This window comes from Malikia granosa, from assembly GCF_002980595.1.
In the GTDB taxonomy this organism is placed as follows: Bacteria; Pseudomonadota; Gammaproteobacteria; order Burkholderiales; family Burkholderiaceae_C; genus Malikia; species Malikia granosa.
Map to the genome: position 1 here is coordinate 222,595 of NZ_PVLQ01000008.1, position 45,762 is coordinate 268,356.

Genomic DNA, 45,762 nt, shown 5'->3' on the forward strand with positions numbered 1-45,762 from the left:
GCCGGTATCGAGGCCGGGCAGCGGGCGAGCGCCACCGTGCCGGCGCAGTCCATGCTGATCGTGGCCCAGGCCATCGCGGCGAAGGCCATGCAGCAGGCACCCAACCACCGCGCCGGGTTCCAGCAGGCCAAGACTGCCTTGGTCGAGCTGTCGCGCGTGGCGCTGCTAGAGAGGGGGGCCGCCTGATGCCCGGCCAGACCACCACCTGCGCGGGCAACAAGCCCCCGCGCCGCAACGAGCGCCGCAAGGCCCGAGAGCGCAAGCGAGAGCCGGCCAAGCCGTGCTATATTCGCGTCAAGCCGAAAGGCCCGGTGCGTAAGAACACCTTGTACCAAGTGGTTGCAGCCCCCACCGTAAAGCGGGGTTTTGTCATGTCCGAATTGATCCGGCTCGCGCTTGCGCGTGCTGGCCTGGTTAGGGGCAGATGGGCTTGTCCGCGAGGCTGGCCGCACGGCTTGGTACGTGTTCTTAACATCTGCCCACCCGCTGCGCTTAAGAACGCAGCGAGTGGTTCCGAGTCTCACCAAGGAGCCGAAACCCATGGCCAAAACCCTGACCCTGGCGCGCAAGCCCGCGCCCACATCGTCCCCAGCGGACACCACGCCCCCCAACGCTCAAGAGCACGTCCAGGCCGCCCGGCAGTCGCTGGAAAAGGCACTGCAAGCCCTGAGCGGCGACGCCTGCACGGCAGCGGACATTCAGACAGCCACGGGCCGAGCGATCCGCGCGGCAACCCTGCTCAAGCGCGCCTGCAAAGCGCTCGACGCCGACACCACCAGCAAGGGGGCCTAACCATGATCCCCACCCTGAACACAGCCGGTACGGCACCGGCTGGAGCCGCTGCATGGCCCAACGTCATCACCCTGGCCAGCCGCCGCGCTGCGCCCATCCAGTCCCAAGCGGACATCACCGACCCCCATGTGATCGCGCTGCACGCTGCGGCCGAAAACGCCCTGGCCAGCGCCTTGCACCTGCTGCGCTCCATCGACTGCGACCCAGCCAAGCTGCAAGCCGCCACGGGCCGCGCGATCCGCGCCGCCACCCTGCTCAAGCGTGCCAGTGCCGCCCAGGCCGAAGGGGGTGCAGCATGAGCGCCGACAACATGATCCCGAAGCGCCGCGCCGCTGACTGGAAGAATCCATCCGTACCGGCCATGACCGTCGAGCAATTAGGCGTCGCGCTCAACGACATAGCCGTGATGGCAAAGCACATCGAACGCTTCACCTCGCTGCTGATGGCCAACCTGGTGCATGGACAGGACGACGAAGAAACCTACCTGGTTGCCATTGAGGCGATGGCGCAGCGCATAGGCTGGGCGTCTGACATGGCTTGTGACCGCATCGACGGGACTGGCGGCGCAGTGCGTGGCGACGCTGAAAGATGGATGATGCCGCCGTCTTTCCACCGCTACCAGGCTGCTGCCGAGGGAGTGGCAGCATGAGCAAGACCACCCACACCCCCGGCCCCTGGTACTGCACGAGCGAAAAAGACAGCGTTACCGGGGAAGTTTCGACCAAGCCCATTGGGTATGGATCGTATGGTGACGTTGCGCTGACCTTCGGCGATGGCGCCAAGGGCAACGCCCGACTGATAGCCCAGGCACCTGAGCTGCTGGCAGAGCTGCGCGCCGCCGGCCAGATCATCAAGAACGCCCTGGCAGTGATGCCGCCCGAGCTACTGGACAAGTGGCACCAACTCAACCGCGACACCGGCGCCTGCACTGAAGACCCGACGCGAGCCACTGAGCGCGCTACCTTGATTGCCAAGGCTGAGGGTGGAGCATGAGCGACAACACCCTGACCGAGCACGCCGACAACAGCGTGACCCTGACCGCCGCCCGGCAGGTTGCGTGCCTTGAAGCGAGCTGGGAGATTGAGCAACTGGCCGCGCATCTGGCCTGCAACGTGATACCGGATCACGACCCGCTGCACCTGGTAGTGCGAGGCATCGCCGGGCGCATTCGTAGCCTGTCGCGGGTTCTCGTGTCCGGCTTGGATGACGAGCTTGAGCCAGTGGCGCACCTGGAACGCGAGGTGTTCGGCACCGCGCAAAGGGAGGCCGAATGACCTCCCCCACGATTCAAGACGCCATGGCAGCGGCTGGGCTGCGCCCGGCCAAGGATCTGCACATCCCCGGCACGGGCAAGCTGATCCGCTACCGGGTCGAGGGCGACAAGGCCGGCAGCGTCAACGGCTGGGCCGTGCTGCATGAGATGGGCACCGCGTCCTTCGGTTCCTTCGGCAGTTGGAAGACTGGCGCGACTCATGCCTGGCGGAGCGGCTTCGACCGCACCCGAGCGCCCACGGCGCAAGAGCGGGAGGAGATCAAGATCCGCATGGAGCTGCTGGAAAAGGCCCGGCGCGAGGAGCTGGCCAAGGTCCGCGCCCAGGCCCGCGACAAGGCGGCAACGCTGTGGAGGCGGGCCAAGCCGGCCACCAACGCCCACCCCTACCTGGTGCGCAAGCAGGTCAACGCCTACGGCCTGCGGGCGCTGGGCAACGCCTTGCTGATCCCGCTGCGCGACACATCGGGCACGCTGCACAGCCTGCAGTTCATCTACCCGGACGGCGGCAAGAAGTTCCTGACGGGCGGCATGACCCAGGGCTGTTATGTGGCCATCGGCAGGCCGCGCGAGGCGCTGCTGATCGCCGAGGGCTACGCGACCGCGGCAACGCTGCATCAAGCCTCTGGTCTGCCCGTGGCGGCCTGCTTCAGTGCGAACAACATGGAGCCAGTGGCCCGCGCGCTGCGCGCCAAGTTCCCCGAGCTGCGGCTGGTGCTGTGTGCCGACGATGACCGCCAGACCCAGGGTAACCCCGGCCTGACGGCGGCGCGCGCTGCGGCGCGGGCTGTGCGTGGCGTGGTCGCGGTCCCTGTGTTCGAGGAGGCGGCCCCATGTCAGAGCTGACCGACTTCAACGACATGGCCATCGAGCGCGGCCTCGATGCCGTGGCCGAGGCCATCAAGACCGCAGCGCAAGCGGACCCCCGACCACCCGAGCCGGTATTCCCGGATCTGCCCGAGCTGCCCGACGACCAGGACGACGCGGCAGGCCGCGCTGAAACCCCCTTCGAGTGGCCCGAGCCGATCCTGCCTGGCACCGCCAAGACGCCCGACATCCCGGTCCATGAGGTGCTGACCGGCTGGCTGGGCGACTATGCCCACCATGTCGCCAAGTCCACCCAGACGCCTGGGGCCATGTCGGTGCTGTGCGCGCTTGGGGTGCTGGCGACCGTGCTGCAAAGGCGCTTCGAGGTCGCGCCCAAGGGCGGCAAGAGCTTTCGGGAAACCCTGTCCTTGTGGTGCGTGAGCGTGAGCCCACCCGGCACGCGCAAGACGGCGGTGCTCGGGGCCTTCCTGGGGCCGCTGGTGCGCTGGGAAAAGCTGCTGGCCGACAGGATGCGGCGCGACATTGCCAAGAACCTGACGCTGCGCAACACGATCCAGAAGCGGATCGAGGCGCTGACGCTGCGCTGTGGCAAGGCAGACCCGGCCGAGCTGGAAGAACTGCGGCGCGAGATCGAGCAGCTACAGGACGAGCTGCCCGACGAGCTGCGCGCGCCCAGGCTGTTCACCGCCGACGTGACACCCGAGCGGCTGCAAGTCATGCTGATGGAGCACGGCGAGAGCATGGCGGTTCACAGCGACGAGCCCGGCATCTTCGGCATCATGGGCGGGCGCTACTCGGGCGGATCGGCAAACCTCGACGTGTTCCTGCAAGGCCATGCCGGTAGTCCCATGCGCGTGGACCGGGCGGGCCGCAAAGCCTATGCCGACAGGCCGGCGCTGTCCTTCAACCTGATGATTCAGCCAGCCATCATGGCCGACGTGGCCAAGGGCAACGGCTTCAGGGGGTCCGGCCTGTTGGCCCGCTTCCTCTACGCCATGCCAGAAAGCAACGTCGGGCGGCGCAACGTGCGCGAGATGCACGACATCCCCGACGAAGTGCGCGAGGACTACGAAGCCGGTATCGAGGGCCTGCTGCACGGACTGCCGGGCGAGCCCGGCGCACCCGGCCCGGCGACTGTCCTGGAACTGACCGACACGGCGCGCGAGCTGTGGTTTGACTTTGCCCAAGAGGTCGAGCATCTACAAGGCGCGGGCGGCGACCTGGAGGGAATCAGCGACTGGACCAGCAAGCTGCCCGGCACCGTGGCCCGCATCGCGGCGCTGCTGGAGCTGGCCGAGTGGGGGCTGACGGCCGAGTGGGTCAGCGAGTCAGCTATGGCTCGGGCAATCCATCTGGCGCGGCTGCTGATCCCGCACGCCCAGGCGGCCTTCGGGCTGCTGGGGGCCGACCCGGTGGACGACGACGCGGCGCTGGTGCTGCGCTGGTTGACCGGAAACGGACGGGCAGAAGCCAGCCAGCGGGACATTCAGGCTGCGCTGCGGTGGCGATTCAAGAGCGTGAACAAGCTGCGCGACGCCATACACAAACTGAAGCAGACCGGGTGCGTCATGACCTACCAGAGGCGCAACAAGGGGGCCAAGCCGACCGAAATGGTCCGGGTGAACCCCTGTCTGTGTAGTTAGTGCTGTTCTCCCTTAAAGATGATTTTTAAGTAATTTTCTCTTTACTTATCAATATCTTGAGGAATACAGGCCTTTACCCTGTCAACGCATACACAAAGTACACAAACCCGAATCATCGGACGTGACCAGCGACACCCAGCAAGCCAAGGGGCCAGCCGATCAAAAGCAGTCTGTGTAGTTTGTGTATGTGTGTATGGGGGTAGTGGCCTTGCCTGATCCACGACCGCAACCTGATGAACGCCATGCAGCCGGCACCACCCACCCCCGGCTTCGGGTCCTCCCTGGCTTCCCCCAGCGCGGGTAATTCGAGCCGCGATGTCCAACTGTTCAGCGAGCCTCCTAAGGGGGTCATAACATGAACCACGACCAAGACACACAAGACCTTCTGACGCTCTACCCGGCACTTGGCCAGCCCTGCACCCAGCAAGAGCTGGCCGACCTGGTAGGGGTCACACAATCCGCCATCAGCCGTCACATCACGGCCGGCCACATCCCCCGCACCGGCACCGCCCTGGAGCAACTGCGGGCCTACCTGGCACACCTGACCGCCGAGGCTACCCGCCAGACAGGCGACGGCCTCCTGAGCCTGCCGGCAGAGCGTGCCGCCCTGGCGCGCGCCCAGCGCGAGGCGGTCGAGATGAAGAACGAGGCCATGCGCGGCAAGTACGCCCCGGCCGTGTTGCTGCGCGAGGTCCTGGCTATGGTCAGCGCCCCGATGGCTGCCCATATCGACCAGTTGGCCGGCCAGATAGACCAGGCCGCGCCGGATCTGCCCGAGTCCGCCCGCGCTGTGGTGCTGGCCGTCATCGCCAGCGCCCGCGCAGAATGGATTAGAGCCACGTCAGAGCTGGTCGACCACAGCCTGTCCGAGCACCAGGACGACCAAGACGACCAGGACGACGGCCTGCTTGATGGTGGCAACCAGAAGGATGAGCAATGAAATCCGACCACGAGAAATTCATCTCGCCCTACAAGCCGATCGAGGCTCGCTCAGCGCTTGAGGCTGCTTGCGATCTGCTGGCCCGTGGCGAGCCCTTGCCGCCGAGCCTGCGCGCCTGGATGCTGGGAGCGCTGCGCGAGCGGCTGTCAGATCAGCGCGCCGACCTGGATCGCCTGCTGGGGCTTCGCAGCCGTCGAGGTGGCCGGCTCCACGCCTTTGCCGGCCAGCCTGGCCGTGATTCCGACCTGCGCGAGCTGGCACGCGGCCGGGGGTTCAAGTACGCCCGCGAGCTGCACGCCCTGATCGTGTCGCATCGAAGCGATCCCGATCCTGATCTGACCCAGATTGAACAGCGGCACCGCTGCCCGCTTCCCCGCAGTCTGTCCCAGGTATCGCGCATCGTCAGCACAAAGGCCGGAAAAGACCGCCGCACCACCCCGGATTGCAACCAGTCTCCCGCCGCGCTCGATACGTCATCACTTGGATGGCTTTTCAAAGGGGCGGATTCAAATCTGAAGTGCAACACCCGGGTTTTCAGTGAATGAGGGTGGAGCGTTGCGGGCTGTTCAGGAGCAACTCCCGGTAAACCGCGAGCGGTGATCGTACCCCGAGTCCCTTGCGCGGTCGGCCATTGATCTGGTCGGCAATCTCATCGAGTTGTTCTTGGCTGTAGACCGACAGGTCCGTGCCCTTGGGCAGGTACTGGCGCACCAGTCCATTGGTGTTCTCGTTGGAGCCGCGCTGCCAGGGGCTGTGCGGGTCGCAGAAGTAGACGGCCACGCCGGTTTGCTCGGTCAGCTTCTTGTGCATGGCCATTTCCCGGCCCTGGTCGTAGGTCAGACTCTGGCGCATCGGCTGAGCAATGCCGTTGAGCTTGTCCGAGAAGGCCTGCAGCACGTTGGCGGCGCTGGCGGGCTTGGGGTGCGGCAGCTTGACCAGGATCAGCAGCCGGCTGGTGCGCTCGACCAAGGTACCTACTGCGCTGGCATTGCCTTCGCCCTTGATGAGGTCACCTTCCCAGTGACCTGGAAACTGGCGGTCCTCTACCTCGGGCGGACGCAGGTGGATGCTCAGCATGTCGGGGATCTGGCCGCGCCGGTCCTGGCCCTTGCTGCGTGGCACGCGCTTGTTGTGGGCGTGGCGCAGGCAGGCGATCAAGTCCTTGCGAAGCTCACCCACGGGTTGGGCATAGATGCAGTTGTAGATGGTTTCGTGCGACACGCGAAGCTCATGGCCCTTGGGGTAGATGCGCGCCAGTGTCAGGGCAATCTGTTCAGGCGACCAGCGCTGTCGCAGCAGATGCTGCACGACGTCAAACAAGATGGCGTCGGGATGCAGTTTACGCATCGGGCGGCCCTGTCTGTGGCGGTGCTGGCAGCTTTGCTGTGCCGCGGTGCTGCTGTACTGGCCGGCTGAGGCGTTGCGGCGCAGTTCACGGCTGATGGTGCTGGCCGAGCGACCGAGCAAGCTGGCGATCTCACGCACGCTGTAGTTCTGCTGCTTGAGGCTGGCAAGGGTCACACGGTCTTCGGGTTGTAGCTGGCGGTAGGTTCTGGGCTGCGGCGACATTGGCTTACCTTACGGCAGGTCAGGTGTTGCACTTCAGATTTGAATCCGCCAGGCCATTAGTGCAACCTGCCTGAAGATAGCGAACATGAATCATCGTGTTCCATCTTCGACCAAGGTCGAAATATCCCAGGATAGCAATTTCATAGCCGCTGGCGTGATTGTCAAATCGGTAGGGTCAAGCAAGACCCTATCGTTTTGGGCTGGTGATTATGAATTCTTCATCGAACTTAGCGAATCGCAATCTGCCAACATGGCGCGCGCACTGACTGAACGCTGCGCTGTGTATCAAGTGTCCGGGAGGTCGCAGCGATTCACCATCAACCCCAATGCCTTGTAATCCATACCCATGAGAAAATCACCAAGCACCAGCACGCTTTCCGGCAAGGTTGCCGATCTGTTCGGCCTGCAAAAGGCTGTCTCTGATCAGATCGGCCAGGCCAAGACCGCCGCACAGGAAGCCGTCGATCAACTCGACGCCGTGATCCGTGAAAAGACGGAGGAAGCCCACGAACTGACCCGCCGTGTATCGGTTGCTGATGCTGCCGCCCACATTGCAGAAAACATCCGTAATGCCCTTCGAAAGTCTAGCGAGGATCTGCAACGCCGGGCAGATGCGGCTATCCACCTGGGCACGCATCGTCCCATTCGTGAAATCGGTAGCGTCTTCGACGGCAATGGAGATACCCCGTTGCGCGAGCTGGAATCACGCCCTGTTCAGATCCTGTCCTGGCCGATCGAATCCACCGAGATCCTGGCGCTGACCATGACCGATGAGCAGATCCAAGCATGGGCGCTGCAAGCTGCGCGCAATGCTGGCGCACAGGATGGCGGCCCAGGACTGGATCAGCTCAAAGCGGATCACGAGCGATTGATTGACGAACTGGTTGAATTGCACGAGCAGCGCCGACAGGCCAAGGAGCATCTCTCCGGCCTGGTCAATATGGCGCTGTCTCCCCTGGTGCCCGACTCCTTCTTCCAGCCCAAAGCCAGTAGCGAGGCTGGCGCGACGAGCCAAAACCCGACCGTCACCCAACTGGACGAGAACGACCAGGTTGTTCAGACCGTGTTCGGTCACTCGACGCAAGAACTGATCGGAGCCATGACCAAATGAGTGCTATCCCCATGACGACCGCCGAAGCTGCTCAAGCTGACCGCCTGGCCAGCGAGATCCTGGCGCTTGTTGGCGTACAGATGTCAGCGCCACCGCGCGAACCCAAGACCGAGCAAGAGCTTGCCGACCAGATACTCGCACTCGCCGGCTTCAAAACCCCCATCAAGTAAACCGCATGAACGTCTTCAACACTGCCGTATTGGCACAAATCGTTCCGCAACTTCCGAACCCGGAACCCTTCATCCTCAACAGCTTCTTCCGCGCGATCCAGACCGAGACCAGCGAGGAGATCCACTTCGACATCGACAGTGGCAGCCGTCGCCTAGCGCCCTTCGTCGCGCCCATCGTGGCAGGGCAAGTCGTTCAATCGCGTGGCTACCAGACCAAGACCTTCAAGCCGGCCTACGTCAAAGACAAGCGTGTCTTCGATCCGGACCGCCCATTCAAGCGGCAGTTAGGCGAGGTCATCGGAGGCAATATTGCCCCAGCGCAACGCATGCAATTGGCCCTTGCCAAGGAACTGGAGGATCAGATTGCCATGCTGGCCCGTCGCCAGGAGGTCATGGCGGTTGAGGTGCTGCGCACCGGCAAGGTGACGGTCAGCGGCGATCTGTACCCGACCACTGAAGTGAACTTCGGCAGGGACCCGAGCCTGACTCAGTTTCTCGCCAACACGGCGCGATGGGGCGAAACAGGCGTCGAGCCGCTTGACGATGTTCAGGCCTGGTCGCTGCTGGTCGCTGAAAAGTCCGGCACCGTCGCCAATACCATCATCATGGATGTCGAGGCTTGGAGGCTGTTCAGCATGTCGAACAAGGTGCAAAAGCTGCTCGACCGATTCCGAGGCGCCGATCGGCTCAACCCCACCGTCACGGGCGAAGGCGGCCGCCACATGGGCAATATCGGCGATCTTGACATCTGGGTCTATACCGGATGGTATGAAGACCCTGACAGCGGCCAACTGGTGCCCTATCTGCCGTCTAACACCGTGATCGTCACCAGTCCCGACCTGATGGGCACCCGAGCCTATGGCGCGATCAAGGACGAAGCCGCTGGCCTGCTGGCAATGCCCTACTTCGCCAAGTCGTGGACCGAGGAAGACCCGGCGCTGCGCTACCTGCTGATGCAGAGCGCGCCGCTGACGGTGCCCTACCGCGTCAACGCCAGCTTCTGCGCGACGGTGCGCTGACGATCGATCGAAGGCGGTGCGTTCGCGTCATCCCAGGCGAACGCACCCAGGCCGGAAGCCCCAAGGTATCTCCTCCACGTTGGCCCTTGGTAAGACTGGCGACTGCTGCAGTGCGCAGCAGAGGTAAGCAAGGCGGATCAGTCGGTCAGTGCCGCCAGATGACGAATAACCCCGACAGCCGGCGGCGCTACGGTCTGCGCGTGGCTGGCAACCCCGACCCGGCCTCGCGCCGGGTTTTCTGTTTCTGTCTGTTAAGCCCGTTCGAGAAGCGCCTGCGCTTCCGCATCCGGCAGGAAGCTGGAACGTGACAGGCCCCCACCGATCAAGCACAGGGAGTGGGGCGCCAAGATATATCTGCTTGCTCCCTGGTACGGCCCGCCCAAGTCGGCCGGCAGTGCCGTAAAAATGGGGGTACCGAGGCCTTCACGGGGGTACAACAGGCGGTACAAAGTCCGATTTTCAGGCAATTCTCATAGGAGAGTTCGAATCCGACAGGCGCCACTCCATAAGAAAAGCCCTCCAGGTTGCTACGCCTGGAGGGCTTTTTCACGGACAAGCCTTGAACGGCCTGGGCCGTGAAACGCACCAGCAGCAAGGCAATTGCAACTGGACGATGGCAGGCGGCAGCGCTCAGGCGGCCACCCGGCAACAGGTCGGCCTCAGCAGCGTTGCATGATGCCGAGGCATTGGAAGAAGCGAGCCTCGCAGGCCGGGCAGCGGTAATGCTTGGAGGCCGGGATCAGCTTCATGACCGGGCTGCGCTGGACACGCTCAAGCGGCGAGCTGCATATTTTGCATTTCGGTATCTTTGGTGGGGTCTTTTGGTGCATTTTTACACTCCTTGAGACAGGACTTTAGTGACCCGGGCCCGATCGAGTTTTGCTTGAGCCCGCCACAATTTTGAATCTATGAACAAAATTCAGCTAGGCTTCAGCTTGCTGTGCTGGCTTGTTCTATGCTCGGGCCATGGCCCAGCATCGAGTCCATCCTGCCTTGCGTCCGGCCTTGATCGAGGTGCATGTGGAGCAGATCGAGCAGCTGTTCTATTCGATCGATCCCTCGCCCTTCCATGCCCGCGACCTCGACCCGCAGGCCGATGACTACATCGTGGCCTGCGCCCGCGAGTTGCCGCGCGAGCTGTCGCTGGCGCTGGTGATCCATCTCGACCGGCCGCTGGCGCCGGGCCAGGAGCTCGCGCAGCTCGAGGCCGCGATCCGCAGCCATTTCGCGGCCAGCGCCGGCGCGACCCGGGCCAGGCTGCGCGAGCTGTTCCGGCGCGGGCGCATCAGCCTGCTGATCGGGCTGGCCTTCCTGTCGTTGTCGATCGCGCTGGGCGAGTTCAGCCGCGACTGGCTGCCCCTGGGCAGCCCGGCACAGATCCTGCGCGAGAGCCTGCTGATAGGCGGTTGGGTGGCGATGTGGCGGCCGATGGAGATCTTCCTCTACGACTGGTGGCCGATCTGGGCCCGGATTCGCCTGCTGGACCGGCTGGCGCGGATGCCGACCCGGATCGTGCAGCGCCGCCACCGGCCGGCGCCGGCCGAAGCGGCACCGGCCGACTGAGGTGGGGCGGGCGGTCAGCGCACCCGGACCTTGAAGCGCAGCCGCTGCACGTTGAAGCCGCCGCTGCGCAGCGCGGCCAGCAGCGCCGGCGCCAGCTGCCGCAGCTTGCTGCCGACGGCCGGGTTGCCGACCAGCAGGCACCAGGATTCCTCGTCAACCGGGCCGGCCTGGACCTGGGCGCGCAGGCCCGGCTGCATCAGCGGCCGGATCAGGGCCAGCATCTGCTGCGACTGGCGGATGCGCGCGGCTACCTTGGCCAGTTCCGGGTTGGCCTGGAAGGCCTGCTGCAGGCTGAATTGACGCGATGGAGTGGCCATGGGGCGGCATTATCCGGCAGCAGCCCGCCGCCTGGGGCAGGCGCCATATTGCCCCGCTAAAATGCAAGCACACGGTGACCATCCGACCGCAGCCTGGTGCGTTTCCAGGCGGACCCGATTCCCAACCAGCCCTCGCCAGGACTTCTGTCTGCCGCGAGGAGCGATGCTTGTATGCCCATCCAGTTCCTGACCAAAATCTTCGGCAGCCGCAATGACCGCCTGCTCAAAACCTACCGCAAGACGGTGGCGCGCATCAACGGCCTGGAGTCGCAGTTCGAGCAATTGAGCGATGCCGAGCTGCAGGGCAAGACGGCCGAGTTCCGCCAGCGCCTGGCGCAGGGCGAGGCGCTCGACGCGCTGCTGCCCGAGGCCTTCGCGACCGTGCGCGAGGCCAGCAAGCGCGTCATGAAGATGCGCCATTTCGATGTCCAGCTAATCGGCGGCCTGGCGCTGCACTACGGCAAGATCGCCGAGATGCGCACCGGCGAGGGCAAGACCTTGACCGCGACGCTGGCGGTCTACCTGAATGCGCTGACCGGACAGGGCGTGCATGTGGTCACGGTCAACGACTACCTGGCCGGGCGCGATGCCCAGACCATGGGCAAGCTCTACCACTGGCTCGGCCTGAGCGTCGGGGTCAACCTGCCGCAGATGTCGCGCGAGGACAAGCAGGCCGCCTACCGCGCCGACATCACCTACGGCACCAACAACGAGTACGGCTTCGACTACCTGCGCGACAACATGGTCTACGAGGCGGCCGACCGGGTCCAGCGCAAGCTGAGCTACGCCATCGTCGACGAGGTCGATTCGATCCTGATCGACGAGGCGCGCACGCCGCTGATCATCAGCGGCCAGGCCGAGGACCAGACCGCGACCTATCTCGCGATCAACCAGCTGGTGCCGCAGCTGGTGCGCCAGGAGGGCGAGGAAGATCCGCGCACCGGCGAGGGCGTGATCAAGCCGGGCGACTTCACGGTCGACGAGAAGTCGCACCAGATCCACCTGACCGAGCAGGGCCACGAGAACGCCGAGCGCATCCTGGCCCAGGCCGGCCTGCTGCCCGAGGGCGCCTCGCTGTACGACCCGTCGAACATCGTGCTGATGCACAACCTGGTGACCGCGCTCAAGGCCCAGCACCTGTATCACCGCGACCAGCATTACGTGGTGCAGAACGGCGAGATCGTGATCGTCGACGAGTTCACCGGCCGCCTGATGTCGGGCCGGCGCTGGAGCGACGGCCTGCACCAGGCGGTCGAGGCCAAGGAGCGGGTGCGCATCCAGCCCGAGAACCAGACCCTGGCCTCGATCACCTTCCAGAACTATTTCCGCCTCTACGGCAAGCTGTCGGGCATGACCGGCACCGCCGACACCGAGGCCTACGAGTTCAACGAGATCTACGGCCTCGAGACGGTGGTGATTCCGCCGAACCGCCCGAGCCAGCGCAAGGACGAGCTCGACCGCGTCTACAAGACGACGCAGGAGAAATATGTCGCCGCGATCGCCGACATCCGTGAATGCCACGGCCGCGGCCAGCCGGTGCTGGTCGGCACCTCGTCGATCGAGAACTCCGAGATCATCTCGGCCCTGCTGCAACAGGAAGGCCTGCCGCACGAGGTGCTCAACGCCAAGCAGCATGCCCGCGAGGCCGACATCATCCTGCAGGCCGGCCGTCCCGGCGCGATCACGATCGCGACCAATATGGCGGGCCGCGGCACCGACATCGTGCTCGGCGGCAACCTCGAGAAGATCCTGGCCGCGATCGAGGCCGATGCCAGCCTGGACGAGGCCGCCCGCGCCCGCGCGATCGAGTCCGCGCGCGCGCAGTGGAAGGCCGACCACGAGCAGGTCAAGCAGCTCGGCGGCCTGCGCATCATCGCGACCGAACGCCACGAGAGCCGCCGCATCGACAACCAGCTGCGCGGCCGTGCCGGTCGCCAGGGCGATCCGGGTTCGAGCCGCTTCTACCTGAGTCTGGACGACTCGCTGATGCGCATCTTCGCCGGCGACCGGGTGCGCGCGATCATGGACAAGCTCAAGATGCCCGAAGGCGAGGCGATCGAGGCCGGCATCGTGACGCGCAGCATCGAGAGCGCGCAGCGCAAGGTCGAGGGCCGCAACTTCGACGTGCGCAAGCAGCTGCTCGAGTACGACGACGTGTCGAACGACCAGCGCAAGGTGATCTACCAGCAGCGCAACGACATCATCGATGCGCAGGACCTGAGCGCGCAGATCGCCTCGCTGCGCGAGGGCTGCATGACCGAGGTGGTGCGCGCCTTCGTGCCGGCCGACAGCGTCGAGGAGCAATGGGACCTGGCCGGCCTGCAGCAGCAGCTTGCCAGCGACTGGGGCCTGTCGCTCGACCTCGCGGGCCTGGTGTCGGCGGCCAGCGAGATCAGCGATGCCGAGATCCTGGCCCATGTGCTGCAGGCGGCGACCCAGGCCTACGAGGCCAAGGTGGCGCTGGTCGGACGCGAGCAGATGAGCGGCTTCGAGCGCGTGGTGCTGCTGCAGCATATCGACTCGAACTGGCGCGACCACCTGAGCGCGCTCGACTACCTGCGCCAGGGCATCCACCTGCGCGGCTATGCGCAGAAGCAGCCCAAGCAGGAATACAAGCGCGAGGCCTTCCAGCTGTTCGGCATGCTGCTCGACACCGTGCGCAACGAGGTCACGCGCCTGCTGATGAATGTCAAGATCCAGTCGCCCGAGCAGGTCGGCCAGGCCGCCGAGCAGCTCGAGAGTCAGGCCGAGCAGCTCAGCCATGTGACCTACACCGCGCCGACCGAGAGCGGCGAGCCCGAGACCCTGGCCGACTCCGGCCTGCTGAGCCGGCCGGAACAGGAAGTGCCGCGCGTCGGCCGCAACGATACCTGCCCCTGTGGCAGCGGCCTCAAGTACAAGGCCTGCCACGGCAAGCTGAGCTGAGCGCCGCCAGCACGGCGGCCCGCTTCAGGCTGGCAGGGCGGCTTCCGGCGCCAGCACCGGGCCGGCTGCGGCGCCGGTCGGGGCAGGGGGCCTCATCGGGCCCGCAGCTCCTGCGAGCTTGAATGCGCTGACGGCATCCAGCAGGTCCCCGGCCTGGGACTCCAGGCTGGTGGTGGCCGCCGTCATCTCCTCGACCAGCGCGGCATTCTGCTGCGTGGCCTGGTCCATCTGCGTGATCGCGCTGTTGACCTGATCGACACCCTGGCTCTGCTGCTGGCTGGCCGCGCTGATCTCGCGCATCAGGTCGCTGACGCGCTGGATCGCGCCGACCAGTTCCGTCATGGTCGTGCCGGCGTGGTTCACCAGGGCGCTGCCGGCCTCGACGCGCGCCACGCTGGCGCCGATCAGCTGCCTGATTTCGCGCGCGGCCTCGGCGCAGCGGCCCGCCAGGCTGCGCACCTCCGCCGCCACGACGGCAAAGCCACGCCCCAGCTCGCCGGCCCGGGCCGCTTCCACCGAGGCATTGAGCGCCAGGATATTGGTCTGGAAGGCAATCCCGTCGATGACGCCAATGATGTCGGCGATCTGGCGCGAGCTCTCGTTGATCTCGCTCATGGTGCGGACCACATCGCCCACCACCTTGCCGCCATGCTGGGCCACCCCGGATGCCTCGTTCGCCAGCTGGCTGGCCGCGCTCGCGTGGGCCGCGTTGTGCCGCACGGCGGCGGTGAGCTGCTCCATCGAGGCAGCGGTCTGTTGTATCGCGCTGGCCTGCTGTTCGGTCCGGGCCGACAGGTCGTGGTTGCCCTGCGCAATCTGCGCGCTGGCCGTGGCCACGCTTTCCGAGCCCTGGCGCATGATCGACACCAGCCTGGCCAGGCTCTGCTGCATTTGCTGCAGCTGGGCCATCAGGCTGTCCGGGTCGGCCGCCTGCAGGTCGATGCTGATGCTGAGATCGCCCCGGGCCACGTTCTGGGCCAGATCGACGGCATGGTGGGGCTCGGCGCCGAGTTGGTGCGTGATGCTGCGCGTCACCAGCGTGCCCAGTCCGAGCGAGAGCAGCACGCAGCTGCCGATGGCGAAGCCGATCCACAGGCGGGTATCGGCATGGACGGCTTCCGCCTGCTCGTACACCGCCCTGGCCGTGTCGAGCTGCAGCTGCACCAGCGCGCCGAGCACGCCTTGCAGGGGGTCCAGCGCCGGGTACATCTCGCGCGCCGCGAACTGCCTGATCGCCTCCAGGTCGCCGGCTCGAAGCAGGGCTTCGAGTGCGGCGACAGCCGCATCGGCGACGCTCCGGCGCTGCTCGAACTGCTGCACCAGCCGGTGTTCCTCCGGGATCATGTCGCTGCGCAGGTAGCCGGCCCAGTGCTGCCGGATCTGCTCGCGCGCCTGCTGGATGATGCGCGCGCCTTCGGCCGCAGTGAGGGCTCCGTCGCGCACCTTGTGGGCGGTATCGACCACATCGACCGCATACAGGTCGGCGACCTGCTTGAGCCGCTGCAAGGGCACTACCCGCTCCTGGTAGACCGAAGTCAGCCCCTGCTTGGTCCGTCCCATGCCTGACAGGCCCAGCATGCCGACGGCCGCCATCAGCAGGGACAGCAAGGCCAGCAGCAGGGCGAGCCGTAGCGATATTTTCAGATTGCTGAGACTCATGGAATTTTCTGGCAGTAAAAGATAACGAATCTGATTAATGCAAGAATCATTCCATGAATTGGAAGTGAAGCTGAGCAGGGACTGCCGGCCCGGCAGCCCCTGGCAAGGAAAAAGGCCGGCAGCCCCTGTTGGGAGGCTTCCGGCCTTTCTTGTCCGTTGCGGCGCTTGGCCGCAGCGGAGCGGTGATTACAGCAGGCTCTTGAGCAGCTTGCCGAGTTCCGACGGGTTGCGCGTGACGGTGAAGCCGCATTCTTCCATGATGGCGAGCTTGGCGTCAGCGGTGTCGGCACCGCCCGAGATCAGCGCGCCGGCGTGGCCCATGCGCTTGCCGGGAGGCGCGGTCACGCCAGCGATGAAGCCGACGATCGGCTTCTTCATGTTGGCCTTGCACCACTGGGCGGCTTCGGCTTCGTCCGGGCCACCGATTTCGCCGATCATGATCACCGCGTCGGTGTCCGGATCGTCGTTGAAGGCCTTCATCACGTCGATGTGCTTGAGACCGTTGATCGGGTCGCCACCGATGCCGACGGCCGAGGACTGGCCCAGGCCGACTTCGGTCAGCATGGCGACGGCTTCATAGGTCAGGGTGCCGGAGCGCGAGACGACGCCGATGCGGCCCTTGCGGTGGATGTGACCGGGCATGATGCCGATCTTGATCTCGTCCGGGGTGATCAGGCCGGGGCAGTTGGGGCCCAGCAGCAGGGTGCGCTTGCCACCGGCGGCTTCCTTGGCCTTCATGCGGTTGCGCACTTCGAGCATGTCCTTGACCGGGATGCCTTCGGTGATGCAGATCGCCAGGTCCAGGTCGGCTTCGACGGCTTCCCAGATCGCGGCGGCAGCGCCTGCCGGCGGCACGTAGATCACGGACACGGTCGCGCCGGTCTCGGCGGCGGCTTCCTTGACGGTGCCGTAGATCGGCACGTCGAGGATCTTCTCGCCGGCCTTCTTCGGGTTCACGCCGGCGACGAAGCAGTTCTTGCCGTTCGCGTACTCGATGCACTTCTCGGTGTGGAACTGACCGGTCTTGCCAGTGATGCCCTGGGTGATGACCCGGGTGTCTTTATTGATATAGATAGACATGGTGCTTGTCCTGATCTGTTGGGGACAGAGCTGAAGATCTGTCCCCAAGGTCATTCGGAAGGGACAGAGCTTGCCCGCTTTGCGGGCTGCGGTCTGTCCCGCAAAATTACTTGGATACGGCTGCGACGATCTTGGTCGCGGCTTCGGCCATGGTGTCGGCAGCGATGATCGGCAGACCGGACTCGGCCAGCATCTTCTTGCCCAGCTCTTCGTTGGTGCCCTTCATGCGCACGACCAGCGGCACGTTCAGGTTCACGGCCTTGCAGGCGGTGATGACGCCGGTGGCGATGGTGTCGCACTTCATGATGCCGCCGAAGATGTTGACCAGGATGCCCTCGACCTTGGGGTTCTTGAGCATGATCTTGAAGGCTTCGGTGACCTTCTCGGGGGTCGCGCCGCCGCCGACGTCGAGGAAGTTGGCCGGCTCGCCGCCGAACAGCTTGATGGTGTCCATGGTGGCCATGGCCAGGCCGGCGCCGTTGACCAGGCAGCCGATGTTGCCGTCCAGGCTGATGTAGGCCAGGTCGAACTTGGAAGCCTCGACTTCAGCCGGATCTTCCTCGTCGAGGTCGCGGAAGGCGACGATCTCGGGGTGGCGGAACAGGGCGTTGGCATCGAAGTTGAACTTGGCGTCCAGTGCGATCAGGTTGCCCTTGGAGTCGCAGTTCAGCGGGTTGATCTCAACCAGCGACGCATCGGTGTCCATGTAGCACTTGTACAGCTTGGCGAACAGGTCGACCGCCTGGTCCACCGAGCCGCCGGTCAGGCCGATGGCGGCAGCGATCTTCTTCGACTGCTCGGCGGTGATGCCGGTCAGCGGATCGATGTACTCGGTGATGATCTTCTCGGGGGAGGAGTGAGCCACTTCCTCGATGTCCATGCCGCCTTCGCTCGACGCGATGAAAGCCACCTTCTGCGTGGCGCGGTCGGTCACCAGGGAGACGTACAGTTCGTTCTTGATGTCGGCGCCGTCTTCGATGTAGAGGCGACGCACCTTCTGGCCTTCCGGACCGGTCTGGTGGGTCTTGAGCTGCATGCCCAGGATCTCGCCAGCCAGACGCTGGACGTCCTCGATCGACTTGGCGACCTTGACGCCGCCGCCCTTGCCACGGCCACCGGCGTGGATCTGTGCCTTGACGACCCAGACCGGGCCGCCCAGCTTCTGTGCCGCTTCAACAGCTTCCTGCACGGTGAATGCCGGGATGCCGCGCGGGACCGGCACGCCGAACTGGCGCAGGATTTCCTTGCCTTGGTACTCGTGAATTTTCATAAGTTGCTCTCAATGGAGTCGGTCTGTTAACACGTCCAGAGTGTCGGCATCTTGCCTTACGCCAGTCCAACACCGGCGGCTAAATACCTGCGATCGAGACGCAAGAAACCACGAATGTATCATGATGTAATCATAGAAAGCCGGTACAGCGCTCATGGCCGATCAGTCGCTCGGCCGGTACCAGCCCTTGACATGTTCATACGGAGAATACAGATGCACCAGGTTTTCATCGACGGCGAGGCCGGCACCACGGGCTTGCAGATCCGCGAGCGGCTGGCCCAGATGCCGCAGGTCGGCTTGCTCAGCATCGCACCCGAGCGGCGCAAGGACCCGGCCGCCAAGCGCGAGTTGATGGCGCAGGCCGACCTGGTGATCCTGTGCCTGCACGACGACGCCGCGCGCGAGTCGGTCGCGATGATCGACGCGATCAAGGCCGAGGGCGCCAAGGCGCCGCGCATCATCGATGCCTCGACCGCGCACCGCGTCGCACCCGGCTGGGTCTACGGCTTTCCCGAGCTCTGCGCCGGCCAGGCCGAGGCCGTGCGCAGTGCCGACCGCGTCGCCAACCCGGGTTGCTACGCGACCGGCGCGATCGCGCTGCTGCGTCCGCTGATCGATGCCGGCCTGCTGTCGCCCGAGCACCCGGTCTGTCTGCCGAGCGTGAGCGGCTACACCGGCGGCGGCCGCCCGATGATCGAGGCCTACGAGGCCGGCACGGCGGCACCGTTCGAGCTCTATGCGCTCGGCCTGGGCCACAAGCATATCCCCGAGATCATGGCCTGCACCGGCCTGACCCGGCGCCCGATCTTCGTGCCGGCGGTGGCCAACTTCGCCCAGGGCATGCTGGTCCAGCTGCCGCTGCACCTCGACCAGCTGCCGGGTCGCCCCAGGCTTGCCGACCTGCAGGCCGCGCTCGAGAAGCACTACGAGGGCAGCCACTGGGTCAACGTGCTGCCGGCGACCGAGGACGGCAAGCTCGACGCGGTCGCGCTGGCCGGCACCAATCACCTGGAGTTGCGCGTGTTCGGCAGCGATGCCCATGGCCACGCGGTGCTGGTGGCGCGGCTGGACAACCTGGGCAAGGGCGCCAGCGGTGCGGCGGTGCAGAACCTGCAGCTGATGCTCGGGCTCTGAAGCCAGGCCCCCGGCACCGGCGATGCCATTGCTGGCGCCAGGGCTTGCGGCCCGGCTTAAGCCAGGGCTAAGGGTAAACCCTTAATATCAGCACCATGAGTGAGACCGAACATCCTGCCCCGTCGCGGGCATTGATCCGCAGCCTGGACCTCGGGCAACTGCCGCTGATCGAGCAGCATCTGCTGTCCTTGCCCGATCACGACCGCTACCTGCGCTTCGGCTATCCGGCCATCGACGAGCAGATCCAGCGCTACGTCGCCAAGCTGGACTTCGGCCGCGACGAGCTGTTCGGCATCTTCGACGCCGAGCTGCAGCTGGTCGCGCTGGCGCACCTGGCCTATCTGGACGCGCCGGGCCAGCAGCATCTGGCCGAGTTCGGCGTCAGCGTCAGCCCCGAGCTGCGCGGGCGCGGCTACGGCCAGCAGCTGTTCGAGCGCTGCGTGGTCCATGCGCGCAACCAGGGCGTGTCGCGCCTGATCGTCCATGCGCTGAGCGAGAACGCCGCGATGCTCAGGATCGCGCGCAAGGCTGGCGCCGAGGTGGTGCGCGAGGGCTCCGAGAGCGAGGCCTGCCTCGAGCTGCCGCCGGCCGATTTCGGCTCCCAGGTCGGCGAGCTGCTGGCCGAGGGCCTGGCGCGCACCGACTACCGCCTCAAGGCGGGCGTCAAGCAGGTGCGCGGCGTGATCGACCTGATGCACGAGATCCGCGAAGGCGTGCGCGACGCGCGCGACCAGACCAAGCCCTGATCCTGTCGCCCTGCTGTCAAGGGCTTGGGGTATCCTAGATGCTTCGCAACTACCCCGACCTACAGTGGCTGATCCCCATCCCAGTCCGGCGCCGCAGCGTGGCGTGCGGCATGAAGACAAGCGCGGCTTCCTGCAGAAGCTGGCCGAATTCATCCATCCCGGACCAGACTCGAAGGACGAGCTGATCGAGACCCTGGCCGAGGCCGAGGACAACGACATCATCGACGCCGAGTCGCGCGTGATGCTGGAAGGGGTGATCCGGATTGCCGACATGACGGCCGGCGACGTGATGGTGGCGGCGCCGCGCATGGATGCGCTCGACATCCAGTCGCCTTACGAGGAGCTGCTGCGCCAGGTGATCGAGACCGCGCATTCGCGCTTCCCGGTCTACGAGGGCGAGCGCGAGAACATCATCGGCATCCTGCTGACCAAGGACCTGCTCAAGCTGCAGCGCGCGCCCGAGCTCAATCTGCGCGCGCTGCTGCGCCCGGTCACCTTCGTGCCCGAGAGCAAGGGCCTGAACGACCTGCTGCGCGATTTCCGCGCCAACCGCAACCACCTCGCGATCGTGATCGACGAGTTCGGCCGCGTCGCCGGACTGGTCACGATCGAGGACGTGCTCGAGCAGATCGTCGGCGAGATCGAGGACGAGTTCGATGTCGAGGAGGACGAGGGCGACATCTTCGCGCTGGCCGACGGCACCTGGCGCGTCAGCGGCGACACCCCGGTCGAGCGGGTGGTCGAGTCGTTCGGCATCACGCTCGACGACGAGGGCTTCGACACCATCGGCGGCCTGGTCTCGCATGCGATGGGCCGGGTGCCGCGCCGCGGTGAGCGCCACGCGCTCGAGGGGCTGGATTTCATGGTCCAGCACAGCAAGGGCGGGGCGGTCAAGTGGTTCAAGGTGACGCGGCTGCCGCACCAGCCTTGAGCAGTTCGTCCTTGTCGCCGTCTGTCCGCCCATGCGCCTGAATCACGGCCTGCGGTCCCTGCCGCTCGGCTTGGCCCTGGGCCTGGCCGGCCTGCTGCAGGCAGCGGCGCTGGCCTGGCCCTGGCCCTGGCCGTTGGGCTGGACGGCCGGCGAGCCGGTGGCCGGGCTGCAGGTCCTGTCGCTGGCCTGGTTGGTGCTGCTCTTGCCCGGCGCGCCCTCGGCGCGCTCGGCCTTCCTGCGCGGCTGGCTCTGGGCCACCGCCTGGCTGGCCGGCACCTTCTGGTGGCTGTTCGTCTCGATGCACACCTATGGCGGCCTGCCGGCCCCGCTGGCGCTGCTGGGCGTGCTGGCGCTGGCGGCAGCCCTGGGGCTGTATTACGCCGGCGCGGCCGCGCTGTTCTGGCGCTGGCGCGACGCCCGCCTGGGCTGGCGCCTGACGGCCTTCGTCGCGCTCTGGACCCTGGCCGAGCTCGCGCGCGGCCTGCTGCTGACCGGTTTTCCCTGGGGTGCGGGCGGCTATGCCCAGGTCGATGCGCTGGCGCCGCTGGCGCCCTGGATCGGGGTCTATGGCATGGGCGCGGTCGCGGCCGTGCTGGCCTTGCTGGCGGCGCAGGCGCTGGCCCTGCTGGCGCGGCGCGCCGCACCGGCTGCCGGCCTGGTCGCCAGCGCGGAGGCTGCGGCAGGCCCGGCTTCCAGCGCTGCCCGCGCAGCAGCCGTGGCAGGATTGCTCGGGCTGGTCCTGCTGGGCTGGCCGGGCGCCGCCCGGCACTGGGCTGGCTGGGTGCCGGTCTGGACCCAGCCAGCCGGCAAGCTGTCGGCGCTGCTGCTGCAAGGCAATATTCCGCAGGACGAGAAGTTCCAGCCCGGCAGCGGCATGCCGCTGGCGCTGGGCTGGTACCGGCAGCAGTCGCTCGCGGCGCTCGAGCAGGGGCAGGCCAGCCTGGTGGTCGCGCCCGAGACCGCCATTCCCCTGCTGCCGCAGCAGCTGCCCGCGAGCTGGTGGCAGCCCTTGCTGCAGGGCGTGCAGCAGGGCCGCTCCGCGCTGATGCTGGGCCTGCCCATGGGCAGCCCGGAGCAGGGCTATACCAACTCGGCGCTGTCCTGGCGCCCGGGTCGGGACGAGCCGCTGCGCTACGACAAGCAGCACCTGGTGCCGTTTGGCGAGTTCATCCCGACCGGCTTCCGCTGGTTCACCGAGCTGATGAGCATCCCGCTCGGCGACTTCAAGCGCGGCGCGCCGGTGCAGCCGACGCTGGACTGGGCCGGCCAGCGCATCGCGCCCAATATCTGCTACGAGGACCTGTTCGGCGAGGAGCTCGCACGCGGCTTCGTCGCGCCCGCGCCGGCGCCGACCGTGCTGGTGAACCTGAGCAATATCGCCTGGTTCGGCGACACGGTGGCGATAGACCAGCACCGCCAGATCTCGCGCCTGCGCGCGCTCGAGCTGCAGCGCCCGATGCTGCGCGCGACCAACACCGGCGCGACGCTGGCGATCGACCACCTGGGCCGCGTCACCCATGAGCTGCCGCGCCTGACGCGCGCCGTGCTGGCGGTCGAGGTCGAGGGCCGCACGGGCCTGACCCCCTATGCCTACTGGGCCGGCCGCTTCGGCTTGTGGCCGCTGGTGCTGCTCGCTGTCGGTGCGCTGGCGCTGGCCTGGCGCCGCAGCGGCCGGTCGCGACCGTAGAATCAGGCTTTCGCCGCCTGCGCCCGGCAGGCGCGACCCGAATGTATGGCGGATCACCGCCCCTAGGCAACGACATGCTGACCTTTCAACAAATCATCCTGAAACTGCAGGCCTACTGGGACGCCCAGGGCTGCGCGCTGCTGCAACCCTACGACATGGAAGTGGGTGCCGGCACCAGCCATACCGCGACCTTCCTGCGCGCGATCGGTCCCGAGCCCTGGAAGGCGGCCTATGTCCAGCCCAGCCGCCGGCCCAAGGACGGCCGCTACGGCGAGAACCCGAACCGGCTGCAGCACTACTACCAGTACCAGGTGGTGCTCAAGCCGGCACCGGCCAACATCCTCGAGCTGTATCTGGGCAGCCTGGAGGCGCTGGGCTTCGACCTGAAGAAGAACGACATCCGCTTCGTCGAGGACGACTGGGAGAACCCGACCCTGGGCGCCTGGGGCCTGGGCTGGGAGGTCTGGCTCAACGGCATGGAGGTGACGCAGTTCACCTATTTCCAGCAGGTCGGCGGCATCGACTGCAAGCCCGCCACCGGCGAGATCACCTACGGCCTCGAGCGCCTGGCCATGTACCTGCAGGGCGTCGACAACGTCTACAACCTGCAGTGGACCGACACGCTCAAGTACGGCGACGTCTACCACCAGAACGAGGTCGAGCAGTCGACCTACAACTTCGAGCATTCCGATGCCGACTTCCTGTTCACCGCCTTCAACGCGCACGAGAAGCAGGCCAAGTACCTGATGGAGCAGCAGCTCGCGCTGCCGGCCTACGAGCAGGTGCTGAAGGCCGCGCACAGCTTCAACCTGCTTGATGCGCGCGGCGCGATCAGCGTGACCGAGCGCGCGGCCTATATCGGCCGCATCCGCAACCTGGCGCGCAGCGTGGCGCAGAGCTACTACGAGAGCCGCGAGCGCCTGGGCTTCCCGATGGCGCCGCGCGAGTGGGTGGCGCAGATGGAACAGAAAACCGCCTGATGTGTTTGCGGGGCAGCCCAGGCCTGGCCGTGCTGCTCCCTACCGGACAAGACTATGACGACCAAAAACCTGCTGGTGGAGCTCTTCGTCGAGGAACTGCCGCCCAAAGCGCTGAAGAAACTCGGTGATGCCTTCGCTGGCCAGCTGTTCGAGCAGCTCAAGGCCCAGGGCCTGGCTGGCGCCGACTCCGTCGTGACGCCCTTTGCCTCGCCGCGCCGCCTCGCGGCCCATGTCAGCCATGTCTGGCTCAAGGCCGAGGACAAGGCGGTCCAGCTCAAGCTGATGCCGGCCTCGGTCGGCCTGACGGCAGATGGCCAGGCCACGCCGGCGCTGCTCAAGAAGCTGGCTGCGCTCGGCGCCGATGTCTCCGACCCGGCGGCTGCTGTCGCGGCGCTCAAGCGCCAGGGCGAGGGCAAGGCCGAGGCGCTCTACTACGACAGCCTGGTGACCGGCGCGACGCTCGACGTCGGCCTGCAGAAGGCGCTCGACGAGGCGATCCGCCTGCTGCCGATCCCCAAGGTCATGAGCTACCAGCTCGAGACCGACTGTGAGCTGCCGGGCTGGACCAGCGTCAACTTCGTGCGTCCGGCCCATGGCCTGGTCGCGCTGCATGGTTCCACCGTGGTGCCGGTCAAGGCGCTCGGCCTGTCGGCTGGCAACAGCACCCAGGGCCACCGCTTCGAGGCGGCCAAGTCGCCGGTGGTGATCGCTGATGCCGACGCCTATGCCGAGACCCTGTTGCGCGACGGCGCGGTATTCGCGAGCTTTGGCGACCGGCGCTTTGCCATCGTGCAGCAACTGGCGCAGGCCGCCGAGCGCCTGGGCCCGGGCTACGAGGTGCTGATGGACGAGGCGCTGCTCGACGAGGTCACCGGCCTGGTCGAGCGACCGAACGTGCTGACCTGCAGCTTCGAGGAGGAATTCCTCGAGGTGCCGCAGGAATGCCTGATCCTGACCATGAAGGCGAACCAGAAGTATTTCCCGCTGGTCGACACCCATGGCAAGCTGACCAACCAGTTCCTGGTGGTGAGCAACATCAGCCCGGAGGACGCCAGTGCCGTGATCGGCGGCAACGAGCGGGTGGTGCGCCCGCGCCTGGCCGATGCCAAGTTCTTCTTCGACCAGGACCGCAAGAAGACGCTCGAGTCGCGCGTCGAGGGCCTGGCCAAGGTGGTGTATCACAACAAGCTCGGCAGCCAGGGCGAGCGCAGCGAGCGCGTGCGCGCCATCGCCCACGCCATCGTCAACCAGCTGCGGCTGGGCACCGTGCCGTTCACGCTCGACGACAAGGACCATTTCGATGTCCTCGACAGCAAGGCGCAGCAGGCCGCGCGCCTGGCCAAGACCGACCTGCTGACCGACATGGTCGGCGAGTTCCCCGAGCTGCAGGGCATCATGGGCGGCTACTACGCGCGCCACGAGGGCCTGCGCGACGGCGTCGCGATCGCGATCGAGGACCACTACAAGCCGCGCTTCGCGGGCGATGCGCTGCCGCGCAACCACACCGGCACCGTGCTGGCGCTGGCCGACAAGCTCGAGACCCTGATCGGCCTGTTCGGCATCGGCCAGCTGCCGACCGGCGACAAGGACCCGTTCGCGCTGCGCCGCCATGCGCTCGGCGTGATCCGCATCCTGGCCGAGAAGCAGCTGCCGCTGAATCTGCCCGAGCTGCTCGAGGCCGCCGCGGTGCCGTTCGGCGAGCTGATCAGCGACCCGAGCGCGGCGCTGCTCGACTTCATGCTGGACCGCCTGGCGGTCAACCTGCGCGAGCAGGGCTACAGCGCGCAGGAAGTCGATGCGGTGCTGGCGCTCAAGCCGGCCCGCCTGGGCGAGGTCGCGCGCCGCCTGGCCGCGGTGCGCGCCTTCGCGGCGCTGCCCGAGGCGCCCGCGCTCGCTGCTGCCAACAAGCGCGTCGGCAACATCCTCAAGAAGGCCGAGGGCGAGGTCAAGGCCGAGGTCAGGCCTGAGCTGCTGCAGGAGGCCGCCGAAGCCGCGCTGGCCGCCGCTCTTGCGCAGGTGGCGCCGGTCGCTGACCAGGCCTTCGAGCAGGGCGACTACACCGCCAGCCTGCAGGCGCTGGCCGCGCTCAAGGGCCCGGTCGATACCTTCTTCGACCAGGTGATGGTCAATGCCGATGATCCGGCGCTCAAGGCCAACCGCCTGGGCCTGCTGGCCCAGCTGCACCTGGCGATGAACCGGGTCGCCGACCTGTCGCGCCTGGCCGCCTGATGCGCACGCCGGCCTCGACCAAGCTGCTCGTGATCGACCGCGACGGCGTGCTGAGCCAGGACCCGGAGGCCTATGTCCGCGGGCCCGAGGACTGGCAGCCGATTCCGGGCGCGCTGGAAGCGGTGGCGCGCCTGAACCAGGCCGGCTGGCGGGTCGTGGTCGCGACCAACCAGTCCGGCCTCGGGCGCGGCCTGTTCGACATCACGAGCTTCAATGCCTTCAATGCGCGCATGATCAAGTCGCTGGCCGAGGCGGGCGCGCGCATCGATGCGGTCTTCTTCTGCCCCCATGCGCCCGAGGACGGCTGCGACTGCCGCAAGCCCGCTCCCGGACTGTTCTTCGAGATCGGCAAGCGCCTGGGCGTGCCGCTGGCCCAGGTGCTGGCCGCCGGCGACTCGGTGCGCGATGCCCAGGCGGCGGCTGCCGCCGGCTGCACGCCCCATCTGATCCTGAGTGGCCAGTCGAGCGCCTACCGCGCGGGTGGCCTGCCCGAGGGGCTGCCGTCCGGCACCCGCGCCCATGCCGACCTGCAGGCCTTCGCCGACTGGGTGCTGGCCCAAGAAACACCGATCTGAGCCCCATGATTTCCGCCATCCGTTCCCTGCTGCACCTGCTGTTCATGGCCGTCACGGTGATCCCGTGGAGCCTGGCCGTGGTGCTGGCCCGTCCCTTCGCGAGCAAGACCACCATCTACTGGATGTGCCAGCGCTGGCTCAAGCTGTCGGTCGACAGCGCGCGCTGGATCATCGGCATCCGCTACCAGGTGTTCGGCCGCGAGAACCTGCCCAAGGGCAGTTCGGACCCGGCGGTGCTGCTGGTCAAGCACCAGTCGACCTGGGAGACCTTCGCGATGCCGGCCATCATGCCGCACCCGCTGGCCTATGTGTTCAAGAAGGAGCTGCTGCGCGTGCCCTTCTTCGGCTGGGCCATCGGCAGCATGGACATGATCCACATCGACCGCGCCGATGGCGCGCGCGCCTTCGCCAAGATGGTGCAGCAGGGCAAGCGCCTGCTCGACCAGGGCACCTGGGTCATCATGTTCCCGGAAGGCACCCGGGTCGAGCGCGGCCAGACCGGGACCTACAAGAGCGGCGGCACCCGGCTCGCGATCAAGACCGGCGCGCCGGTGATCCCGGTCGCGGTGACCTCGGCCAAGTGCTGGCCGCGCAAGGCGCTGTTCAAGCAGCCGGGCCAGGTCGAGATCTCGATCGGGCCGCAGATTCCCAGCGTCGGCCGCCAGCACGACGAGCTGATGGCCGAGGTCCAGGCCTGGATCGAGGCCGAGATGCGTCGCCTCGACCCCGAGGCCTACCCGCCTGCGGCGTCATGAGCCCCCGGCACCCGCGTGCCAACCGCGAGTGCCGGATCGGCGACCAGCTGGTCGCCTACGAATTCCAGCGTGCCGCGCGCCGCACCATAGGCCTGAGCGTCGGGCCGCAGGGCCTGAGCGTGCGCGCACCGCACTGGACCCCGCTGGCCGAGATCGATGCCCTGCTGCGGCGCAAGTCCGACTGGGTGCTGGCCAAGCTGCGCCAGCTCGAGCAGGCCAGCCGGCTGGCGCCCGCGCCGACCGAATGGCGCCCGGGGACCCTGCTGCCCTGCCTGGGGCAGCAGCTGCTGCTGGAGCTCGATCCCGCGCCCGGATCGCGCCCCGAGGGTCTGGCTGCGGCCTTGGCCGAGGGGCGGCTGCGGCTCAGGCTGGCGTCCGATGCCGCACCCGAGCGGGTGCGCACCCAGGCCCAGGCCTGGCTGATGGGCGTGGCGCAGCAGGTCTTCCTCGAGCGGCTGGAGCATTTCGCGCCGCAGCTGGGCGTGCGCTACCGCAGCCTCAAGCTGTCGAACGCTACCACCCGCTGGGGCAGCGCGAGCCTGAACGGCAGCCTGCGGCTCAACTGGCGCCTGGTGCACCTGGAGCTGGAGCTGATCGACTATGTGGTGGTGCACGAGCTGAGCCACCTGCGCGAGATGAACCATGGCCCGGCATTCTGGCGCGTGGTTGCCAGCGTCATGCCCGACTACGAGTCGCGGCGCCAGCGGCTCAGGCGGGTGCGGCTGGCGGCCTGAAACCACGCTGATGCCTGCCTCCCGCCGTCGGATCACGCGGCTTGGGTAATATCGGGGCATGAGCGTTACCCTGCACCACCTGATCGACAACAACCGCGCCTGGGCTGCCCAGATGGAGCGCGAGCGGCCCGGCTTCTTCGAGAAGCTGTCGCACCAGCAAAGCCCCAAGTACCTCTGGATCGGTTGTTCCGACAGCCGGGTGCCGGCCAACCAGATCACCGGTCTCGATCCGGGCGAGGTGTTCGTGCACCGCAACGTCGCCAACGTGGTGGTGCATTCGGACCTCAATGCGCTGTCGGTGATCCAGTACGCGGTCGACGTGCTCAAGGTCGAGCACATCATCGTGGTCGGCCATTACGGCTGCGGCGGCGTGCTGGCCACGCTGCGCGGCGCGCGCGTGGGCCTGGTCGACAACTGGCTGCGCCATGTGCACGATGTCAAGCTGCGCCATCGCCGCCGGCTCGACCACCTGCCGGTCGAGGTCCAGGAGGATGTGCTGTGCGAGATGAACGTGATCGAGCAGGTCGGTCATGTCGCGCTGACCAACGTGATGCAGGACGCCTGGAGCCGGGGCCAGAAGGTCTCGGTCCATGGCTGGTGCTACGGGGTCAAGGACGGCCTGGTCAAGGATCTCAACGTGAGCATGAGCCAGCCGGGCGAGGTGGTCGACGTGTTCCGCAACGCGATCAGGCGCTACCCGCGCGGCAGCTGAGCCCTGGGCCGGCTACCGGACCGGGCCTGCTGCCATGGCAGATATGACGATGGAGATGGCTGGAATTTCGGTGGCCAGCCCCGGTTGAATTGATGTTGCCTGCACCGGATGGCGCGCTGGGCGGCTCATTTTTCATCAAGCTGCGAAATAATAGCTAAATGAGCCTCAATCCCATGTTTCCGAAAGGACTGCGCATCCTGGTGGTCGATGACAACGCGGACGACCGCCGCCTGTTGACCGAATGCCTGCGGGCCCAGGGCTATCGGCTGTACGTGGCCGAGGATGGCCATGACGGGGTCGAGAAGGCGCGCCTGCTGCAGCCCGACCTGATCATGCTCGATGTCTCGATGCCGGTCTGCGACGGCGTCGCGGCCTGTCGCCTGCTCAAGACCGAGCCGCGCACCGCGGCCATTCCGGTCATCTTCCTGACCGCGGCGGCGCAGACCGAGGACCGGGTGCGTGGCCTGATGGTCGGTGCGGTCGACTACATCGCCAAGCCCTTCGACTTCGACGAGGTCAGGTTGCGCGTCAGCGTGCACCTGCAGGCCTGGCGCCACCTGGTCCAGGAGTCGGCCAGGCCCGCTGCCTCGCCGCCCTCGATGCGGCCGCCCGAGGGCGGCGAGCCGGCCTCGACCGTCGATTCGCTGGTGTTCCGCGCCGCCCAGCGCCTGCTGCATGACGACCTGGCGCAGCCGCCCGACCTGGCCAGCCTGGCCAAGGCGGTCGGCACCAACACGCGCCGCCTCAACGAGGCCTTCCGCCATTGCGCGGGCGCGACCGTGTTCGAGTACCTGCGCGAGGCCCGCATGGAACAGGCGCGCAAGCTGCTGCGCGAGACCAGCCTGGCGGTGCAGGTGATCGCCAACGACCTGGGCTATGACAACCCGGCCAACTTCGCGACTGCCTTCCGGACCCGCTTTGGCCTGTCGCCACGCGACTACCGCAAGGCGCCCGACGACGAACTGCCCGGCCAGAGCCCGACTGTCGTGACATGACCCAGGCTTGGCTGCGCCGCCTGCTGCTGGCGCTGCTCGCCAGCCTGTGGCTTGGCGGCCCGGCCCGGTCGCAGGGGCTGGACCTGTCCGAGCAGCCGCCACAGCTCGATCTGGCGCCGCATGTGCAGCTGCTGCTCGATCCCGAGGCCCGGTTGCGGCCCGAGGAGGCCCTGTCGCACGCTGGCTGGGAGCCGGCATCGTTCCGCCAACTGAACCGGGGCAGCACGGCCGCCGCGCTCTGGCTGCGGCTGGACCTGTTCAACGGTGGTACTGAGTCCCAGACGCGCTGGCTGGCGCTCGGCAATCCGCGCCTGGAGCAGGTCGAGCTGCACCGGCTCGATGCCGAGGATGGCCGGCTGCTCGAAACCCGCCGTGGCGGCATGGCCTATCCGCCCACGGTGCCGCTGGCGCGCGGGCTCGATGCCGTGTTCGCCCTGACGCTGCAGCCCGGCGAGCACAGCCGCCTGCTGCTGCGGGTGCAAAGCCGCACCGTCATCCTGATGCAGCCCCAGCTCTGGGAGCCGATGGCCTACCTCGACCGGGAACTGGTCGACGACCTGCGCTATCTGCTGCCGATCGGCGTGACGCTCGGCCTGGTGCTGTATCTGCTGGCCAATACGCTGGCGCGCGGCAACCGGCTGCTGTTCCTGCTCGCGCTCTGGCTCGGGCTCGGAGCGATCTATGACTTTGCCTACTATGGCTATCTGCGCCGCTACCTGATGCCGCAAGGCAGCGAGCTGGCCGCCCGCCTGCCGCATCTGCTTGGCCTGCTGTCCAACCTGCTGCTGGTGTCCTGCATGCAGGTCTATCTCGAGATGGGGCGGCGGCGCTTCTGGCGCTGGTTCTTCCCGATTTGCACGCTGCTGCTGCTGGTCTTCTCGCTGTCGACGCTGTTCGGCGAGCTGCGCAGCTCGATCGCGATCTCGGCGCTGTTCCTGGTCCTGTTCTACCTGGTCTGGCCGCTGGCGCTGATCCAGCCCTGGCGCGAGGGCGTGCCCTATGTCCGGGCCTTCACGCTGCTGCTGGGCTGCGTCTGGATCTTCACGGTGATGCGCATCGTGGCCTCGTTCGGCTACTTCCACGCCCTGAGCCTGGTGGTGCTTTATTCGGCGATCGCCTTCAAGGTGCTGATGTCCTTTCTGCTGCTGTTCCTGGTCGCGCGCCATTCGGTGTCGGAGTCGCGCCGCTTCGAGGCCATGCAGGGCGAATGGCTGGTGGCCCAGCAGGTCGAGCAGGAGCGGCTGTCCGAGGCAGTGCGTTCGCGCAGCGCGGCCTTGCGCCAGGCGGCGGTGGCCGCCGACGAGGCGGCGCGCGCCAAGGGCGAGCTGCTGGCCCGGGTCGGCCATGACCTGCGCGCGCCCCTGACTGCGATCATGGGCTATGCCGGACGCCTTGAGGAGCTCGAAGGCGCGGTCCGCCTGCGCGCGTTGGCGATCCGGCGCAGCGCGCAGGAGATGCTGGTGATGATCAATGGCCTGCTCGAATATGCCCGCATCGGCATGCAGCCCGATGCCCTGCTGCTGCAGCCGCTCTATCTGGGCGACTTGCTGCGCAGCATTGCCGCCCAGGCCCGCGAGCTGGCCGCCCGCCAGGGCAACCGCTTCGAGTTCCGGCTCGAGTGCGATCTGCCCGATGTCGTGCTGCTCGACGCCAAGCGCCTGCGCCAGGTGCTGATGCAGCTGCTGCAGAACGCGATCGGTTTCACGCGCCAGGGCCGGATCGAGCTGCTGGTGGCCTACCGGGCCGCCGAGCCGGCCGACCCCGAGGCCTGGCCGCAGCTGATCATCACGGTCCGCGACGATGGGCCGGGTATCCCTGCCGAGCAGTTGCCGACCCTGTTCCAGCCCTTCCAGCGCCTGGGCAGCGGCCAGGACCCCCAGGAAGTGGGCCTGGGCCTGGCGATTGCCCACCAGTGGGTGGTCCGCATGGGTGGCAGCCTGAAGGCCAGCAGCAGCCCGGGCCGGGGCACGACGATGCGGATCGGCCTGCCGGTCGAGCTGTCGGACGAAACCGCGATCGCGGTCCGCCACCTGGTGCGCCAGGACAGCCGGCTGCCCGAACTCCAGGCCGAGGGAAGGCGGCTCTGGCTGGTCGACGACAGCCCGGCCGTGCGCGAGCTGTTGCTGGCCGACCTCACGGGCCAGGGCTTCAGCGTGACCACGCTGGCCGATGGCCGCGAGGCGCTCGAGCGCCTGGGTGCCGCGCAGGCGCAGCCGCCCGACCTGCTGCTGACCGATTTCAGGATGCCGGGCAGCGACGGCCTGGCCGTGCTGCGGCTGGCGCGCGCGCGCTGGCCCGAGCTGCCCGTGCTGCTGCTGACCTCGGTTCCCGAGGCGCTGGCGGGGCAGGATCATGGCTTCTCGGCGGTGCTGGCCAAGCCGGTCAGCCTGGCCGAGCTGCGGCTGACCCTGGCCCGCCTGCTCGGCCTGGCGGTCGAGGGCTATTCATGAGTCGGCTCATGCGTGGCTTGCTGGCCTGGCTGATCGCCGGCCTGCTCGGACTTGGCGCCGGCCCGCTGCGTGCGGCCGAGGTCGTCGACTTCGGCACCCTGGACTCCCAGTTCGAGTTGAGCGAGCGCGTCGAGTGGCTGCAGGACCAGTCGGCCAGCCTCGATCCGCTGCAGGCCATGGCGGCGCCCGACTGGCGGGCGGCGACGCGCGACGACCTCAACCTGGGCGTGAGCGAGTCGGCGGTCTGGCTGCGCTTGCGGGTCGAGAACCGCTCGCTGCACGAGCGGACCCGCTGGTTCGCGCTCGGCTCGCCCCGCCTCGAATGGGTCGATTTCTACCGCTTCGCGCCCGGCGCTCCAGCCTGGGACGAGACGGCCGTCGGCGGGCTGGGCCGGGCGCTGGAGCGCCGGCCGATGTCGGGCCTGGTCTCGATCTTCCCGGTCACCTTGGCCGCAGGCGAATCCGCCACCTTGCTGCTGCGCGTGGCCGGCCGCACCCGCTTGCTGATGAAGCCCGAGCTGTGGGAGCCGATGAGCTACCGCTCGCGCGAGTCCGACCTGATCGTGCGCCAGCTGGCACCGATCAGCGCCGTGCTGGGCGTCGTCCTCTACATGCTGGTCCATGGCCTGGCCAGGCGCAGCCGCGACATGCTGCTGCTGGCGGGCTGGCTCTGCCTGATGGCGCTCTACGAGCTGTCCTTCGATGGCTACCTGTACCGCTTCTTCTTTTCCAGCGGGGGCGAGCTGGCGGTGCGCGCGACGCTGGTGCTGTCCAACCTCTGCGTCATCCTGTGCGCGGTCTTCACGCTGTCCTTCCTGCGCCTGTACCAGCAGCGCGGCTGGCGCCTGGCCTATCTGCTCTACATAGCGGCCAATCTGGTGAACCTGATGCGGACGGCATTTGGCGACCTGTTTGCCGCCAACCTCGTGACCGTGCCCCTGCTGCTGCTGTTCTTCCTGGTCTGGCCGATCTCCATCCTGGCGGCCTGGCGCCACCGCGTGGCCAATGCGGGCCTGTATTTTGTTGCCACCCTGAGCCTCTGGGCCGCCATCATCCTGCGGCTGTTCGAGCAGGAAGGCTGGCTGTCGTCCGACTTCATCCTGTCCGACACCCTGACCCTCAGCCCTTCGCTGGGGTTGGCCCTGGTGATGGTGTTCGGCCTGCTGCGCCGCGACTATGGCGAGCAGAAGGCCTACCGTGCCGCCCAGGCGGCCTTGCTTAAGTCCCGCCAGGACGAGCAGCAGCGGCTCGAGGTCCTGGTGCGCGAGCGCACCCAGAGCCTGCAGGATGCCACCATCGCCGCCGAGGAAGCCCACCATGCGCGCGGCGAACTGCTGGCCCGCGTCAACCACGACCTGCTGCGGCCCGTCAGCGAGATCGTCGAGCTGGCGGCGCCGCTCGAGCAGGCCGGCGGCCAGCCGGCCGAATACGGCGCCGTCATCCATCGCAGCGCCACCCACCTGCTGGGCCTGATCGACGACCTGATCGTCGAGGCCAGCCAGGACGGCTCGGTCGCAGAGATCCGTAGCCAGCCGGTCGAGACCCAGTCCCTGCTGGCGGGCCTGGCCTTCGAGGCCGAAGGCCTGGTGCTGGCGGGGGGCAACGAATTCGTCTTCCACCCCGCGCCCGACCTGCCGCCCCGCATCGGGGTCGACAGTCGGCGCCTGCGCCAGGTCCTGATCAACCTGCTCGACAACGCGGCCAAGTTCACGCGCGCCGGCCGGGTCGAGTTCCGGGTCGATGCCGATTCGATGTCGAGCACGCCGCGGCTGATCTTCACCGTGCGCGACAGCGGGCCGGGAATGAGCGCGAGCCAGTTGGCCGTGGTGTTCGAGCCCTACCGCCGCGCGGCCGAGACGGCCGGCTTTCCGGGCCTGGGTCTGGGCCTGGCGATCGCGCGCCACTGGACCGAGCGCATGGGCGGCGAAATCATTGCCAACAGCGCGCCGGGGCAGGGCACGACGATGCGGGTCCTGCTGCCGGTGGAGCTGCCCGAGCCCTGCCAGGTGCCGCCGTCCGCCGCACCGCAGGGGGTTGCCGTGCCTTCGCGGGAGGACGAGCTGGCCGTTCCGGCGGCCGAGCTGCTGGCCGAAGCGAGCGCGCTGCTGCGCCTGGGCGCAGTGTCGGACCTGGAGGACTGGGCCGCCGACCTGCTGACCCGCCAGCCGCAGCATGCCGCCTTTGCGCGTCGCGTCGCCGAACTGGCCGGACATGCCGACCTGCGCGCGCTGGCGCGCTTGCTGCAGCGTCCCGCGCCCTGAGGCGCGATGTCAGCGCAGGCGCGAGATGCGGTCACCCGAGCGGTGCTGGCGCAGGTAGGCCGGCGTCAGCCAGGTCGGCTGGGCGCCGGGCCTGCGGCTGTCGAGCGGATGTGCTGATTCGCAGGCCTTGCGCAGCGATGGGCCACCCACCGACGGGGTAGGGCCCAGATGGGGGATGAGATCGACCATCAATCGATCCACCCGGATCCAGTTTCTGAACATGGGGAGCCTCTTTTCATCTGCCTGGGGGGCAGGCTTGTTGTTGTGGCTGGCCTTTCGCCTCTGCTGGGGGATTGCCGCCGGTCTCCTGGGTGTTTTCAATCTACGATGTCTGGCGCCTGCTTTGTTTGGCTGATTGACGCATTTCTTTGCTTGCCAGCACAATCCTTGCATTCCCGGCCGGTGCAGCGCGGCGGCGGCCCTGCGACAATCCGCAGCCATGACCCTCGACCTTTGCCCCTGCGGCCGCCTTGACGCCAAGGGCCGACCGCTCGCCCGCGGCGCCTGCTGCGGTCCCTGTCTCGATGACTTCGCGGCCCATCCGGCCCCGGATGCCGAAAGCCTGATGCGCTCGCGCTACAGCGCCTTCGTCGAGCGCCGCGCCGACTACCTGCTGGCAAGCTGGCACCCGAGCCGGCGCCCGGCCACGATCGACTTCGAGCCCGGTTGCAAATGGCTGGGGCTGGAAGTCAGGCGCGCGCGCCCGACCGGGCCCGACAGCGCCGAGGTCGAGTTCGTCGCGCGCTCGCGCACGGCCGGTCGCGCCCAGCGCCTGCACGAGCTCAGCCGCTTCCTGCGCGAGGACGGCCGCTGGTACTACCTCGACGGAGACCTGCTGTGAGCGCGCCGGCCATGAGCCTCGCGGCCGTGCGCTTCGATGCCGTGCTGTTCGACTGCGACGGCGTGCTGGTCGACAGCGAGCCGATCACCCAGGCCGTGCTGCGCGACATGCTCGAGGAGTCGGGCTGGGCTATGACGCAGGAGGAATGCATGCGCACCTTCGTCGGCAAGATGGTGCGCCAGGAGCGTGCGCTGATCGAGTCGCGCACCGGTAGGCCGCTGACCGATGCCTGGATGGAGGCCTTCTACCAGCGGCGCAACCAGCGCCTGCAGGCCGAGCTGAAGGCGATCGAGGGCGCCCTGAGCGCCGTCGCGGCGGCCCATGCCCATGCCGGTGGCCGCATTGCCTGCGCCTCGGGCGCCGACCGCCACAAGGTCGAGTTCCAGATCGACATGGCGGGTCTGCGGCCCTATTTCGAGCAGCGCATCTTCAGCGGTCACGAGATGCCGCGCAGCAAGCCGGCGCCCGACGTCTACCTGGCGGCAGCCGCGCACCTGGGCGCCGATCCGGCGCGCTGCCTGGTGATCGAGGACACGCCGACCGGGGTCACGGCCGGCGTCGCCGCCGGCGCCGAGGTCTGGGCCTATTGCCCGCTGCCCGAGGCGGCCGAGCGGCTGCTGGCCGCCGGCGCGAGCCGCCTGTTCGGCCAGATGCAGGAGATCGCCCACGCCCTGGGGTCATGATCCGGCCCGCCAGCCGCTTGTGCTGGCTTGCGCTAGAGTCGCCGCATGTCCCAGTCAGTCATCCAGGCGGAATCGCCGTCTCCCTTCCTCGCCCTCGCCACCGCGGCGCCCAAGCCGGGCCAGACCGTGCCCTCGCCCTGTGTTGGCATCTGTCGCATGACCGAGGCCGGCGACCTGTGCCGGGGCTGCTGGCGCACCCGCGACGAGCTGCGCGCCTGGAAGGCCAGCGACGACGATGCCAAGCGCGCGGTCTGGCAGCTGGTCGAACAGCGCCAGCGGGCGGCCGGATTGCAAGCTGCCTGACAGGCACGCGCTTAAACTGTGGCGATCGATTCCAGCACGGGAGCAGATCTTGCCGCAGACAGATGACAGTCCAGCGATTGCGCCGCCCGGCGCCCGATGGCGTGCCGGCCTCAAGGGCCGCCAGGTCGAGCCCCAGACGCGCGCGCGCGTGGCAGAGCTTTGCGCCGGCCTGGAGCCGCGCGCCGAGCTGCTGATCGAGCACCTGCACCGGCTGCAGGATGCCGAGGGCGGCCTGCGCCAGGGCCTGTTGGCCGCGCTGGCCGAGCGGCTGTGCCTGAGCCAGGCCGAGGTGCACGAGGTCGCGAGCTTCTACCATCACTTCGAGGTCGTCGCTGACGACACCGCGCTGCCCACTACCACGTTGCGCGTCTGCACCAGCCTGTCCTGTGCCATGGCCGGCGGCGAGAGCCTGCTGGCCGATTTGCGCCAGCGCCTGGCCGGCGACAAGACCGTGCGCGTGGTCGAGGCACCCTGCATCGGCCAGTGCCACCGCGCGCCGGCCGCCTGCGTCGGCCAGCGGCAGCTGCCGCAAGCCAGCGTCGAGTCGGTCAGCGCTGCGCTGGCCAGCGGCGTTACCGGTCCGCGCGCCTTGCCCGCCAGCGGCGCTCCTGAGTCGGCGCAGGCCTATGCCCAGCTGCGCCGCCTGCTGGCCGGCGAACTGACGCCCGACGCGGTGCTGGCCGAGCTCAAGGTCTCGGGCCTGCGCGGCCTGGGCGGCGCGGGTTTTCCGGCCTGGCGCAAGTGGGACACGGTGCGCGCCCAGCCCGGCCCGCGCTACCTGGTGGTCAACATCGACGAGGGCGAGGTCGGCACCTTCAAGGACTGGCAGCTGCTCGCCACCCAGCCCCGGCTCGCGCTCGAAGGGCTGCTGATCGCCGCGCTGGTGGTCGGTGTCGAGAAGGCCTGGATCTACCTGCGCGACGAATACCACGACTGCCGGCTGCTGCTGCAGGACGAGCTTGTCGCCTTGCGCCAGCGCATCCAGGGCTGGCAGGCCGAGTTTCCGCACGCGGTCTTCCCCGCGATCGAGCTGCGCCGCGGCGCCGGTGCCTATGTCTGCGGCGAGGAGTCGGCGCTGATCGAGTCGCTCGAAGGCCGGCGCGGCCTGCCGCGCCTGAAGCCGCCGATCGTCGCGCTGCAGGGCCTGTTCGGCCGCCCGACGCTGGCGCACAACGTCGAGACCCTGTCCTGGCTGCCCGCCATTCTGGAGCAGGGCGGCGCCTGGCTGGCCGGCCAGGGCCGGCGCGGCCGAAGCGGCCTGCGCCGCTTCAGCGTCTCGGGCCGGGTCAGGAATCCGGGCTGCTACCTGGCGCCGGCCGGCATCACGCTGCGCGAGCTGGTCGATGAATTCGCGGGAGGCATGGCCGACGGCCACGAGCTGCAGGCCTGGCTGCCGGGCGGGGCCTCGGGCGGCATCCTGCCGGCGGCGCTGGCCGAGCTGCCGCTCGACTTCGACACCCTGGCCGCGCAGGGCGCCTTCGTCGGCTCGATGGCGGTGGTGGTGCTGTCGCAGCAGGACAGCGTGCGCGAGGTGGCCACCGAGCTGATGCGCTTCTTCGAGCACGAGTCTTGCGGCCAATGCACCCCCTGCCGTGCCGGCACCACCCAGGCCAGGGCCCTGATGCAGGCGCCGGCCTGGGACGCCGAGCGGCTGACCGAGCTGTCCCATGTCATGCGCGAGGCCTCGATCTGCGGCCTCGGCCAGGCAGCGCCGAATCCCTTCGATTCGGTGCTGCGCTTCTTTCCGCGCGAGGTCCAGCCATGAGCGCCTTCGTCCAGACCCAGCCGGCTGCCGCTGGCAACCAGTCCGCCAGCGCGAATGCCGCTCATCCGGCACAGGCCGCGACCGATGCCGCGACGATCGATTTCGAGCTCGATGGCCGAGCCGTCCAGGCCAACCCCGGCGAGACGATCTGGCAGGTCGCGCGCCGGGTCGGCATCGAGATCCCGCATCTGTGCCACCGCGAGGGCCTGGATCCGGCCGGCAACTGCCGCGCCTGCGTGGTCGAGGTCGCAGGCGAGCGGGTGCTGGCTGCCTCCTGCTGCCGCGCGCCGCAAGCCGGCATGAATGTTCGCAGCGACAGCGAGCGCGCCCGCCGCGCCCAGCGCAGCGTGCTCGAGCTGCTGAACGCCGACGCGCCGGCCGGCAAGACGCTCAAGCATGACAGCGAACTCGCGCAATGGACTGCTGCACTGGATGCCGACCCGCAGCGCTTCGCGGCGCGCGGCGCGATGCAGCTTGAGGCCGCCGCGCAAGGTCCCGACCTCAGCCACCCGGCGATCGCGGTCAATCTCGACGCCTGCATCCAGTGCACCCGCTGCCTGCGCGCCTGCCGCGACCTGCAGGGCAATGACGTGATCGGACTGTCGTTTCGCGGTGGCCAGGCCCGGATCACCTTCGACCAAGGCGACCCGCTGGGTACCAGCAGCTGCGTCGCCTGCGGCGAATGCGTGCAGGCCTGCCCGACCGGCGCGCTGGCGCCGGCCAACGGCAGCTACGCCCAGGCCGCGCCGATCCGGGTCGAATCGGTCTGCCCCTTCTGCGGCGTCGGTTGCCAGCTCACCTATCAGGTCAACGATGGCCGCATCGTCCAGGTCGATGGCGCGCCCGGTCCGGCCAACGAGGGCCGGCTCTGCGTCAAGGGCCGCTTCGGCTTCGACTACGCGCACAGCCCGCAGCGGCTCACCGTGCCGTTGATCCGGCGCGCCGACGCGCCCAAGGACCCGGCCATCCTGACGCGCGGCCCTGGCGGCCGTGCCGACGCCGCCGCGCTGCGCGCCCAGTTCCGCGAGGCCAGCTGGGACGAGGCGCTCGACTTCGCCGCCGTCGGCCTGCGGCGCGTGCGCGATGCCCATCCCGACCTGCGCGGCCGCGAGGTGCCGATCGCCGGCTTCGGCTCGGCCAAGGGCACGAACGAGGAAGCCTATCTGTTCCAGAAGCTGATCCGCTCCGCCTTCCTGACCCACAACGTCGACCACTGCACGCGCCTCTGTCATGCGTCCAGCGTCGCGGCGCTGTTCGAGGGCCTGGGCTCGGGCGCGGTCAGCAACCCCTTGCGCGACGTCGAGCAGGCCGAGCTGATCTTCGTCATCGGCGCCAATCCGGCGCAGAACCATCCGGTCGGCGCGAGCTGGATCAAGAACGCGGTCGAGCGCCGCGCGCGCCTGGTGCTGGCCGACCCGCGCCGCACCGAACTCGCGCGCCAGTCCTGGCGCATGCTGCAGTTCCAGCCCGGCAGCGATGTCGCGCTGCTCAAAGCCATGCTGCAGGTGATCGTGGCCGAGGGCCTGACCGATCCGGACTTCATCGCCGCGCGCACGCTGGACTTTGATGCCTGGCGCGCCGAGCTGATCGACGGCCCGGTCGACTACAGCCCGGAGGCGATGGCGCCGATCTGCGGTATCGCGCCCGACCTGATCCGCGAGGTGGCGCGCGCCTATGCGAGCTCGCGCGCCAGCATGATCCTGTGGGGCATGGGCGTGGCCCAGCACAGCCATGGCACCGACAACGCGCGCTGCCTGATCGCGCTGGCGCTGCTGACGGGCCAGATCGGCCGCCCCGGCACCGGCCTGCACCCGCTGCGCGGCCAGAACAACGTCCAGGGCGCGAGCGACGCCGGCCTGATCCCGATGTTCCTGCCCGACTACCACCGCGTGACCGATCCGGCCCACCGCGCCGCCGCCGAGGCGGCCTGGGGCCTGCCGGGCGGCAGCCTGCCGGATCAGCCCGGCCTGACCGTGGTCGAGATCATCGATGCCGCCTGCGCCGGACATATCCGGGCGATGCTGATCCAGGGCGAAAACCCGGCCATGAGCGACCCCGACAGCGCGCACGCGCGCGCCGGCCTGGCCAAGCTGCAGCACCTGGTGGTGCAGGACATCTTCCTGACCGAGACCGCCGCGCTGGCCGACGTCATCCTGCCCGCCAGCGCCTGGCCCGAGAAGACCGGCAGCGTCACCAACACCGACCGCCTGGTGCAGCTCGGCCGCAAGGCCGTCGCCTGCCCCGGCGAGGCGCGCGCCGATGCCTGGATCACCGAGCAGCTGGCGCGCCGGCTGGGACTGGACTGGGATTACGGTATTGCGCCCGACGGCAGCGGGGCCGAGCCCGGCAGCGCGATCGGCCGCGTGTTCGACGAGATGCGCAGCCTGATGCCGTCGATTGCCGGCCTGTCCTGGGGCCGCCTGCTGGCGCAGCGCGCGGTCACGCATCCGGTGCTGACGCCCGACGACCCGGGCCAGCCGATCGTTTTCGTCGACCGCTTCCCGACGCCTTCCGGCAAGGCCAGGCTGGTGCCGGTCGGCCTGCTGCCACCGGCCGAGCAGCCCGATGTCGACTACCCGCTGGTGCTGATCACCGGGCGCCAGCTCGAGCATTGGCATACCGGCGCCATGACGCGCCGCAGCCAGGTGCTCGACGCGCTCGAGCCGCGGCCCAGCGTGAGCCTGCATCCCGACACCATCGCACGGCTGGGACTGCGGCCCGGCGGCCTGGCGCGGGTGCGCAGCCGGCGCGGCGTGGTCGAGCTCGCGTTGCGCGCCGATGCCGGCCTGCCGGTCGGCAGCTGCTTCATCCCGTTCGCCTATGTCGAGGCGGCGGCGAACCTGCTGACCAATCCGGCGCTCGACCCCTGGGCCAAGATCGCCGAGGTCAAGTACTGCGCGGTCCGGGTCGAGCCGGTCGCGCAGCGCCTGGAGGCTCAGACCGACAGCTTGACGCGGTAGCTGCTGTCGTTCTTCGGGTGGTTCGGGTTGGTGAAGACCTGGCGGTCGTTCTTCAGCACGATCACCTCGAAGAAGGGGCGGAAGCGCTCTTCCGAGATGCCGAAGGCGGACAGGAACTTGCCGAACAGCACCTGCTCCTCGGGCTCGGGCTGGCCATCGACCAGCGAGGAGTCGATCAGGTTGACCAGGATGCACATCTTCTGCGCATCGGTCAGCAGCGGAGTGGCTTCCTGCAGGAAGGTCTCGACCGAGTTCTTGCGGCGGTACTTGAGTGCCGAATCGAGCAGGGCCTGGCTCTGGGCGCCGACGCCGATGGTGCCACGGCCGTCGTCATGGCCGCCGAGCACGCTCAGCAGGTGACCGATCTCCTCGTTGTCCATTTCACCGTCGGCGGACATCATGTAGAGCAGTGCGGTGGCGAAGGCAAGGTGCGGGCTCATCTTTTCGCCGCTGTCGCTCTTGAACATGTCAAACAGACCCATGGGGTAAAACTCCTTGATTGATAGGCTGGAAAAAGCTGCCTGCTGATCGCGGCAGGCCCGGCCATCCTAGCCGGTTTCGGGGTTTTCCATGAGCTCGTGGGCGTTTTCAGTCGGCTGGACGGGCTGTATCCGCAGGCCAGGCTGGTTAAGATGGATGGATCGATTTTTTTCCCAGGAGTGACTGATGTTCAAGAAAATCCTCGTGCCCACCGACGGTTCCCCGCTGGCGCATCAGGCGGCCGAGTTCGCTGCCGACCTGGCCAAGGTCCACGGCGCCCAGATCATCGGCGTGTACGTGATCGATCCCTTCCCCTACATCGGCATCGGCGACGCCTCCGCGATCGGCCTGCAGGCCTACCTGAGCGAGGCCCAGGTCGCCGCGACCCAGTCGCTCGACGACATCCGCCAGGTCTGCGTGGCGCGCGGCGTCACCTTCGACGGCGACACCATCGAGCGCAACGTGACCTACGAGGGCATCCTGGAGACCGCCAGCGCCGAGGGTTGCGACCTGATCGTGATGGGCTCGCATGGCCGCAAGGGCATCGAGGCGCTGGTGCTCGGCAGCGTGGCGCAGAAGGTGCTGACCCATGCCAAGGTGCCGGTGCTGATCGTCAAGTCCTGACCCCATGCCGGCAACGCCTGCGGGCCCGAAGCGGCCGGCAGGTGCAGGCCGGCGCTCCTTGGCCCGGGTCAGGCCAGGGAAGGCCCTTGTTGCCTAGAATGTTTGCCTCTCCACGAGGCCAACCATGTCCGACAGCCAACCCACCAGCCGCCCGACCTCTGCCAGCACCGAGCCCATGGCGGCTGACGGCAGCGGCCTGATCCGCATCCGCGGTGCGCGCCAGCACAACCTCAAGAACCTCGACCTCGACCTCCGCACCGGCGAGCTCACGGTGGTGACGGGGCCGAGCGGATCGGGCAAGTCCAGCCTGGTGTTCGACACCCTGTTCGCCGAGGGCCAGCGCCGCTACGTCGAGACCTTCAGCGCCTATGCGCGCCAGTTCCTCGACCGCATGGACAAGCCGGCGGTGGACCGGGTCGATGGCGTGCCGCCCGCGATCGCGATCGACCAGACCAATCCGGTGCGGTCGTCGCGCTCGACGGTCGGCACCATGACCGAGCTCAACGACCACCTCAAGCTGCTGTATGCGCGCGCCGGACAGCTGTTCGACCGCCAGACCGCGTTGCCGGTGCAGCATGACAGCCCCGAGACCATCTACGCCGCGCTGCAGCAGCGCGCCGCGGCCGCCGGCGACCCGCGCCTGGTGCTGACCTTCCCGGTCGAGTTGCCGGCCAGCGCCACCCCGGAGGACATCGAGCAGTGGCTGGCCGCGAGCGGTTTCACGCGCGTGCAGGCCGAGCGCCTGGTCGACAAGGCCCCCGAACCGGGGTCGGGTCTGGATTCGGGGTCAGACACCGATTCTGCCGCCGATGCCGCCAAGCCCAAGTCCGGCAAGCGCAAGGCAGCCGCCGCGCCGCAACAGGTGCGCCTGCTCGACGTGGTGGCCGACCGCTTCCGGCTCTCGAACGCCGAGCGGGTGCGGGTGATGGAGGCGATCGAGCTCGGACTGCGCCGCGGCGGTGGCCGCCTGAGCGTCTACGCGCTGCAGCCGGCTGGCGATGACGGGATCGAGCCCGCGCCGCTGCTGTGGAAATTCTCCACCGGCCTGCATTGCCCCGAGAGCGAGCTGCGCTATGCCGAGCCGCTGCCCTCGCTGTTCTCGTTCAACTCGGCGGTCGGCGCCTGCGACAGCTGCCGCGGCTTCGGCCGCGTGATCGGCGTCGACTGGGGCCTGGTGATCCCGAACGACAAGCTGACCCTGCGCGCGGGCGCGATCAAGCCGATCCAGACCCCGGCCTACCAGGAGTGCCAGGACGACCTGATGCGCCATGCCGAGGCCGCCGGCATCCCGCGCGACCTGCCCTGGGCCCAGCTGACGCCCGAGCAGCGGCATTGGGTGCTGGAAGGCTCGCCGAACTGGAACGGCAAGTGGAACCAGCAGTGGTATGGCATCCGGCGCTTCTTCGACTACCTCGAGAGCAAGGCCTACAAGATGCATATCCGGGTGCTGCTGTCGAAGTACCGCAGCTACACCGAATGCCCGAGCTGCCGCGGCGCGCGCCTGAAGACCGAGAGCCTGCTCTGGCGCCTGGGCAGCAAGGCGCAGGCCGATGCGGTGCTGGCGCCCGCGCTGCGCTTCCTGCCGGTCGGCGTGGACTGGAGTCGCGAGCAGCTCGAAAGCCTGCCGGGCCTGTGCCTGCACGACCTGATGCAGTTGCCGATCGAGAAACTGCGCGCCTTCTTTGCTGCGCTGCAGTCGGACCTGGCGGGTGTTGATGCTGGCGCTGGGACGCTGGCTGGGCCATTGGCTGGCGCCGGATCATTGCTTGGCGCTGGAGCATCGGCTGGCGCTGACGGGGCGAGGGGGCTGCCGGCTTCCTCATGCTGCGAGCAGAAATCGTCAGCCGGCAGCCTCCTCGCCCCGTCGAGTCCGGGTGATCAGTCGCCTCCAGATCTGGAGCGTGCCAACTGCCCGGCAGGAGTGGCGGGCATGGGCGGCGACGATTTCTGCTCGCAGCATGAGGAGTCGCCCATGCTCGCCGCTCCTGCCAGCGCAAGCCAGCTCCAAAATCAGCACCGGACCGGCGAACAGCAGGCCCTCAAGCTGCTGTTCGACGAGATCGGCACCCGGCTCAAGTACCTGTGCGACGTCGGCATCGGCTACCTGACGCTGGACCGCCAGAGCCGCACCCTGTCGGGCGGCGAGGTGCAGCGCATCAACCTGACCACGGCCCTGGGTACCTCGCTGGTCAACACCCTGTTCGTGCTCGACGAACCCAGCATCGGCCTGCATCCGCGCGACATGGACCGCATCAACCAGGCCATGGCGCGGCTGCGCGACGCCGGCAACACCCTGGTCGTGGTCGAGCACGATCCGGCCGTCATGCTGTGCGCCGACCGCGTGATCGACATGGGACCGGGGCCGGGCGAGCGCGGCGGCTCCATCGTGTTCGACGGCAGGATCGAGCAGCTGGCGCACGCCGATACCCTGACCGGTGCCTACCTGGGCGGGCGCAAGCAGGTCGGCTTCGGCTTCAAGCGCATGGTGACCGAGAGCACGCCGCGCCTGATTCTGGAAGGCGCGCGCGAGAACAACCTGCGCGACCTCGACCTCGAGTTCCCGCTGCAGCGCCTGGTGACCGTCACCGGGGTCAGCGGCTCCGGCAAGTCGACCCTGGTGCAGGACATCCTGGCGCCGGCGCTGCTGCGCCATTTCGGCCAGTCGACCGAGGCGCCGGGCGCGCACGACCGACTGCTCGGCGCCGATCACCTGTCGGGCGTGGTCTTCGTCGACCAGAGTCCGATCGGCAAGACCGCGCGCTCCAATCCGGTCAGCTATGTCGGCGCCTGGGACGCGGTGCGCGACCTGTTCGCCGCCACGCCGCTGTCGCAGCAGCGCGGCTACACCGCGGCCAAGTTCAGCTTCAACAGCGGCGACGGGCGCTGCCCGACCTGTGGCGGCTCGGGCTTCGAGCATGTCGAGATGCAGTTCCTCAGCGACATCTACCTGCGCTGCCCGGACTGCGACGGCAAGCGCTACCGGCCCGAGATCCTCGAGATCACGATCGAGCGCGGCGGCCGCCAGCTCAAGGTGTCCGACGTGCTGGAGCTCACCGTCAGCGAGGCGGCGCAGCTGTTTGCTGGCGACCGCGACGTGATCCGCGCGCTGCAGCCCATCGTCGATGTCGGCCTCGAGTATGTGCGCCTGGGACAGCCGGTGCCCACGCTGTCGGGCGGCGAGGCGCAGCGGCTGAAACTGGCCGGCCATCTGGCAGAGGCGGCCAAGGCCTTCGGCGGCAGCAAGGGCAAGGGGGGCAGGGGCAAGACGCCGGCCAGTCGTTCCGGCCAGATGCTGGCGACCAAGGGCCAGCTGTTCCTGTTCGACGAGCCGACCACCGGCCTGCATTTCGACGACATCGCCAAGCTGATGCGCGCGCTGCGCAAGCTGCTCGAGATCGGCCATTCGCTGATCGTGATCGAGCACAACCTCGACGTGATACGTGCCAGCGACTGGCTGATCGACCTTGGGCCCGAAGGCGGCGAGGGCGGCGGCCTGATCGTCGCGCAAGGCCGCCCCGAGGACCTGCGCCTGCACCCGACCAGCCACACCGCCCGCGCCTTGCGCGACTATGCCGAGGCGGTCGGCGAACTGATGGAGGTCAACGAGGGCCGGCTGTCGGATTACCTTGCTGGTGCTGGTGCTGGTGCTGGTGCTGGTGCTGGTGCGGCTTTGGTGCTTGGCGCCGGGGCCAGGGGCTGGCCGGGTTCCTCATACGGCAAGCCAAAATCGTCACCCGGCCAGCCCCTGGCCCCGGCGAGCT

General features: G+C 68.0%; 42 protein-coding genes and 2 pseudogenes (1 of these 44 only partly in view). 37 read left to right on the top strand and 7 right to left on the bottom strand.

The window, feature by feature from the left end; genetic code table 11:
• The 10 genes from C6P64_RS02180 to C6P64_RS17840 all read left to right on the top strand — a co-directional run.
• On the top strand, window positions 1-186 hold the 3' portion of the coding sequence (locus C6P64_RS02180; protein ID WP_146115844.1) for a hypothetical protein. 159 nt of this gene lie to the left of the window's left edge; only the last 186 of its 345 coding nucleotides appear in the window; its start codon lies off the left edge, out of view; its stop codon occupies window positions 184-186.
• Between the two features lie 354 nt (window positions 187-540).
• Window positions 541-792 (top strand): hypothetical protein, encoded by a 252-nt coding sequence (locus tag C6P64_RS02185; protein ID WP_105746942.1) that lies wholly within the window; start codon window positions 541-543, stop codon window positions 790-792.
• A 2-nt stretch (window positions 793-794) separates the two neighbouring features.
• Entirely contained in the window at window positions 795-1,091 is a 297-nt protein-coding gene (locus C6P64_RS02190; RefSeq protein ID WP_105746943.1) for a hypothetical protein, read from the top strand.
• A complete protein-coding gene (locus C6P64_RS02195) occupies window positions 1,088-1,441 on the top strand; it encodes a hypothetical protein (RefSeq protein WP_105746944.1) in 354 nt (117 codons plus the stop codon). Before C6P64_RS02190 ends, C6P64_RS02195 begins: the two co-directional genes overlap by 4 nt.
• Window positions 1,438-1,785: a hypothetical protein gene (locus C6P64_RS02200; protein WP_105746945.1), complete on the top strand. Its 348-nt coding sequence runs from the start codon at window positions 1,438-1,440 to the stop codon at window positions 1,783-1,785. The genes C6P64_RS02195 and C6P64_RS02200 overlap by 4 nt, the downstream gene beginning before the upstream one ends.
• The gene (locus C6P64_RS02205; protein WP_105746946.1) at window positions 1,782-2,066 is read left to right on the top strand and encodes a hypothetical protein; all 285 of its coding nucleotides are present in this window, start codon (window positions 1,782-1,784) and stop codon (window positions 2,064-2,066) included. Before C6P64_RS02200 ends, C6P64_RS02205 begins: the two co-directional genes overlap by 4 nt.
• Entirely contained in the window at window positions 2,063-2,908 is an 846-nt protein-coding gene (locus tag C6P64_RS02210) for a toprim domain-containing protein (protein ID WP_105746947.1), read from the top strand. The genes C6P64_RS02205 and C6P64_RS02210 overlap by 4 nt, the downstream gene beginning before the upstream one ends.
• Window positions 2,896-4,533: a YfjI family protein gene (locus tag C6P64_RS02215; RefSeq protein ID WP_105746948.1), complete on the top strand. Its 1,638-nt coding sequence runs from the start codon at window positions 2,896-2,898 to the stop codon at window positions 4,531-4,533. The genes C6P64_RS02210 and C6P64_RS02215 overlap by 13 nt, the downstream gene beginning before the upstream one ends.
• 355 nt (window positions 4,534-4,888) lie before the next feature.
• On the top strand, window positions 4,889-5,473 hold the full coding sequence (locus tag C6P64_RS02220) for a hypothetical protein (RefSeq protein ID WP_105746949.1): 585 nt from the start codon (window positions 4,889-4,891) through the stop codon (window positions 5,471-5,473).
• On the top strand, window positions 5,470-6,018 hold the full coding sequence (locus C6P64_RS17840) for a hypothetical protein (RefSeq protein ID WP_146115845.1): 549 nt from the start codon (window positions 5,470-5,472) through the stop codon (window positions 6,016-6,018). Before C6P64_RS02220 ends, C6P64_RS17840 begins: the two co-directional genes overlap by 4 nt.
• Here the strand turns inward: C6P64_RS17840 and C6P64_RS02230 are convergent.
• Entirely contained in the window at window positions 6,008-7,042 is a 1,035-nt protein-coding gene (locus C6P64_RS02230) for an IS30 family transposase (protein ID WP_105746951.1), read from the bottom strand. The two genes, C6P64_RS17840 and C6P64_RS02230, sit on opposite strands and share 11 nt — an antisense overlap.
• An 85-nt stretch (window positions 7,043-7,127) precedes the next feature.
• Between C6P64_RS02230 and C6P64_RS17845 the strand changes: the two genes are divergently transcribed.
• The 5 genes from C6P64_RS17845 to C6P64_RS02250 all read left to right on the top strand — a co-directional run bounded on the left by C6P64_RS17845 (window position 7,128) and on the right by C6P64_RS02250 (window position 10,905).
• Window positions 7,128-7,379 carry a hypothetical protein gene (locus C6P64_RS17845; RefSeq protein ID WP_146115846.1) on the top strand — a complete coding sequence of 84 codons (252 nt, stop codon included), beginning with the start codon at window positions 7,128-7,130 and terminating at the stop codon, window positions 7,377-7,379.
• 9 nt (window positions 7,380-7,388) lie between these two features.
• The gene (locus tag C6P64_RS17850; RefSeq protein ID WP_146115847.1) at window positions 7,389-8,153 is read left to right on the top strand and encodes a hypothetical protein; all 765 of its coding nucleotides are present in this window, start codon (window positions 7,389-7,391) and stop codon (window positions 8,151-8,153) included.
• A gap of 11 nt (window positions 8,154-8,164) precedes the next feature.
• A complete protein-coding gene (locus C6P64_RS18135) occupies window positions 8,165-8,323 on the top strand; it encodes a hypothetical protein (RefSeq protein WP_170073027.1) in 159 nt (52 codons plus the stop codon).
• A 5-nt stretch (window positions 8,324-8,328) separates the two neighbouring features.
• The gene (locus tag C6P64_RS02245) at window positions 8,329-9,342 is read left to right on the top strand and encodes a major capsid protein (RefSeq protein WP_105746954.1); all 1,014 of its coding nucleotides are present in this window, start codon (window positions 8,329-8,331) and stop codon (window positions 9,340-9,342) included.
• 966 nt (window positions 9,343-10,308) lie between these two features.
• Complete coding sequence (locus C6P64_RS02250; protein WP_146115848.1) at window positions 10,309-10,905, top strand: hypothetical protein; 597 nt, start codon at window positions 10,309-10,311, stop codon at window positions 10,903-10,905.
• Window positions 10,906-10,919: 14 nt separating this feature from the next.
• Here the strand turns inward: C6P64_RS02250 and C6P64_RS02255 are convergent, their stop codons facing one another.
• Entirely contained in the window at window positions 10,920-11,222 is a 303-nt protein-coding gene (locus tag C6P64_RS02255) for a hypothetical protein (RefSeq protein ID WP_105746956.1), read from the bottom strand.
• A gap of 171 nt (window positions 11,223-11,393) precedes the next feature.
• On the opposite strand from C6P64_RS02255, the gene secA reads away from it, so the two are divergent.
• Window positions 11,394-14,147 (top strand): preprotein translocase subunit SecA, encoded by a 2,754-nt coding sequence (secA, locus tag C6P64_RS02260; RefSeq protein ID WP_105746957.1) that lies wholly within the window; start codon window positions 11,394-11,396, stop codon window positions 14,145-14,147.
• Window positions 14,148-14,171: 24 nt separating this feature from the next.
• Here secA and C6P64_RS18685 read toward each other — a convergent pair whose 3' ends face one another.
• The 3 genes from C6P64_RS18685 to sucC form a co-directional block, all read right to left on the bottom strand.
• Window positions 14,172-15,806 carry a methyl-accepting chemotaxis protein gene (locus C6P64_RS18685; protein WP_105746958.1) on the bottom strand — a complete coding sequence of 545 codons (1,635 nt, stop codon included), beginning with the start codon at window positions 15,804-15,806 and terminating at the stop codon, window positions 14,172-14,174.
• Between the two features lie 186 nt (window positions 15,807-15,992).
• A complete protein-coding gene (sucD, locus tag C6P64_RS02270; protein ID WP_105746959.1) occupies window positions 15,993-16,886 on the bottom strand; it encodes a succinate--CoA ligase subunit alpha in 894 nt (297 codons plus the stop codon).
• 106 nt (window positions 16,887-16,992) lie between these two features.
• The gene (sucC, locus tag C6P64_RS02275) at window positions 16,993-18,156 is read right to left on the bottom strand and encodes an ADP-forming succinate--CoA ligase subunit beta (protein WP_105746960.1); all 1,164 of its coding nucleotides are present in this window, start codon (window positions 18,154-18,156) and stop codon (window positions 16,993-16,995) included.
• Window positions 18,157-18,369: 213 nt separating this feature from the next.
• On the opposite strand from sucC, the gene argC reads away from it, so the two are divergent.
• The 13 genes from argC to C6P64_RS02340 all read left to right on the top strand — a co-directional run bounded on the left by argC (window position 18,370) and on the right by C6P64_RS02340 (window position 34,345).
• Complete coding sequence (gene argC / locus C6P64_RS02280) at window positions 18,370-19,290, top strand: N-acetyl-gamma-glutamyl-phosphate reductase (RefSeq protein WP_105746961.1); 921 nt, start codon at window positions 18,370-18,372, stop codon at window positions 19,288-19,290.
• A 95-nt stretch (window positions 19,291-19,385) separates the two neighbouring features.
• Complete coding sequence (locus C6P64_RS02285; RefSeq protein ID WP_105746962.1) at window positions 19,386-20,036, top strand: GNAT family N-acetyltransferase; 651 nt, start codon at window positions 19,386-19,388, stop codon at window positions 20,034-20,036.
• Between the two features lie 64 nt (window positions 20,037-20,100).
• Window positions 20,101-20,967, top strand: a complete 867-nt coding sequence (locus tag C6P64_RS02290) for a CorC family transporter (RefSeq protein WP_105746963.1) — start codon at window positions 20,101-20,103, stop codon at window positions 20,965-20,967.
• A gap of 31 nt (window positions 20,968-20,998) precedes the next feature.
• The gene (lnt, locus tag C6P64_RS02295; protein WP_105746964.1) at window positions 20,999-22,654 is read left to right on the top strand and encodes an apolipoprotein N-acyltransferase; all 1,656 of its coding nucleotides are present in this window, start codon (window positions 20,999-21,001) and stop codon (window positions 22,652-22,654) included.
• A 74-nt stretch (window positions 22,655-22,728) separates the two neighbouring features.
• Window positions 22,729-23,634: a glycine--tRNA ligase subunit alpha gene (gene glyQ, locus C6P64_RS02300; RefSeq protein ID WP_105746965.1), complete on the top strand. Its 906-nt coding sequence runs from the start codon at window positions 22,729-22,731 to the stop codon at window positions 23,632-23,634.
• A 54-nt stretch (window positions 23,635-23,688) separates the two neighbouring features.
• Entirely contained in the window at window positions 23,689-25,863 is a 2,175-nt protein-coding gene (glyS, locus tag C6P64_RS02305; RefSeq protein WP_105746966.1) for a glycine--tRNA ligase subunit beta, read from the top strand.
• Complete coding sequence (gmhB, locus tag C6P64_RS02310; protein WP_105746967.1) at window positions 25,863-26,438, top strand: D-glycero-beta-D-manno-heptose 1,7-bisphosphate 7-phosphatase; 576 nt, start codon at window positions 25,863-25,865, stop codon at window positions 26,436-26,438. Before glyS ends, gmhB begins: the two co-directional genes overlap by 1 nt.
• An 8-nt stretch (window positions 26,439-26,446) precedes the next feature.
• Entirely contained in the window at window positions 26,447-27,193 is a 747-nt protein-coding gene (locus C6P64_RS02315) for a lysophospholipid acyltransferase family protein (RefSeq protein WP_105746997.1), read from the top strand.
• Window positions 27,190-27,927: a M48 family metallopeptidase gene (locus C6P64_RS02320; protein WP_105746968.1), complete on the top strand. Its 738-nt coding sequence runs from the start codon at window positions 27,190-27,192 to the stop codon at window positions 27,925-27,927. Before C6P64_RS02315 ends, C6P64_RS02320 begins: the two co-directional genes overlap by 4 nt.
• 58 nt (window positions 27,928-27,985) lie before the next feature.
• Complete coding sequence (gene can, locus C6P64_RS02325) at window positions 27,986-28,639, top strand: carbonate dehydratase (protein WP_105746969.1); 654 nt, start codon at window positions 27,986-27,988, stop codon at window positions 28,637-28,639.
• Window positions 28,640-28,797: 158 nt separating this feature from the next.
• Window positions 28,798-29,634, top strand: a complete 837-nt coding sequence (locus tag C6P64_RS02330) for a response regulator transcription factor (RefSeq protein ID WP_105746970.1) — start codon at window positions 28,798-28,800, stop codon at window positions 29,632-29,634.
• Window positions 29,631-32,084 (top strand): hybrid sensor histidine kinase/response regulator, encoded by a 2,454-nt coding sequence (locus C6P64_RS02335; RefSeq protein ID WP_105746971.1) that lies wholly within the window; start codon window positions 29,631-29,633, stop codon window positions 32,082-32,084. Before C6P64_RS02330 ends, C6P64_RS02335 begins: the two co-directional genes overlap by 4 nt.
• Window positions 32,081-34,345 (top strand): sensor histidine kinase, encoded by a 2,265-nt coding sequence (locus tag C6P64_RS02340; RefSeq protein ID WP_105746972.1) that lies wholly within the window; start codon window positions 32,081-32,083, stop codon window positions 34,343-34,345. Before C6P64_RS02335 ends, C6P64_RS02340 begins: the two co-directional genes overlap by 4 nt.
• A gap of 9 nt (window positions 34,346-34,354) precedes the next feature.
• Here the strand turns inward: C6P64_RS02340 and C6P64_RS02345 are convergent, their stop codons facing one another.
• Window positions 34,355-34,534 (bottom strand): hypothetical protein, encoded by a 180-nt coding sequence (locus C6P64_RS02345; protein ID WP_105746973.1) that lies wholly within the window; start codon window positions 34,532-34,534, stop codon window positions 34,355-34,357.
• 250 nt (window positions 34,535-34,784) lie between these two features.
• Between C6P64_RS02345 and C6P64_RS02350 the strand changes: the two genes are divergently transcribed.
• Genes C6P64_RS02350 through C6P64_RS02370 form a run of 5 tightly spaced genes read left to right on the top strand, consistent with a single transcriptional unit; the run spans window position 34,785 to window position 40,897 of the window.
• A complete protein-coding gene (locus tag C6P64_RS02350; RefSeq protein ID WP_105746974.1) occupies window positions 34,785-35,186 on the top strand; it encodes a YchJ family protein in 402 nt (133 codons plus the stop codon).
• Window positions 35,187-35,197: 11 nt separating this feature from the next.
• Window positions 35,198-35,869 carry an HAD family hydrolase gene (locus tag C6P64_RS02355; protein ID WP_105746975.1) on the top strand — a complete coding sequence of 224 codons (672 nt, stop codon included), beginning with the start codon at window positions 35,198-35,200 and terminating at the stop codon, window positions 35,867-35,869.
• A gap of 45 nt (window positions 35,870-35,914) precedes the next feature.
• Window positions 35,915-36,172, top strand: coding sequence for a DUF1289 domain-containing protein (locus C6P64_RS02360; protein WP_105746976.1), 258 nt, complete (start codon window positions 35,915-35,917; stop codon window positions 36,170-36,172).
• 49 nt (window positions 36,173-36,221) lie between these two features.
• The gene (locus C6P64_RS02365) at window positions 36,222-37,937 is read left to right on the top strand and encodes an NADH-ubiquinone oxidoreductase-F iron-sulfur binding region domain-containing protein (protein ID WP_245911592.1); all 1,716 of its coding nucleotides are present in this window, start codon (window positions 36,222-36,224) and stop codon (window positions 37,935-37,937) included.
• Window positions 37,934-40,897 carry a molybdopterin-dependent oxidoreductase gene (locus C6P64_RS02370; protein ID WP_105746978.1) on the top strand — a complete coding sequence of 988 codons (2,964 nt, stop codon included), beginning with the start codon at window positions 37,934-37,936 and terminating at the stop codon, window positions 40,895-40,897. Before C6P64_RS02365 ends, C6P64_RS02370 begins: the two co-directional genes overlap by 4 nt.
• Here C6P64_RS02370 and C6P64_RS02375 read toward each other — a convergent pair.
• Complete coding sequence (locus tag C6P64_RS02375) at window positions 40,873-41,379, bottom strand: tellurite resistance TerB family protein (RefSeq protein ID WP_105746979.1); 507 nt, start codon at window positions 41,377-41,379, stop codon at window positions 40,873-40,875. The genes C6P64_RS02370 and C6P64_RS02375 overlap by 25 nt on opposite strands.
• Window positions 41,380-41,563: 184 nt before the next feature.
• On the opposite strand from C6P64_RS02375, the gene C6P64_RS02380 reads away from it, so the two are divergent.
• The 3 genes and pseudogenes from C6P64_RS02380 to C6P64_RS18780 form a co-directional block, all read left to right on the top strand.
• Entirely contained in the window at window positions 41,564-42,001 is a 438-nt protein-coding gene (locus C6P64_RS02380; protein WP_105746980.1) for a universal stress protein, read from the top strand.
• A gap of 175 nt (window positions 42,002-42,176) precedes the next feature.
• Window positions 42,177-43,685: pseudogene (locus tag C6P64_RS18775) on the top strand (excinuclease ABC subunit UvrA); the annotation flags it as partial.
• Window positions 43,686-44,024: 339 nt separating this feature from the next.
• Window positions 44,025-45,587, top strand: a pseudogene (locus tag C6P64_RS18780) (excinuclease ABC subunit UvrA); the annotation flags it as partial.
• Window positions 45,588-45,762 lie beyond the last annotated feature (175 nt).

Coding starts and splice junctions, on each gene's coding strand:
- C6P64_RS02345 (WP_105746973.1), bottom strand. CDS start 34,534: ATGGTCGATCTCATCCCCCATCTGGGCCCTACCCCGTCGGTGGGTGGC.
- gmhB (WP_105746967.1), top strand. CDS start 25,863: ATGCGCACGCCGGCCTCGACCAAGCTGCTCGTGATCGACCGCGACGGC.
- C6P64_RS18685 (WP_105746958.1), bottom strand. CDS start 15,806: ATGAGTCTCAGCAATCTGAAAATATCGCTACGGCTCGCCCTGCTGCTG.
- C6P64_RS02205 (WP_105746946.1), top strand. CDS start 1,782: ATGAGCGACAACACCCTGACCGAGCACGCCGACAACAGCGTGACCCTG.
- C6P64_RS02285 (WP_105746962.1), top strand. CDS start 19,386: ATGAGTGAGACCGAACATCCTGCCCCGTCGCGGGCATTGATCCGCAGC.
- C6P64_RS02380 (WP_105746980.1), top strand. CDS start 41,564: ATGTTCAAGAAAATCCTCGTGCCCACCGACGGTTCCCCGCTGGCGCAT.
- secA (WP_105746957.1), top strand. CDS start 11,394: ATGCCCATCCAGTTCCTGACCAAAATCTTCGGCAGCCGCAATGACCGC.
- C6P64_RS02215 (WP_105746948.1), top strand. CDS start 2,896: ATGTCAGAGCTGACCGACTTCAACGACATGGCCATCGAGCGCGGCCTC.
- C6P64_RS02350 (WP_105746974.1), top strand. CDS start 34,785: ATGACCCTCGACCTTTGCCCCTGCGGCCGCCTTGACGCCAAGGGCCGA.
- C6P64_RS02245 (WP_105746954.1), top strand. CDS start 8,329: ATGAACGTCTTCAACACTGCCGTATTGGCACAAATCGTTCCGCAACTT.
- argC (WP_105746961.1), top strand. CDS start 18,370: ATGCACCAGGTTTTCATCGACGGCGAGGCCGGCACCACGGGCTTGCAG.
- C6P64_RS02335 (WP_105746971.1), top strand. CDS start 29,631: ATGACCCAGGCTTGGCTGCGCCGCCTGCTGCTGGCGCTGCTCGCCAGC.
- can (WP_105746969.1), top strand. CDS start 27,986: ATGAGCGTTACCCTGCACCACCTGATCGACAACAACCGCGCCTGGGCT.
- C6P64_RS18135 (WP_170073027.1), top strand. CDS start 8,165: ATGACGACCGCCGAAGCTGCTCAAGCTGACCGCCTGGCCAGCGAGATC.
- C6P64_RS17850 (WP_146115847.1), top strand. CDS start 7,389: ATGAGAAAATCACCAAGCACCAGCACGCTTTCCGGCAAGGTTGCCGAT.
- C6P64_RS02255 (WP_105746956.1), bottom strand. CDS start 11,222: ATGGCCACTCCATCGCGTCAATTCAGCCTGCAGCAGGCCTTCCAGGCC.
- C6P64_RS02340 (WP_105746972.1), top strand. CDS start 32,081: ATGAGTCGGCTCATGCGTGGCTTGCTGGCCTGGCTGATCGCCGGCCTG.
- C6P64_RS02185 (WP_105746942.1), top strand. CDS start 541: ATGGCCAAAACCCTGACCCTGGCGCGCAAGCCCGCGCCCACATCGTCC.
- C6P64_RS17840 (WP_146115845.1), top strand. CDS start 5,470: ATGAAATCCGACCACGAGAAATTCATCTCGCCCTACAAGCCGATCGAG.
- sucD (WP_105746959.1), bottom strand. CDS start 16,886: ATGTCTATCTATATCAATAAAGACACCCGGGTCATCACCCAGGGCATC.
- C6P64_RS02370 (WP_105746978.1), top strand. CDS start 37,934: ATGAGCGCCTTCGTCCAGACCCAGCCGGCTGCCGCTGGCAACCAGTCC.
- C6P64_RS02320 (WP_105746968.1), top strand. CDS start 27,190: ATGAGCCCCCGGCACCCGCGTGCCAACCGCGAGTGCCGGATCGGCGAC.
- C6P64_RS02355 (WP_105746975.1), top strand. CDS start 35,198: ATGAGCCTCGCGGCCGTGCGCTTCGATGCCGTGCTGTTCGACTGCGAC.
- C6P64_RS17845 (WP_146115846.1), top strand. CDS start 7,128: ATGAATCATCGTGTTCCATCTTCGACCAAGGTCGAAATATCCCAGGAT.
- glyQ (WP_105746965.1), top strand. CDS start 22,729: ATGCTGACCTTTCAACAAATCATCCTGAAACTGCAGGCCTACTGGGAC.
- sucC (WP_105746960.1), bottom strand. CDS start 18,156: ATGAAAATTCACGAGTACCAAGGCAAGGAAATCCTGCGCCAGTTCGGC.
- glyS (WP_105746966.1), top strand. CDS start 23,689: ATGACGACCAAAAACCTGCTGGTGGAGCTCTTCGTCGAGGAACTGCCG.
- C6P64_RS02195 (WP_105746944.1), top strand. CDS start 1,088: ATGAGCGCCGACAACATGATCCCGAAGCGCCGCGCCGCTGACTGGAAG.
- C6P64_RS02360 (WP_105746976.1), top strand. CDS start 35,915: ATGTCCCAGTCAGTCATCCAGGCGGAATCGCCGTCTCCCTTCCTCGCC.
- C6P64_RS02330 (WP_105746970.1), top strand. CDS start 28,798: ATGAGCCTCAATCCCATGTTTCCGAAAGGACTGCGCATCCTGGTGGTC.
- C6P64_RS02230 (WP_105746951.1), bottom strand. CDS start 7,042: ATGTCGCCGCAGCCCAGAACCTACCGCCAGCTACAACCCGAAGACCGT.
- C6P64_RS02210 (WP_105746947.1), top strand. CDS start 2,063: ATGACCTCCCCCACGATTCAAGACGCCATGGCAGCGGCTGGGCTGCGC.
- C6P64_RS02250 (WP_146115848.1), top strand. CDS start 10,309: ATGGCCCAGCATCGAGTCCATCCTGCCTTGCGTCCGGCCTTGATCGAG.
- C6P64_RS02190 (WP_105746943.1), top strand. CDS start 795: ATGATCCCCACCCTGAACACAGCCGGTACGGCACCGGCTGGAGCCGCT.
- C6P64_RS02200 (WP_105746945.1), top strand. CDS start 1,438: ATGAGCAAGACCACCCACACCCCCGGCCCCTGGTACTGCACGAGCGAA.
- C6P64_RS02220 (WP_105746949.1), top strand. CDS start 4,889: ATGAACCACGACCAAGACACACAAGACCTTCTGACGCTCTACCCGGCA.
- lnt (WP_105746964.1), top strand. CDS start 20,999: ATGCGCCTGAATCACGGCCTGCGGTCCCTGCCGCTCGGCTTGGCCCTG.
- C6P64_RS02375 (WP_105746979.1), bottom strand. CDS start 41,379: ATGGGTCTGTTTGACATGTTCAAGAGCGACAGCGGCGAAAAGATGAGC.